This is a genomic window from Novosphingobium sp. BW1 (assembly GCF_008107685.1).
In the GTDB taxonomy this organism is placed as follows: domain Bacteria; phylum Pseudomonadota; class Alphaproteobacteria; order Sphingomonadales; family Sphingomonadaceae; genus Novosphingobium.
Genome location: NZ_VIRF01000055.1, coordinates 1 through 45,233, shown reverse-complemented (window position 1 = coordinate 45,233; position 45,233 = coordinate 1). Strand labels below are relative to the sequence as shown.

Below are 45,233 nucleotides of genomic sequence, written 5' to 3'. Positions count from 1 at the left end.
GAACCAACGAGGTTGCGGCGGGGGGCGCACTCGGGCCCGGGGCGGGCGTTGCCACCAGCGGACGGCGCAAGGGGCGAGCCGGCGCGGGCGAGGATGCGCCGGTTTCGTCGCCGGGCAGGTCGCGGCCCTTGTCGGTGTCAATGACGATGGCGTCGAGCCCGCTGGCGCGCAGCTCGCTGCACCGTGCGGCGTCCTCGACTACGAAGTGTGCGCGCCAGAAGGGGTGGGCGAACCAGTTGCCCTGGAAGGCGTGAATGTACATGCCCTGCTCGACCTGCGAGGGCGCGATGCGCTTGAGAACCATGGATGGACTGTCCCTGTGCCGGGCGGCGATGGTGTCAGGACATCCTCTCTTTCCCATGATTACGCGTCCAAGGGGATCTACGTGACTGAGGCGTCGGAGGAGGCCATGGACAAGTGGCAGGCAAGGCGGCACCATCGCGCGTCGCAAGGCTCCGCAAAGAGGGCCGTGGTCGGTATCCTGCCTCTGGGAGATGGTCTTCGTGTTCAGCGCTGTCGGCCTTGTCGCCGCTCTTGCTCTCCTCATCCTCCTGACCGTGCGCGGGGTGCATATCCTGCTCGCCGCGCCAGCCTGCGCGGCGCTGGTGGCCGTGACCAGCGGTCTGGCCTTCTTGCCGCCGCTGGCGAACGCGGGAGAGGGAGATTTCGCGACAAGTTACATGGCCGGGTTCACCGGCTTCTTCGCCGACTGGTTCTGGATGTTTCTGCTGGGCGCGATTTTCGGCGAGGTCATGGCTGCGAGCGGGGCTGCGGCCAGCGTGGCGCGCGGGGTGGTCGCGCGCATCGGCCTTCGTCATGCGGTGTTGGCCGTGGTCGCGGCGGCGGCACTTCTCACCTATGGCGGGGTCTCGGTCTTCATCGTGGGGTTCGCGGTTTATCCGCTGGCGGTCCATCTCTTCCGCGAGGCGGATCTGCCGCGCCGGTTCATCCCGGCCGCGCTCGCGTTCGGATCGGTCACCTTCACGATGACCAGCGCAGGCTCGCCCGAGATCCAGAATTTGATCCCGATGCAGTACCTGGGCACCGATGCCTACGCGGCCTGGCCGGTCAGCCTGCTTGTCGCAAGCCTGATGGCGGGGCTGGGTTATGTCCTGCTCGACCGGATGGTGCACCGCGCGCGGACGCGGGGCGAGCGCTTCGAGGCGCGCAAGGGGGACAACGCACTCGCTGACCATCCGCACCTGCCGCCGCCGCTGTTGTGCCTTGTGCCGCTTCTTGCCGTGCTGGGCGTTTTTATGCTGTTCCAGTACCCGCAGGGCGTGCCGGGGCTGGCGTGGGCGCTGCCGGAGCAATCGCTGGGCAAGTGGGCGCTGGTGGTGGCGCTGGGCACGGGATGCCTGCTGGCGCTGGGCGTGGGCTATCGTGCCCGCGCGGCCCTGCCGGGCGCGTTCGCGCGCGCGGCGAGCGGGGCCGTGGTGGCAATCACCAACACCTGTGCGGTCGTCGGCTTCGGGTCGGTCGCCGCCCTTTCGCCTGCCTTCCAGATGGCGCTCGAGCGGCTGCAAGGGCTTCCGGGCAATCCCCTTATCGGCGCGGCCGTGGCGGTGACCGTTATCGCTGCGCTCACCGGCTCGGCCTCGGGCGGGCAGACTATCGCCCTGCCGCTGCTCGCGCCAGGTTACCTGGAAGCTGGAGCTGATACCGCGCAGCTGCACCGCACGGTCGCGATTGCCAGCGGCGCGCTCGATAGCTTGCCGCACAACGGCTATGTCGTGACCACCATCCGCGCCATCTGCGGGGAGACCCACAAGGCAGCCTACCCGGCTCTTGGCGTACTGACGGTGCTGGTACCGCTTCTCGGCCTCGCCCTTGCGATCGGCATATTTGTGCTGATCTGAGGTGCGGAGTTAACGCTAAAAAAAGGATATTGCGTCGGATTTTACTCACGTCCAATAAATGGACTTTCGAGATACCGGAAAAATGAACTCGCAATGATAAAGATACCAAGTGAAGCGGTGAGTGAGCGCGTGGCCTCAATCCTGGCCCGGCGCATCCTCTCGGGCGAACTGGCGCCGGGCCTGCGAATCAAGCAGGACGAGCTGGCCGCCGAGCTGAACACGAGCCGCATCCCCGTGCGCGATGCGCTGCGTATCCTGGAATCGCGGGGGCTGGTGACGATGCGCGCCAACACCGGCGCGCGGGTCGTCGCGCCCGCGCGCTCGGACATCGCCGCCGCGTTCGACATTCGCGAGCGTCTGGAGCCGCTGCTCCTGGCTGACAGCATGGCCAACTTCGGTGCTGAGGACGTTGAGGCCCTGCGCGCGCTAGTGCGCGCTGGGGAAGCTGCGACAACGGCGGAGGACATGATCGAGCATGGGCGCGAATTTCACTGGATGACCTACAGTCGCCATTCCTCGACGCTGCTGGCGACAATGGTCGAGCGTGTCTGGGACGTGGGCCAGGCTTTCGTTCTGGGCACGTGGAAGACGATGGATGCCGTGGCCGCCGAGCATGCCCGTCAGGACCATCTGCGCGAACACCATATGCTGTGCGAGGCTATCGCTCGGCGCGAGCTGGAAACCGCCCAGGCCGCGCTCGTGCTCCACGTGCGGCGCATCCGGGCCGTCGTGCTGGGCCAGATCGAGGGCGTGCACCTGGCGCAGGCCGCGAGGGGCTGACAATTCGTCTGCGGCGCCGTCAGGGCGCCGAGAAGCTTTCCTCCAGCGCAGCCGCGCGCGCCGCGGCCTCGCGCTCGGCGCGCTGCGCTTCCAGACGCGAGGGACTGGTGGCGTAGACCGCAATCGTCGCGGTGATGGCCCGGGGGGCGGCCTGGGTCCCATCCCCGGCAGGCGCCTGGGGCTCTTCGGGCGGGGAGACCAGCGCGCCATCGATCTGCGCGGCAATCCCGGCATCGGCGAGCAGGCGTGCAAGCGCGGTCAGCCGGGCATGATCGGCCCCCAAAATCGTCACTTCGCCAAGGCCCCAGCGCTGGAGCGCCCAGATACCGAGGTCGGTCGCGATGGCGTTCTCGGGGACCTGCGCGTCCTCGCTTGCTTCCAGCAACACCGTCAGGCGCGGCTGGGGCGGGGGCATCAGCCGCACCGTCCAGCCGTTGACGCCCTGGCTCGCCGCCTTCTCGGTGGCGCGGTAGTCGGCCAGCGTCCACTCGGGCGCGGGTACGGGCTCGAGGTAAACCATGCGCTGTGCGCGGTCGGTCCAGATCGAGCGGGTGGGCAGGCCGATCTTCTGGCGGATCGCCTTGTAGGGCGGAACGTCGGCGGCGATGCCCGCGGTTGTGCGCTCCATCGCGGCATCGACCATGGCCTGCGTCTGCGAGCGCACGTCGGCGGCGAGCACCTGCTGCAAGGAGACATCGACGTCCTCGCGCAGGGTTTCCTTGAGCGCGTTCTCGGCGGCGATCTCGGCGTTGCCGGTGTAGCTGGTGGCAATGACCAGCGCCTTGACCTTGGGGGAGCCGAGGAGGCTGGAGCTGACGTCGAGCTGGGCGATGGTCACTCCCCGGTCGCCGCAGGCAGCGATGATCGCCTCTTGCGCCGCGGACCGGATGCGCGCCTCGTTGGTGAGCTTCATCAGCGTCATCGTGAGCGGTGTCGCCAGCGCAAGGAAGGCGGCGACGAGGATCGTGGCGTAGCGCGGCGTCCACTCGACCTTGCCGAAGGGCCGCGCTGCGCCCGAAAGCCGCGCGATCAGGGCAAAGGCGAAGGTGATCGCGGCCAGGTTGGTGAGGAACAGGAGCAGTGCGCCCAGCGCGAACATTGGCTGGAGCACGCCGATGCCATAGCCGATGACGGTCAGCGGGGGCATCAGCGCGGTCGCGATGGCAACCCCGATGGCGGTCCCGCCCTTGCCGATGACGGTCGAATATCCGCCCGCGATGCCGGAGAACAGGGCGACCGCGAGGTCGAGCAGGTTGGGCTCGGTCCGCGCGAGGATCTCGGGCGTCGCGTTGCGGATGGGCGAGAGCCAGGTGAGGACGATGCCGGTGGCAATGCCGATCCCCGCGCCAATGGCGACGACGCGGATCGAATCGCGGATGCGGTGCCCGTCGAGCGAAGCAAAGCCGAAGCCCATCGCGGCAATCGGGCTCATCAGCGGGGAGACGAGCATCGCGCCGATGACGACCGCGGTCGAGGACTGGAGCAGGCCCAGGATCGCAATGCCTGCCGCGAGCGCGCACATCAGGACATAGCCGTGGGTGAGCTGGCCCTCCTGGCGTACCGTCTGGCGCAGGTCGTAGGCCTGGTCCGGACTCAGCTCGGGCAGCAGCACCGCGTGGGCGAACTTGACGCGCAGGACATGGAAGAATGCCTCGCCCCGGCGCACCCATTGCGGGCGAGCGGCCCACATCTCGTTGATCGGGCCCTTGGGCGTGAAGGGGGCCTCGGTATCGGCGCCGCGCGTGCCATCGCCGGGAAGCTGGGTTTCGGGCATGGCCGGATCAGGACCTTTGGGGGGAGTGGTCGATGTCACTGAGATGTTACCCGGCTTGGGCCGCGCGGGAGCTGCGCGACTGGATGGCGGAGATGAGGCGGGCGATGGTGCCGCCCTGGATGACGACGGCGAAGACGACGACTATATAGGTCACCGCGAGAAGTTCGGAGCGGATCTCGGCAAGTGGGAGCGAGAGCGCAAGCGCAATCGAGATGCCGCCGCGCAGACCGCCCCAGACCAGCGTGGGGAAGGCGAGGGGGCCCATGTCGATGGCCCTCTTCATCGCCAGCAGCGGCGCGCCGACCGCGAGTGCGCGCGAAGCGAGGACGATCCCCACTGTGGCGACCCCCACCAGCATGTATCCCGGCTCCAGGTCGAGCGCGATGACCTCCAGGCCGATCAGCAGGAACAGCACCGCGTTCAGGATCTCGTCGATGAGCGCCCAGAACTTGATAACGTGGTCGCGCGTGGTGTCGCTCATGGCATGGGCGATCCCGGCGTTGCCGATGATGAGCCCGGCAATCGCCATCGCGACAGGGCCGCTGACGTGGGTCGCCATGGCGAGGCTGTAGCCACCCATCACGACAGCGAGGGAGATCATCACCTCGATGTTGTATTCATCGATCGACTTCATCGCGGCAAAGCCGATGCCGCCCAGCGCAAGGCCCAGGGCCGCGCCGCCCAGCGCCTCGCGCGCGAAATTGCCGAGCGCGAAGGACCAGGTGAATTCCTCCGTGCCGGTTGCGAGCGCGATGAGGATCGTGAAGACGACAACGCCGATCCCGTCGTTGAACAAGCTCTCGCCCGCAACTGTCGCCTGGAGCGTTTCGGGCATGGCGGCACGCTTCATTACCGCCATGACCGAGACCGGGTCGGTCGGGCTGATGAGTGCGCCGAAGACCAGACACCAGGTGAGCGGGACCGGAATGCCCACGGCCAGCGAAAGCGCGTAGAACCCGGCGCCGACAAGGCAGGTCGAGAGGAGCACGCCCACGGTGCTGAAGACCAGGATCGGCAGGGCACCTTTTCGCATGTGCGCCCAGCTGACGTGCATCGCGCCCGCAAAGAGCAGGAACGAGAGCATCCCGTCCATAAGCGTCTTGGAGAAATCCAGATCGGCAAGGAAGCGCCCGAAGGTCGCCGAAAGGGTGCTGGTGGGAACCAGCTGGTCGTAAGCGACGAGGAGCAGCGAGGCGATTGTCCCCATGATCGTGAGCCCCACGGTCGAGGGCAGGCGCAGCGTGCGGTAGTTGAGATATCCGAGCGCGGCGGCCATCACGATCAGGAACGCGGCGGCATCGAAAGGGGAGAGTTCGTGCATCGTCCATCCTTAGCCCGCGCTACCGGGCTTGCCTAGCGGTCTCGGGGGCTGCTCCGGGGATCGGAACGCGGGCAAGTCCATTGGAAAGCGGGGTTCTTTTGTTCGGCGCTGCACAATTTGGCTTGCTGCATTGCAACCTTGTGGTAGCCATGGTGCCTCGTAGTTTCGGATTCCCGGGCGCGGTTGCGCTCCGTTCAGGCTTTTGGCCGTTCATGGGCCAGTTCTTGGGGTCGTCCTACGGGCGGGCTTCGGGGGCAGGTCCTTGTCGTTTGAGGAGAATCTCCGTGGCAGGCAGTCCTTCCGAGTTCGACGATCACATTGTTCGCGTACTGCGCCACCGCGTCGGCAAGGACGAGCGGGCGGCCAAGCACCACGACTGGTACAACGCGGCGATCTACGCGCTTCGCGATCACATCATCGATGACTGGATCGATTCCACGCGCCGCACTTACGAGACGGGCGGCAAGCGGGTCTACTACCTCTCGATGGAGTTCCTGATCGGGCGCCTCCTGCGCGATGCGCTCTCGAACATGGGCATGACGCGCGAGATGGAAAAGGCGCTCGCCGCGCACGGTCTCGACCTGGCCGAAATCGAGGAATTCGAACCCGACGCGGCGCTTGGCAACGGGGGGCTCGGGCGCCTCGCCGCCTGCTTCATGGAGAGCCTCGCCACCCTCGACATCCCGGCCTATGGCTACGGCATCCGCTACGTGAACGGCATGTTCCGCCAGCGCATCGACGATGGCTGGCAGGTGGAACTGCCCGAGACCTGGCTCGAACATGGCAATCCCTGGGAGTTCGAACGGCTGGAGAGCAGCTACCGCATCGGCTTTGGCGGCGAGGTGACGGTGGACGGGGACATTGCCTCCTGGCACCCGGCCGAGCAGGTCGAGGCGACCGCGGTCGATACGCCCGTCGTGGGCTACAAGGCCAAGCGGGTGAACACCTTGCGGTTGTGGAGCGCGACCGCGCTCGACCCGATCAAGCTCGACGCCTTCAACGCCGGGGACCACTTCGGTGCACTTTCAGAGCAGGTGCGCGCCGACAGTCTGGTGCGCGTGCTCTACCCGGCCGATTCCAGCCCGGCGGGCCAGGAACTGCGCCTGCGCCAGGAGTACTTCTTCACCGCGGCCTCGGTGCAGGACATCGTGCGCCGCCACATGCAGTACGAAGGCGATATCCGCACGCTGCCCGAGAAGGCCTCGATCCAGCTCAACGACACGCACCCGTCCGTCGCCGTGGCCGAGCTGATGCGGCTCATGGTCGATGTCCACCAGCTCGAATTCAATGAGGCCTGGGAGGTGTGCCGCAAGACCATCTCCTACACGAACCACACGCTCTTGCCCGAAGCGCTGGAGACCTGGCCCCTGCCGCTGTTCGAACGGCTTTTGCCGCGCCACATGCAGATCATCTACGCGATCAATAGCCGCATCCTGCGCGAGGCGCGTAAGGCGGGCTGTGACGATGGCCAGATCGCCGCAATTTCGCTCATCGACGAATCGGGGGAGCGGCGCGTGCGCATGGCGAACCTCGCCTTTGTCGGCGCGCATTCGGTGAACGGCGTGGCCGCGCTGCATACAGAGCTCATGAAGGAGACGGTCTTTGCCGACCTCCACACGCTCTACCCCGCGCGGATCAACAACAAGACCAACGGCGTCACCCCGCGACGCTGGCTCCAGCAGTGCAACCCGGGCCTCACCAAGGTCATCCGCGAGGCGATCGGCGATGGCTTCATCCAGGACGCGGAGAAGCTGTCCGGGCTCAACGCGCTGGCCACAGACGTGCAGCTGGGCGAGCGCATTGCCGAGGTAAAGCGCGCCAACAAGGTCGCCCTGGCCGAGCATCTGAAGGCTACAATGGGCATTCGCCTCAACCCCGACGCGCTCTTCGACGTCCAGATCAAACGCATCCACGAATACAAGCGCCAGCTTCTCAACCTGATCGAGACGGTCGCGCTCTACGACCAGATCCGCAGCCACCCCGAGCGCGACTGGGTGCCGCGCGTCAAGATTTTCGGTGGCAAGGCGGCGTCGAGCTACCACAACGCCAAGCTGGTCATCAAACTGGCCAACGACATCGGCCGGCGGGTCAATTCCGACCCTTCCGTGGGCGGACTGCTCAAGGTCGTCTTCGTGCCCAACTACAATGTCAGCCTGGCCGAGAAGATCATACCCGCCGCCGACCTTTCCGAGCAGATCTCGACCGCCGGGATGGAGGCCTCGGGCACGGGCAACATGAAGTTCGCGCTGAACGGCGCGCTCACCATCGGCACGCTCGACGGCGCGAATGTCGAGATCAGGGACAAGGTCGGGGGCGAGAACATCGTCATCTTCGGCCTGACGGCCGAGGAAGTCGCCGAGCGGCGCGCCAACGGCTACGATCCGCGCGCTCTGATCGAAGGCTCACGCGAGCTGGGCCAGGCGCTCTCGATGATCGCCTCGGGCGTCTTCTCGCCCGACGACCGGGACCGTTACGCGGGGCTGATCGGTGGCCTCTACGAGCATGACTGGTTCATGTGCGCGGCCGATTTCGAAAGCTACGCCGAAGCGCAGCGCACCGTCGATGCGCGCTGGCGCGATTCCGCCGCGTGGCGCAGCTGCGCCATCCGTAACATCGCCAACGTGGGCTGGTTCTCCTCGGACCGCACGATTGCCGAATACGCCAAGGAAATCTGGAAAGTTACGTGAAGCCTCCTGAAAGTTCTCTCGATGCCCTGCTGGATGGCACGCATGGCGATCCCTTCTCGCTTCTGGGCGTCCACTCTGGCCCCGGCGGCACCTTCGCGCGTGCGATCCTGCCCGGCGCCGAGACCGCAGAGGCCTTCTCGATCGACGGGCAATGCCTGGGCGAGGTTGCCCGGATCGATCCGCGCGGCCTGTTCGAGGGCTACCTCCTGGGTGCGGTGCAACCCGTGCGCTACCGCTGCTCGACCGCGACGCGCGACTGGATCCAGACCGACCCCTACAGCTTCGCCCCCGTGCTTGGCCCCATCGACGACCTGCTGATCGCGCAAGGCACCCACATGCGCCTGTTCGACAAGCTGGGCGCCCACCTCATCGAGCACCAGGGCGCCAAGGGCGTCCATTTCGCGGTCTGGGCCCCCAACGCCCAGCGCGTCAGCGTCGTTGGGGATTTCAACGACTGGGACGCAGCGCGCCATGTCATGCGCCACCGCCGCGACATCGGCGTCTGGGAGATCTTCGTTCCCGATATCCGGGATTACCGGGCCTACAAGTTCCACGTTGTCGGGCCCGATGGCGTCGCCCGCCCGCTCAAGGCCGATCCCTTCGCCTTCATGACCGAGGTGCGCCCCCGCACGGCCTCGATCACCGCGCGCGTGGAAAAGCCCGACTGGAACGATGCGGTCCACCGCAGCCACTGGGCCGGCGTCGATGCGCGCCGCGTGCCGGTCTCGATTTACGAGGTTCATGCCGGGTCCTGGCAGCGCGACCGCTGGAACTGGTTCCTCAACTGGGACGAGATGGCCGACCAGCTCATCCCCTACGTGGTCGACATGGGCTTCACCCATATTGAGTTCCTGCCCATCGCCGAGCACCCCTACGATCCCTCCTGGGGCTACCAGACCACGGGGCTCTATGCGCCGTCTGCGCGCTTTGGCGAACCGGCGGGGTTCGCCCGCTTCGTCGAAGGGGCGCACAAGGCCGGGATCGGCGTGATCCTCGACTGGGTGCCCGCCCATTTCCCGACCGACGAACACGGCCTTGTCCGCTTCGACGGCACCGCGCTCTACGAACACGAGGACTGGCGCCAGGGCTTCCACCCGGACTGGAATACCCTCATCTACAATTTCGGTCGCAAGGAAGTGGCGAGCTTCCTCATCAACAACGCGCTGTTCTGGGCCGAGCGCTACCATGTCGATGGCCTGCGCGTGGATGCGGTCGCCTCGATGCTCTACCGCGATTATTCGCGCAAGGAGGGCGAGTGGACGCCCAACGCGGAAGGCGGCCGCGAGAACTGGGAGGCGGTGGAGTTCCTGCGCGCGGTCAACCGCACGCTCTACGCCGAGCATCCCGGCATCATGACCTTCGCCGAGGAATCGACCGCCTGGCCCGGCGTGAGTGCTCCCGCCGATGAGCCGCAGAACGGCACGCGCGGCACCGCGCTCGGCTTCGGGTTCAAGTGGAATATGGGCTTCATGCACGATACTCTGCGCTACATGGGCCGCGATCCGGTGCACCGCCAGTTCCACCACGAGGACATCACCTTTGGCCTGATGTATGCCTTCTCGGAGAACTTTGTGTTGCCTCTCAGCCATGACGAGGTCGTTCATGGCAAGGGCTCGCTGCTTGCCAAGATGAGCGGAGATGACTGGCAGCAGTTCGCGAACCTTCGCGCCTACTATGGCCTCATGTGGGGCTATCCCGGCAAGAAGCTGCTGTTCATGGGGCAGGAATTCGCGCAGCGCCGCGAGTGGAGCGAGGAGCGTGCGCTCGACTGGCACCTGCGCGAGGCACCCGCGCATGAGGGCGTGCGCAACCTGGTGCGCGATCTCAACCGGCTTTACCGCGACAAGCCCGCGCTGCACGAGCGCGACTGCGAGGGGGAGGGCTTCGAGTGGCTCGTCGTGGACGATGCGACGAACTCGGTCTTTGCCTGGGTGCGTAAGGCGCCCGGCGCCAGGTCCGTGGTGGTGATCAGCAATATGACGCCCAACCTTCTGAAGGACTATGCGCTTGCCCTGCCGGGTGAGGGCAACTGGCGCGAGATCCTGAACACGGATTCGGTCTATTACGGCGGATCGGGCAAGGGCAATCTGGGGCAGATCAGGGCCGCTGGCGGGCGCGCCCATGTCACCTTGCCGCCGCTTGCCACGATCATGCTGGAATATGCGGGATAGGAGCAGGCCGCGGGCCATGAGAGGATAGACGGACGATGAAGACCCCCAGTCCACAACCCCTAGCGCGCGACGCCATGGCCTACGTCCTGGCCGGTGGGCGCGGAAGCCGTCTCAAGGAGCTGACCGACAACCGGGCCAAACCTGCGGTCTACTTCGGGGGCATGAGCCGGATCATCGACTTTGCGCTCTCCAACGCGATCAATTCGGGCATCCGGCGCATCGGCGTTGCGACCCAGTACAAGGCGCATAGCCTCATCCGGCACATGAACCGGGCCTGGAACTTCATGCGGCCCGAGCGCAACGAGAGCTTCGACATCCTGCCTGCCTCGCAGCGTATCTCGGAGTACATGTGGTACGAGGGCACGGCCGATGCGGTATTTCAGAACATCGACATCATCGCCGCACACGCGCCGCGCTACATGGTGATCCTGGCGGGCGATCACATCTATAAGATGGACTACGAGGTCATGCTGCGCGAGCATGTCGAATCGGGCGCGGATGTCACCGTGGGGTGCCTCACCGTGCCGCGCGCCGATGCGACGGCCTTTGGTGTGATGCACGTCGATGAAAATGACTTCATCACCTCGTTCCTGGAAAAGCCTGATGATCCGCCGGGCATCCCGGGCGATCCAGAACACGCGCTCGCCTCCATGGGCATCTACGTGTTCGAGACCGAGTTCCTCTTCGACCAGCTGCGGCGGGATGCCGCCGACCCTGATTCCAAGCGGGATTTCGGCGGTGACATCATCCCCTACATCGTCGGGCACGGGAAGGCGAAGGCGCACCGCTTCACCGCCTCGTGCATCCGGGCGGCCGAGGAGATCGAGGAATACTGGCGCGATGTCGGCACCGTGGACGCCTATTTCGAGGCCAACCTCGACCTCACAGACACCGTCCCCAAGCTCGACATGTACGACCGTGACTGGCCGATCTGGACGGACACCGTGGTTGCCGCGCCCGCCAAGTTCGTCCACGATCAGGACGGACGGCGCGGGCAGGCAATCTCCTCGCTGATAAGCCAGGACTGTATTGTCTCGGGCTCGCTGGCGCGTCGCTCGCTGCTCTTCACCGGTGTGAAGATGGGCAGCTGGTCCGAAGTCAACGAGGCGGTTATCCTGCCCTACTGCAACATCGGACGTAACGCGCGCCTCAGCCGCGTGGTTATCGATTCGGGCGTACGCATCCCCGAAGGTCTGGTCGTGGGCGAAGACCCCGAGCTTGACGCGGTGCGCTTTCGTCGTACCGAAAAGGGCGTGTGCCTCATCACCAAGGCCATGATCGACCGGCTGGAGCTGTAGACCTTGCCCGATATTCGTGTCCTGTCTGTCGCTTCGGAGGCGGTCCCGCTGGTCAAGACAGGTGGTCTCGCCGATGTCGTGGGGGCGCTTCCGGGCGCGCTTGCGGGCGAAGGCGTGGCGGTCACCACGTTGCTTCCGGGCTACCCTTCCGTGCTCAAGGCGCTGGGCCGCGCGCGCGCAGTCTACACCTGGCCGGACCTGTTCGGCGGTCCGGCGCGCCTCCTTGCTGGCAAGCTGGGAGCGCATCCGCTTTACGTTCTCGATGCGCCCGATCTGTTCACGCGTGAGGGGCTCCCCTACGCCGACGCGACGGGCAAGGACTGGCCCGACAACTGGCGCCGCTTCTGCGCACTGGGCCGCGCGGCGGCCGATGTCGCGGGCGGGGCGGTCACTGTGCGCGGCAAGGCGCAGCGTTTCGATCTGCTCCACGCGCACGACTGGCAGGGGGCCATGGCCGCGGCCTACACCCGCTATGCGCCTTTTGGCGGGGCCTCGGTGCCGAGCGTGGTCACGGTCCACAACATTGCTTTCCAGGGCCGCTTCGAGGCCGCGATCTTTGCCGAGACGGGCCTGCCGAGCCGGGCCTGGCACATGCAGGGCGTGGAATATTACGGCGGCTTCGGCATGCTCAAGGCGGGGCTTTTCTGCGCCGATGCGATCACCACCGTCAGCCCGACCTACGCGCGCGAGATCCGCAGTCCGCGCTTTGGCATGGGCCTCGAAGGCCTTATCGCCGAACGGGGAAACGCGGTCCACGGCATCCTCAATGGCATTGATGGCCAGCTGTGGAACCCGGCCTGTGACCCCAGCCTTGCGGCCAGCTACACCGCGCGCACGCTGGGCCGAAAGGCGCTTAACACGCGCGCGCTTGAGGCCGAGTTCGGTCTGGTCGAGGAGGAAGGCCCGCTTTTCGTCGCGATCACGCGCCTCACCTGGCAAAAGGGCATGGATCTCCTGCCCGAGATGGCCGATCACCTAGTGGCCCAAGGCGCGCGACTGGCGGTGCTGGGATCGGGCGATGCCGAACTCGAAGCGCAGCTGCGCGCGGTGGCCGCGCGCCATCCGGGGCGCGTCGCGGTGCGCATCGGCTATGATGAGGCGCTTTCCCACCAAATGCAGGCGGGAGGTGATGCGATCCTCATTCCCTCGCGCTTCGAACCCTGCGGCCTGACCCAGCTTTACGGCCTCGCCTATGGCTGTGTCCCCGTAGTCGCCCGCACCGGGGGGCTGGCGGACACCGTGATCGACGCCAACCCGGCCGCGCTGGCTGCGGGTGTAGCCACGGGCATCCAGTTCGACGGTGTGGACGCCGAGAACGTGGCCGCGGCCATTGAACGCACGGTCGCACTCTATGGTCACAAGGACGACTGGCAGCGCATCCAGAAGAACGGGATGAAGGCCGATTTCTCATGGGCGGCGAGCGGCCGGGCTTACGCGCGGCTCTACAAGGACCTGATCGGATGACCGGGCTGGGGGCGCAGGTGCAAGGCGGGGCCACCCGTTTCGCGGTGCGCGCGCCCCGGGCCGAGCAGGTCTGGCTGTGCCTGTTCGATGATACGGGCGCCGAAACGCGCCGCGCAATGCACCGCGATGGAGATGTCTGGACCCTCGGGTGTCCCGGGGACCTTTCCGGGGCGCTCTATGGCTACCGTGCGAACGGGACCTGGGCACCCGAAGACGGGCTCTGGTTCGATCCGGCCAAACTGCTGGTGGACCCCTACGCCCTCGAGCTTGACGGCCGCTTCGTGCAGGATCCCGCGTTTGCCCGCTTCGGCGAGGATACTGCCCACCTCGTACCGCGCGCGCGGGTGGCAGCCCCGCGCGATACGCTGGCGGCCGCTCCTCCGGTCCTGCGCCCGGGCGGGCTCGTCTACGAAGTCAACGTGCGCGGCTTTACTATGTGCCATCCCGAGGTGCCCGAAGCGCTGCGCGGGACCGTGGGCGCACTTGCACACCCTGCCGTTCTCGCCCACTTGCGCAAGCTGGGTGTGGGGGCGGTCGAACTCATGCCCATCGTCGCCTGGATCGACGAGCGCCACTTGCCCCCGCTCGGGCTAGTCAACGCCTGGGGGTACAATCCGGTCGCGATGATGGCGCTCGACCCCGGCCTGTGCCCCGGCGGAGTGGCCGAGCTGCGCGCAACTGTCGCTACCTTGCGCGAACACGGCATCGGGGTGGTGCTCGATCTGGTCTTCAACCATTCGGGCGAAAGCGACCGCGAGGGAGGCGTGCTCTCGCTGCGCGGGCTCGACAACGCGGCCTATGCCCACGCGGGCGATGGTTCGCTCATCAACGATACGGGCTGCGGCAATACGCTCGACTTCGCGAACCCGGCGGTGCGCGCGCTCACCCGCGCGGCCTTGCGCCACTTTGTTGAGAATGCCGGTGTCGACGGCTTCCGCTTCGATCTCGCGCCTGTCCTCGCGCGCGGTCCCGGCTTCGCACCCGATGCCATCATCTTTGCCGAGATCGCCGACGACCCGGTGCTGGCGGACCGCATCCTGATCGCCGAGCCCTGGGACATCGGCCCGGGCGGCTATCAGCTTGGCCAATTCCCCGAAAACTGGCTGGAGTGGAACGACCGCTTCCGCGACGATGTGCGCCGCTTCTGGAAGGGCGAGGCGGGCGTGGGCGTGCTCGCGAAGCGGCTGGCCGGGTCGAGCGACGTGTTCGGGGAAAGTTCGCCGCAGCGCCCCTGCCGCTCGGTCAATTTCCTGGCCGCGCACGACGGCTTCACGCTCGCGGACACGGTCACCTATGCCCAGCGCCACAACGAGGCGAATGGCGAGGACAACCGCGACGGTCATGGTGAGAACCACAGCTGGAACCATGGTACTGAAGGGCCAAGCACAGACCCTGCGATAGAGGTGGCGCGGCGGCGCGACCTGAAGGCCATGCTCGCCACGCTGTTCGCTTCGACCGGAACGATCATGCTGACCGCGGGCGACGAGTTCGGCCGCAGCCAGCGGGGCAACAACAACGCCTATTGCCAGGACAATCCGATCGGCTGGATCGACTGGTCGTCGCGCGATCTGGAACTGGAAGAGCATGTCGCGCGTCTTTCCGCGTTGCGCCGGGAAGCGCAGGACCTTCTGGCCGCACTCCCGCAGGAGACGCTTTGGCTGGCCGGACCTGACCAGCCCATGACCGTGGAGGATTGGGAGGACCCGGCCCGCGCAGCGCTTCGCCTCGTACGGGCGCAGGCGCCCGGCGCCAGGGCTTTGCATCTGATCCTCGACAGGGACGCGCGTGAGGTGTCCTTCGCGTGGAAGGATGCCTGACTGGGTGTTTCAGGCCGGGCACCGTCCCGGCTGGGACAGGCGGATCCGATAGTCGGCAGTGGCGGGCCTGAGGCCCGAGGCGCTGGCGACGGTAATCTCTAGCCGGGCGGGTGTCTCACTGTGCAGGCGCCGTTTCAGGTGAACGGGCGCCGTGACCGTAAAGGCATCCAGCTCCTTGGCGCCCAGCCGTAGCCCCACATCGAGCGCGCCCGAGGTGGGGGTGAGTTCCAGGTCCAGCTCGAGTTCGGTGTTCGGGGCGATGGCGATGCTCTGGACAAGGGCACCGTCCTTGCGTCCGAACGCGGGACGCAGGCTGGTCCCGTCGATCCGCGCCCCGCGATGCGCCGCGAGGCTGAGGTACGGGGTCCAGGGTACACCGCGCCGCTCTTGCCCGGGCATGGCTGAGAGCGGTCTGTCGACGCCACCGATCCGGGCCAGACTTCGGAACAGATCCTTCGAAGGCGTGCCCTCATGCGGGGAGGGATAGGAAAACTGCAGGCGGCTGTCCGCAATCTGTGTCTGGCAGCCCAGCGCGAAAGGAGGGCGCGTCTGCGGTTGGTCGGCGAGGAGGACCAGGGCGCGGGTCTCCGCCAGGGTCAGCTCGTCGTCGGGAAGGGGGCGTCCTTGCGCGTCGAAGGCCCGAACCCCCGGTGCCGTGATGTGCAGTGCGCGCGGTACGCCCCAGACGACCCAGGCGCGCGTCCCGAACGCGGCGGCAAAGGTGAAGTCATCGACGGGGAGGCGGCGCACCGGTTGTCCGGCTAGATGCTCTCCCACAAAGCGGAAGGCGTCACCGGTCGGAGTGATCCGTCCCGCTTGATCGATGAGGGGCTTCTGCCGGTCGCCGCGCGGGTTGAGTGGATACCAGTCGACTTCGGTTGCGCCGAGGCTGGCGAGAACCGTAAAGGTGCGCACCAGGTCGTCTGGTGCCTGCCGGGGGCGGGCGCTGGAAAATTCGGTGACGGTCAGGCTGCGCGTCCCCACTGCCGGGCTCTGGCACAGCAGGGCGAACTGCGCGGGCAACTGGTCGATCGGGGTGGTGTAGGGATGGAGGGCCAGCCCCTCTATGGCGCCGGTCCTGTCCTTTTCGAGCAAGGGCCACAGGAAGCCCGCTGGAAGCGAGTGGGTGGCCCCGCCCAGCACCGTGATGTCCGGGCGCTCGGCCTTCACCGCTGCGGAAGCCGCGCGGACCATGGCCAGATGGTAGTCCGCGCGGCGGGGCAGGCCGTCCGTTTTGACTTTGCCGTTCACGAAGTTCGCGCCGTTGACCTCGTTGCCGATCTCCAGGGTGTCGATGGCCGGAAAGCGCCTGACCGCTGCGCGCGCGAAGCGGCCGAATGCGGCCAGAGCCTCGGCGCTATGCGGTGTTTCCCCGCCGTCGTAGAGTGGGTTGCCCCAATTGAGCGTGAGGGTCAGGTGCGCCCCGTTCCGGGCGAGTTCGTCAGGATAGAGGTTGCGCGCGCCCTCAAACCGGTAGCGGCCTCTAGCGCGTTCAATATCCTTCCAGCGCAGGCTGTCACGAAACCGGGTAACGCCCAGCCGGGTGGCGGCCTTCAGGGTTCGAGGGTTCCAACCCTGTGCGAAATTGGATGCAGCGCCCAGCCGTGTGCCAGCCATATTCTGCATCTGCGGGCTGCAAAACCTGGAGAGAGGTGCGGCAAAGGCATCGATGGGCAGGGCTGGCGACAGGCAGGCGGCGACTGCCAGGGGCCAGATCGGAAGGTGCCTGTGCAACATCAAGGCGCCTCAAAGCGGCGCGAGGGCGAGGGCTTCACGAATGGCGGCGGCAAGCGTGGCAATATCGGCCTCGGCCTGGTCAAGCGTGGCCCGGCGGGCGGCGGGGGCGATGCCCTGCGCCAGCTGGTGCGTGATGCGCTCTGCGGCGGTGGCCGGAGAGGCCCGGGTGATATCGACGAGGTGATCGCTGCAGTCGACCGAGGCCAGGAACGCAGCGAGCTTCGCGTCCCAGGCAAGCGCCAAAAAGGGGACCGCGCAGGAATAGGCCGCGATGATCGCGTGCATGCGGAAGGCGACCAATCCATCGAGATCGGAGATGCAGGCGACCAGATCGCCCGGGTTCCGGATTTCGGGAAAGGCGACCCGCCGAGGGCCCTCGGCACGTTCGAAGCGCAGGCGCAGGCGCTCAACGGCGGCGCGGTCTTCCGGGCTGCCATTGGAAAAGACGCTGAGGTAATAGCCGCGCGCCAGCAGATCACGGCCGAGCGCGAGGTACCAGGCGTCGAGCGCCTCTTCGGTGAGCATCTGACCACCATGGTAGGCGACCGCGAGCGCGCTCATCACGTTGAGGCCGATACGGGCCGGTGCCGAGGGGCGCATGTCACGGACAGCCTGTTTCGGCGCGCCGTACTGGCGCGCGGCAAGCAGCCCCGGATCGCGCACCACGCCAGCATCTAGGCCGAAAGCATCGCCAGCGAGTTCCTGCCACAGTTCGCGTGAGCGGGCATCGCGCACCCACACCCGGCGCACTTGTCCGCAGCGCAGGGCCCGGTGAAGCCGGGCCCTGCCCTCCTTGCTCCAGCCGGGCGATACGCCCAGGCCGTAGAGGAAGATCGGCAGGTTGCGCCTGGCCGCGCTTTCGATCGCAAGCGCCAGCTTGGTGGGGAAGTTGAGGTCCATGTCAGCCAGCAAGTTGCCGCCCCCGATCACCACCGCGTCTGCCTGCTCCAGTTCGGCGGCGTAGTGGGGAGCCCAGGTCCGCCTTGAGGCCAGTGCCAGCGGCAGGCGTACCGCTTCGCGCCGCAGTGGGGAGGGCAGGGCGTGGAGAAGTTGCAAGGCATGCGTGCGCGCAGCGGTGCCCTTGGAATAGGCGGTGCGGCCTGCAAGGTCGATGGAGCGGGCCTGGGCAGCGCCATGCCGGGCCAAGCCGCCCTCAAGGCACTCACTGAGAAGTCCGTCGCCCAGGTTCGGGCTGTACTTCACGTTGAATATGCGCACGTTCGGGCCGTCCTCAAGAGAGGAAGCCGAAGGCGGGGCCACGCCCATCGCGCAGGTTCGTGCAGTGCTCATATCAAAGGGGTGCGGGAAACAGCGCAGGCCCACCAGTGGAACTACCGCCCTTTTGGACCCAATTTCGCGAAAGGGGTCAGGAGTGGCTTGGCATGCTGGGCACGCGGCCTGTCCGGGATTGTGCAGATATTGCCGGCGCGGATGTGACGGGGCGGATGGCCTGCTTTCCTGTGGGTACTGGATCGGGCTGGAGCGCCGCTCGGGCAAGTTCCTCGCCGACACGGCGTATCACGCCCGACGAGGTGGGAAGATATTCGAAGCGGCCCTGGCGTCCGGCAAGGACGATGCCCTGTTCCTCGATCCGGGCAAGGGTGTCATGAAGGATGGCCTCGGTTCCCGGGCGATAGAGCGGGTAGCAATCCGGGACATGCTCGTGCCCTTCCAGGCGCAGGTCGCGGGCGAGGCCGACAGCGGAGAGGTGGTCGCGAAAATCGGCGAAGACGTCCTGCGGTGCGTGTTCGCCTCCCGGGGGCAGGGTGCACTCGACGGCGAAGAATTCGCGAGTCATCTGCGGTTCGGGGTAGATGCGCGAATAGATCGTCGCGCGTTTCCAGCGCCCGCGCGTATCGAAGTTGAACAGCACGTTGCCCGTATCGGGCGCCAGTTGGGCCGCCGAGACATAGAGCGTGGTCATGCCGAGCGAGGTCAGCCCGCTGGGCGCGCCGAACAGGGCGCGGTGCAGGGTGTCGAGCGGAAGCGCCGAGACGACAGCGGTGGCATCCAGGGAGCCGTGATCGGTTTCGATCCGGTAGGTCCCGTTACCTCCCGAGAGGGTGCGCAGCGCGGTTGCGGTACGGATGTCCACGCCCCGTTCGGCGAGGCGATCCGTGATGGCAGCAAAGAGCGGGGCGTATCCCTCGCGCGGGCGCACGTGCAGGGCGGGGCGGGGGCGGCCGGCCACCGAGCCCCGGCTGAGCAGTGCGCGGAAGGCCAGACGTGCCATTTCCCGTGGACGGGTCGCCTTCTCGATGAAGGCCATGCGGTGGAAGAAGAAGGACTCGCTCACATCCTCGGGAGGGACGTGGTTAAAACGGGTGATGTAGCTGCGCAGGCCGGTCTGCGCGAAGAAGCGCTTTCCGAGGCGCTGTGTCGATATCGCGGCCAGGCTGCCATCGCGCCGCACCGCAAAGCGCGAGACGGCGAGGTCGATCAGGGCCGCGGCCAGTTCGCGCGGAGGGCGACGCAGAAATTCGCGCGGTTCGAGCGGGTAGTGCGCGAGCGCGCCGCCTGGCGCGATCCGGCGCTGGCGGCGGATCACCTGCGGGCACATTTCGCGAAGTCCGGGCGCCAGATTGAAAAGGCGCGCGCTGCTCTCATAGAAGATTGAGCCGACATCGAAGGTGTAGGGGCCGATCGCGCGGGAACGGTGCGTACCACCGCACGCATCGCGCTCCTCGATCACGGTGACACGCATGCCCGCCTTGCTCAGGCTATCCGCCGCGCTGAGGCCGGCAATCCCGCCGCCCAGCACCACGACATGCTCCTGCAAGGACGTACTTCGGGTCTTATCCATCGCAGCGGCAGGAAAGGGAGGCACCACGAACGGACGAGGTGGCCCGCAGCGAACTCCAGATTTCAGGCACCAGCATCGCCCATCTTCTCCTGTTCGGGCCCGCAGGCGCCTCCCTCCTGTCGTGGCTGTGTTGTGCAGCGCGCGATCCGGGTGAGGGGCGGTTGCCCGGCCTCTCCATGATCGGGCGGGCGAGGGCGATGCTCAAGCCGCGAATGCTCCATTCCCGAGCCTTAGGGCCCATGGCAGCGCCGCGCGCGCGACAGCGTCTCCTTTTTACCGCAGGACGGGCGATGCCCGCCCTTGCTAACCTTTGGGGATGAACGAGACGATCAAGGCCGGGCGGCTCATGGCGGATTTGTGTGCGGAGGGGATCTGGTCGGCCTCCTCGTACATTCCTGGCAGCACCATGGAGGGATTCCCGGTCAGCCATACGCGGTGGGGGGCGGATCCAGGATTGGCAGGCCTGGCACGACAGTCAGATTCGCTGCGGAGGCGAGGATCCCGACTTCGATCTCGTGGTGTTCGTGCGCGAGGGCTATATGCTGGCGCGCGCGGTGAAGGCCGAACTGCCCGACTGGATCGTGCTCTGCGCGGAGAAAATCCCGCTCAACTACGTCATCGAGGATGAGAACAAGGGCACGCCATGGCTGGCGGCAATCACCGAGGCGGCCTGAAGGGCGGTTTGCCCACTCATGTCGAGAGGGCCTGTGGCGCGGTTGCCATGTGGCCCCTGAGGGCCGTGGCGGAGACGGAGGGATTCGAACCCTCGGTACCCTGATAGAGTACGGTTCCTTAGCAGGGAACTGGTTTCAGCCACTCACCCACGTCTCCGCAGCGGCTAGGGGAGCGCCTATAGCCATGGTCATGCGGGGCCGCAAGGGGCCATCGCGCGGTTTTTTCAATTCCTTGCGCAATTGGGGAAAATAGCCGGCAAAGGGATTTCGGCTGACCGCAAAAGCAGGTTGTCTGGCCGCCCGTTCATTGCGAGGTCAGGCGCACTCGATTCTTTATGGGCATATAATCATGGTACCGCGTGCAGGGGGCATGCGGAGCAGAGACATTTGGCGCAAAGGGCACCCCAGGCCCGGGAGGAACAAGCACGTGCGCAAGCAAACCACACAGCGGGCCGGTATCGGGAAGAGCCTCGTGGCTCTCGTCGCGGCAACAGCGATGGCTGTGCTGGGCCCGGCAACGACCGCCTCGGCCCAGATACAGACGGTCGATCCCGACACCGCCATCGATGGAGACCTGCAGGGAGGAACCACCCGCTATCCTGCGCCGCAGGGCACGACTTCGGCACCTGGGGTCCCGGCGGGCCAGACTTATCCGCGTCCCGGCGAACTGCCCGCCACCGACGGTGACTATCCGACAGGGACCTATTCGTCCAATCAGGGCAGTGGCGGCCAGGACACCGACAGCGCCGGGAACGGTACTCCGCTCGGCACGCCGATGACCTCGCCGGTCCCCGCCCCCACGGCGTCCTCCCCGGGCAGTGTCTCGGACTGGAATACGCAGGACTTTGCGGGCAACGCGACAGGGGCCGGACGGAATGGCACCACTTACCACGAGGATGACCTGATCGGCGCGGCCGAAGGCGTCTTCGGTAAGGGCGCGCAGGGGCTTGCGGACGTCATCCGTGACCTCCTGAAAAAGCAGGGCGAGCCTAACGGGTATATCGTCGGGCGCGAGGGCGGCGCGGCGCTCGCTATCGGTCTTCGCTATGGATCGGGCACCTTGTACCACAAGGTCGAAGGCCAGCGTCCGGTTTACTGGACGGGCCCCTCGATCGGCTTCGATGCGGGCGCCAACGCGGCGAGCACCTTCGTCCTCGTCTACAACCTCTACGACACCGAGGACCTCTACAAGCGCTTCGGCGCGGGTGAGGGTCAGGCCTATCTCATCGGCGGCTTCAACGTCTCGTACCTGCGGCGCGGGGACGTTGTCCTGATCCCCGTTCGCGCGGGCGCAGGCCTGCGCCTTGGTGCCAACATCGGCTACATGAAGTTCTCCGAAAAGCAGCGCTGGCTGCCGTTCTGATCGCGCGCCCTTAGCGCAACGATTGAAATGCGAGCGCGCCTCCAGTCCGGGGCGCGTTTCGATTTTGGGCATCTTTGCGTTTCTTGGTGTCGCAATTGTTGCATTAGGCTGTTGCGCGCAAACGGCGTCCGGAGTAAGGGCCGCCCGCCATGCTTAGCAACCTTCAACAACAGCCCGCCGACGCGCTTCTTGCGCTGATCAAGCTCCACAACGACGACCCGCGCGCCGACAAGATCGATCTCGGTGTGGGCGTCTACCGTACCGGTGACGGGGAAACCCCGGTCTTCGGCGCGATCAAGGCCGCCGAGAAGAAACTCGTCGAGACCCAAGACTCGAAGGCCTACCTCGGCCCTGAGGGTGACATGGGCTTTGTGGCCGCGCTGATGCCCTACGTCTTCGGCAAGGAAAACCCGGACATGGGTGGCCGTATCGAGGGCATGCAGACGCCCGGCGGCACCGGCTCGCTGCGTCTCGCGCTTGCCATGGTGCAGCGCGCGGGCGCCAAGCGCATCATCGTGGGCAAGCCCAGCTGGCCCAACCATGCGCAGATCTGCAAGGACCTGGGCCTTGAGGTTGTCGAGTTCAACCATTCCGGTGAAGACGGCAAGGTGGACATGGATGCGCTGCGCGCGGCCATTGCGTCGGGCGCCGAGGGTGACGCCATGCTGCTGCACGGCTGCTGCCATAACCCGACCGGCATCGACTACACTCACGCCAACTGGGACGAGATCGCGGCACTTCTGGCCAAGAGCCCGATTATGCCGATCCTTGACCTTGCCTACCAGGGCCTGGGTCTTGGCATGGAAGAGGATGCCTACGGCCTGCGTGCGGTTCTCGCTGCGGTGCCCGAAGCGCTGGTGTGCTACTCGTGCGACAAGAACTTCGGTCTCTACCGCGACCGCGTCGGCGCGCTCTACGCGTTGGCGAAGGACCCGGCGGACCTGACCAAGATCATGTCCAACGGCCACAGCCTGGCGCGCGCCAACTGGTCGCAGCCGCCAGATCACGGCGGCGCGGCGGTGCGCCTGGTGCTGGAAGACGAAGCGCTGACCGCGCAGTGGCTCGCCGAACTCGACGAGATGCGCGAGCGCATGCGCTGGGTACGTGACAAGCTGGCCGCGGCCGGTGTTACCGGCGGTGTCGACCTCTCGCCCATCGGCATCCAGAACGGCCTGTTCTCGATCATTCCCTTCACCCCCGAGCAGGTGCAGGACATGCGCAAGAACCACGGCATCTACTTCGCCGGTTCGGGCCGCATCAACGTGGCGGGCCTCACCACGGGCAACATCGACAAGTTCATTGCCGCCGTGGCACAAGTGACTGCCTGATGCCTCTTGAGCGTCAGCCGGTCCTTGATAGGGGCTGGCTGACGCTCCGGCCTCTGTGCGAGGCCGCCCCATGCGCCTTTCGCATGGTGGCACGTGATCCCGCTGTCCGAGCGGGCCTCCCCTTTCCAAATCGATGGCCGAAGTCGCGCCGGTGTAGCGGGTTGCGCGAGGCGCTTGGCGTCGGGAGCACCCCATGAACATCGCGATCCTCACCTTCGAGGGGTTCAACGAACTCGATTCGTTTATCGCCTCGGCCCTGCTCAACCGGATGAAGTCCAAGGGCTGGTCGGCGCAGATCACCTGTCCGAGCGCGCAAGTGACCTCAATGAACGGGGTGACGGTGCGCGCGCAGCAGCCACTCGCCTTCGCGCGCGAGGCGGACGCGGTGCTGATCGGCAGCGGCATCTGCACCCGCGAAATCGCGCAAGATCCCGCGATCCTGGAGCAGTTGCAGCTTGATCCCGCGCGTCAGCTGATCGGCGCGCAGTGTTCGGGCACGTTGCTGCTTGCGCGGCTGGGGCTGATCGGCGATCTTCCCGCCTGCACCGACCTCACGACGAAGCCCTGGGTGGTGGAGGCCGGTGTCGAGGTGCTCGACGCGCCGTTCATCGCCCATGGCCATGTCGCTACCGCAGGCGGATGCCTGGCATCTCAGTATCTTGCAGCCTGGATGATCGCGAAGGGAAGTGGTGAGGCGGACGCGCGCGAAGCGATCCACTATGTCGCGCCCGTGGGCGAAAAGGCGCGCACGGTGCGCCAGGCGATGGACGTGATCGGGCCCTACCTTCCCTGAATGCGCAGAGCCGGGCGGTCGGTCAGTTGCGCAGCGACTGCATACGCTGGAGATAGCGGGCCAGCACGTCAATCTCGAGGTTGACCGCATCGCCCGCCGAAAGCTGGCCGATGGTGGTGACCTCGGCGGTGTGCGGGATGATGTTGAGCATGAAGTGGCAGGTGCCGTCGGCCTGATCGTCCACGGTGTTGACGGTCAGCGAGACGCCGTCGAGCGTGATCGAGCCCTTGGGGGCGAGGTAGGGCGCCAGTTCCTTGCTCGCCGAGATCACGAACTGCTTCGAATCGCCGACCGGAGTGATGCTCACGACCGAGCCGACGCCGTCGACGTGGCCGGTGACGATGTGCCCGCCCAGTTCATCGCCCAGTTTCAGGGCGGGTTCGAGATTGAGCTGGGCGCCTTCCTCCCAGTGTCCGGGCGCGGTGCGCGCAATGGTCTCGCCCGAAATGTCGACCGCGAACCACGCATCGCCCGCCATGCCGCCCTTGTCGACCACGGTCAGGCACACGCCCGAGCAGGCGATCGAGGCGCCGATGGCGATCGTTGCGGGATCGAAGGGACAGGCGATCACCGCGTGCAGGTCGCCATCGTGGCGCGCGTCGCGCAGGGTGCCGATGGCGGTGACGATTCCGGTGAACATGCGGGCAGGGTCCCTTGGTGATTGGTGCTCAGCGCGCGCTGTAGACTTCGAGCGTGTCGCTGCCAAGGGCGCGGCGCTCGACCAGCGACCATCGGCCATGCGCCTGTGCGAGGGCAGACAGGCCGTAGTCGCGAAGGCCGGGCCGTCCGCCGACGAGGATGGGCGCGCGGTAGATCAGCAGGCGGTCCACCAGCCCCGCTTTCAGGAAGGCCGTGGCCGCGCCTGCTCCGCCCTCGACAAAGAGGTACTGGATACCCTCCATCTCCCGGATCGCTTCGGGGGCGGCAAGCGCGTTCCACCCTTCGGGCACCAGCCCGCGCGTCAGCACCCAGCGCGTCGGGCTGCGTGCCTCCAGACCGGGCAGGCGCACGTCGAGGTGCGGGGCATCGGCGCGCAGCGTGCCGCCGCCCACGAGAATGGCATCGCTCTTCGCGCGCATGGCGTGGGTGTGGGCGCGCGCCTCGGCTCCGGTGATCCACTGGCTCTCGCCGCTTGCCATCGCGATGCAGCCATCGAGCGAGAGCGCGAGCTTCAGCGTGACGTGCGGGCGTCCTTGCGTGCGCTGAAGGAGGTAGCCGGCAAGGCTTTCCTCACAGGCGGGGGAGGACAGATACTCGGCTTCGATCCCGGCGGCGCGGATGCGCGCTAGCCCGGCGCCGCTGGTGCGCGGGTCAGGGTCCATGCAGCCGATGACGACGCGGGAAGGCTGCGCTGCGCAGATGAGATTGGCGCACGAGGGGCCGCGCGGCGACTGGTGCGCGCAGGGCTCCAGCGTGACGTAGAGCGTTGCGCCGCGCGCGATGTCGCCAGCAAGGCCGAGCGCAACCGCTTCGGCGTGAGGTCGTCCGCGATCCTGCGTCCACCCGCGCGCGAGGACGCGGCCATCCTTGACGAGCAGCGCGCCGACGCCCGGGTTGGGGCGGCTGAGCGGACGGGCCCGCGCGGCGAGCGCAGCCGCAGCCGCAAGCCAGCGCGAATCGTCGCTCACGGCCGGGTGGGGGCGCCGCCAGATTCGGCCGAGGGCTCACCAGCCATCTCGCCGGGCATCTTGGGCGCGACGGCGCCATCGGGCAGGCGAGGCTTGCCGATTTCCTTGAGCTTGGCGGCCTCTTCGGCGGCCTGCTCGGCTTCGGCCTCACGCGCGATCTTGTCGACGTCCATGCCCGACCAGCGGCCCAGCGTCTTGTAGATTTCGCGCACCTCCTTGTCGCGCTTGGCCTGCTCGAAAGCCAATTCTTCCTTGGCCTTCTGGTTGGCGATGTTTTCGTTCAGAATTTCCTCGTCGGTGCGGCCTTCGGGCAGCGTGGATATCCAGGTCACCTTGGGCGGGGGATGGGGGGCAGAGCCCTCTTGGCCAGCCATCATGTAGAAGATCGCAAAGGTGCAGGCGGCCGAGATCGCGGCAATGCGCCAGCGGTTCGTGCCCGCCTGCTGCCATACGAACCGGAAGTCCGCGAGCATGCCGGTGGGCTTGACGTCTTGCCAGTATCCGGAGCGTTTTGAAAAAAGCATGGGAGCTATTTAAAGCCTATTGCGCGCAAACGCTAGCCGAAGGGGACATAGAGGCTGCGCCCATGTGCCTTGAGCCAGCGGTTCGCCTCGTGGACCGAACCTTCGAAGATGGTCTTAAGGCAGTGGTGAAAGGCGGGCGAATGGTCGAAATGGACAAGGTGGGCGACCTCGTGCGCAACGACCGAGCGGCGCACCGCGTCGGGGGCCATGACAAGCCGCCAGTTGATGCGGATTGCACCGTTCGCCGCGCAGCTGCCCCAGCGCCGCCTGGCGCTGGAGAGGGCAAGGGCGGGCGTAGGTTGGCCTGCGCGCGCGCAGTACTCGGCAAGGTCCGCTTCCAGAAGGGGCCGTGCCTCGCCCTGCATCCAGCGGGCAAGGCGCGAGGGGAGCGAGGATGTGGGCCCTCCGACCTTCAGCGTCTCGGAGCCCAGCACAACCCGGCGCGGGGCGGCAGGATCGTGGGCGAGCACGCGCGCGGCGCCGCGAAACAGGATCTGCGCGCCGTCGGTAAGCTCGCTGGCCTCAGGGATCGCGCGCAGCTGCGCCTCCAGCCAGGCCTTACGCGAACGGGCGAAGGCGAGTGCCTCGCTCTCGCGCACATAGGGGGGGAGGGTGATGCGCACCGCACTGCCATCAGGCGCAAGGCGCATGGTCATGCGCCGGGCGCGCTCCATGCGGCGAAGGATAACGGGGACGTCGCGCCCGCACAGCGTGACGCTCGGCTCCTCACGAGGATCGCGCTTGAGCCAGTCGAGCATGGACCTCAGGCGTCCCGCTCCTCATCGTCGGCCCCGGTCTCGACGATGTCCCAGGGGTTCTGGCCGTCCTCGATCTCGAACTCCTGCTCCATCCCTTCGGGCAAGATGATGTGCTGTTCGAGCGGCCCGGCATCGATCTCGCTGACCACGCGGCCCGCTACTGAAACTCCGGCGCGGTGGACGGCCTCGCGGTCGCCGCAGACAAGGTAGTGCCACGCGGGCAAGGGCTGGTCCTCGGCGCGCAGGCGATAGGCGCAGGTCTCGGGGAGCCAGGGGAGCGAACCCGCGGTGCGCAGGGTCAGCGTCAGGCAATCGGCCACCGCGCGTTTGCGGTGGGGATAGTCGCTGCACAGCGCGGTCTTGGTGTCGAGCAGCTTGCAAGCGACATTGGTGTGGTAGATATCGCCGCTGTCGGCGTCTTCCACCTTATGCAGGCAACACTGGCCGCAGCCATCGCACAGCGCTTCCCACTGGGCCTTGTCGAGGCTGGCCAGCGGGCGCTCCCAGAACGGGCGGGCGGTCATTGGACGAGGGCCTCCAGGTCGCCGGCAACGGCCTTGCGGCCCTTGTCTACGGGCAGCATGGCGACGGGCTCGCCTTGGGGGTTCATCAGGTAGACGAAGCGCGAGTGGTCCATGAGGTAGCCGCCCTGCGTTTCCGCGCCCTTGCCGTAGTAGACCGCGAAGGCCTTGGCGGCGGCATCGACCTGCGCCTTGGTGCCGGTAAGGCCCTTGAGGTCCTCCCCGAAGGCGGCGGTCCACTCGCCCACGATCTCGGGTGTGTCGCGCGCCGGGTCGATGGTGACGAAGATGGGTTGCACCTTGGCGGCGGCCTCGGGATGGGCCTTGGCGAAGGCGTTGTAGCCCATCATCATTTCCTGCACGTCGATCGGGCAGGCGTCCGGGCAGAAGGTGTAGCCGAAGTAGAGCATTGCCCACTTGCCGCGAAAATCCTTCCAGGTGACAGTCTTGCCGTCCTTGTCGAGAAGCGTGAAGGGCCCGCCGATCTCGGCGCCGGTGATGTCCGTGCCGACGATGGGGGGTATTTTGGGCGCGTCGCTGGCGCCCGAACAACCCGCAAGAGCGAGGCTAAGGCCCAGCGTTGCGGTAAGGAGCGTGCGGCGGACGGCGCGGGAGGCAAGATGGGTCATGGCGAAGCGGTTCATGCTCTGCTAGACCGCGACTTGCAAGGCGCGGATGGAGGGCGCGCGCCTGGCTTGTTGAGAATTCACGGAAGGATATCAAAGGTGTCGAAACTCGCGAACCGGAACGGAACGCCGCTTGGCCGGCTGTTTCTGAAAGGTGCCCTGGCGCTGGCTGCGGCGGGTCTCGCAACGGGCTCGCTGGCGAGCGGCGCGGCGGCGCAGACCGGTTTTTCCGAAGGCTACAAGTTCCTCGAATCGGTGAAGAAGAAGGAAGGCGAAGAGGTCGAGCAGGCGATCATGACCTCGCCTCTCATCGTCAATTCCAAGGACGTGACTTCTGGCGAAACCGCGCTCCACATCGTGGTGCAGCGCCGCGACATCACCTGGCTGCGCTATCTCGTGCAGAAAGGGGCCGAGCCCAACTTGGCCGATGACCACGGCCGCACGCCGCTGCAACAGGCGGTGAACCTGGGCTGGCGCGACGGCGCGATCTACCTGATCGAGAACGGCGCGCGGACCAACGACTCCAACGATGCCGGTGAGACCCCGCTGATCTCGGCCGTCCACCGCCGCGACACCGAACTGATGAAAGCGCTGCTGAAGGCGGGTGCCGATCCTTCGCGCACCGACAATTCCGGGCGCAGCGCGCGCGATTATGCTGAACTGAACGGCAAGGACAGCTATCTGGTGAAGGTCATCGACCAGAACGTGACCGAAGGCGCCAGCAAGAACTCCAAGCCCGTCTACGGTCCCACTTTCTGAAGGAACAGGGCATGGAAGAAGCCACCACTCTCGCGGAACTGCGCCGCAATCTGGCGCCCGCGATTGCCGATGCCGCCGCCTTCGATGGCTGGAGCGCGCAGGCGGTCGAGCAGGCCGCGCGCCAGCACGGCGTCGATCCCGAACTTGCCGCCTATGCCTTTGGCGGCAAGCAGATGGCGATGATCGAGGCCTGGATCGAGGCGATCGACGCGGCGATGTTCGCGGCGGTTCCCGCCAGCTCGCTGGCGGGCGTTCCCGTGCGCGAGAAGATCCGCCGCCTCGTCATGGCGCGCCTCGAAGCGGCAAGTGGGCGCGAGGAAGCGCTTACCCGCGCGCTGGCAATCATGGCAATGCCGCAGAACCTGGCGCGTGCCACGCAACTGGGCTGGTACAGCGCGGACCTGATGTGGCGCGTGGCCGGCGATACCGCGAGCGACTACAACCACTACACCAAGCGCACCACGCTGGGCGCGCTCTATGCCGCGACGCTGCAGGTCTTCGCGCGCGAGAAGGACCCGGAAAAGCCCGAAACCCGCGCCTTTCTGGAGCGCCGGATCGAGGGTATCCTGCGCTTTGAGAAGATGAAGGCGCAGCTCACCCGTTCGTCCGATGAGCGCTTCAGCCTGACCCGGCTCCTGGGGCGCCTGCGCTACCCGGCGCGCTGACACCGTCATCCTCGTGCGCAGGCGCGCCGTCGTACGCGCCTGCAAAATTTGATTTCGGCCCAGGACATGGCGCGCTGCTTATTGCGAAGCAGTTGCAAAGAAGCCTCTAATCTGGCAGCGCCATCTTATGACTCTCGATCAACAACCCATCGATCAGAAGGTCCGCATCGTTGCGGTCGACTGGGACCAGCTCGTCCCTGAAGAAGCGCGGCGTCTGCGCGCGCTTGGCATCGATACCGGCGCGCAGGTTTCGGTGTCGCAGCGCGGCGTGTTCGGGGGGCGTGACCCCATCGCGCTGCGCATCGGGCGCATGGTCGTCGCGGTGCGCCGCGCCCACGCCGCCGCGATCGAGGTGAGCGATCTGGAGAGCACCAAGGCATGAGCCGGCCCCGCAAGATTGCCCTCGTCGGAAATCCCAACGCCGGCAAGAGCGCGCTGTTCAACGCGCTGACCGGCGCACGCCAGAAGATCGCGAATTATCCAGGCGTTACCGTGGAGCGAAAGTCGGGCCGCCTGGTCCTGCCGACCGGCGAGCCGGTCGAGCTGACCGACCTTCCCGGCGCCTATGGCCTTGATGCGACGAGCCCCGATGAGGAAGTGACCTCCAAGGTCATCCGAGGTCAGTTCCCGGGTGAGGCGGAGCCCGATGTGCTGGTCGTCGTCCTCGACGCTTCGAACCTGGAACAGCACCTCGTCTTCGCGCAGGAACTCCTCGCACTGGGCAAGCCCACCGTTATCGCGCTCAACATGGTCGACCTTGCCGAGCGCGACGGACTCGTGCTCGATCCCTCTGTGCTGGAGGAAGAGCTGGGCGTGCGTGTGGTGCCCACCGTGGCGGTGCGCCGCCGTGGCCTGACCGAACTGGCCGAAGCCGCATCTTCGGCCGGGCTGCGTGAGGCGGGCCCGAGCCTTACGGAGATCGGCGAGACCGAGCGTCGCGTGGCCGCGCACGCGATGGCGAACGGCGCGATCCTTTCGGAAACCCGCCAGCGCCGCCTCCACGCACGTCTCGATTCGGTCCTGCTCAATCCATGGGCCGGACCGGTCGTGCTTTTCGCGCTGCTTTTCGTGATCTTCCAGGCGGTCTTCGCCTGGGCCACGCCCTTCGCTGATGCGCTGGAGGCGAGTGTGGGCGCGCTGCACGACGCGGTAACGGGCCTCATGCCCGCCAGCTTCGTGCGTGATCTCCTGACCGAGGGCATCATCTCGGGCGTGGGCTCGGTGGTGGTGTTCCTGCCCCAGATCGTCATCCTCTTTGCTTTCATCTTGGCCATGGAAGCCTCGGGTTACATGGCACGCGCGGCCTTCCTGATGGACCGGATGATGGCGAGCGTGGGCCTTTCCGGGCGCAGCTTCATTCCGCTTCTCTCCAGCTTTGCCTGCGCTATTCCGGGCATCATGGCGACCAGGTCGATCACGGATCCCAAGGACCGGCTGACCACGATCCTGATCGCGCCGATGATGACCTGCTCGGCGCGCCTGCCGGTCTATGCCGTCATCATCGCCGCCTTCATCCCCAACCAGAGCATAGGCTGGGGCGTGGGTCTGCAGGGCCTTGTGCTCTTCGCGCTCTATCTTGCGGGCGTGCTCGGCGCGATGCTGGTCGCGCTGATCCTGCGCCGTTCGGTGACCAAGGGGGCGGCCTCGGGCTTCATCATGGAGCTGCCCAAGTACCAGTTGCCCCGGCCAGGTGATCTCCTGCTGGGCCTGTGGCAGCGCGCGTGGATCTTCCTGCGCCGTGCAGGCACGATCATCTTCATGGTTACGGTGGTCCTGTGGATCATGCTCAGCTTCCCGCGCGCCGAACCCGGTCAGAGCCAGGTCGACGCCTCGTTCGCCGGCAAGATCGCCAACGGCCTTGCCGTGGTGGTCGAGCCGATCGGCTTCAACCGGGACATGGCGCTCGCGCTCATCCCGGCGATGGCCGCGCGCGAAGTGGCGGTCTCTTCGCTGGCGACGACTTACGCTGTCGATGCGAGCGACGAGGACGAGGAAGCGGCCGAACTGGGCGAACAGCTCAAGGGCCGCTGGACATTGCCGATGGCGCTGGCCTTCCTTGCCTGGTTCGTCTTTGCGCCGCAGTGCATGTCGACCATCGCCGTCACCCGGCGCGAGACCAATGGCTGGAAATGGCCGAGCTTCATGCTCGCCTACCTCTTTGGCCTTGCCTACGTGGCGGCCGGAGCGACGTACTGGCTGGCGGTCTGGGCGGGGCTCTAGGCCGAAATTCGGGCAGGGCTGTTTAAAAACCGGGGGACACGACTCGCGTCCCGGCCAGCCATTCGCTAACTCCGGTGGCCGAAATTCAGAAGAAAGCGATTCATCCATGGCAGGCAGCGTCAACAAGGTCATCCTCGTCGGCAACCTCGGGGCCGACCCCGAAGTGAAGTCGTTCCAGAACGGCGGGCGCGTGGCGAACCTGCGCATCGCGACCTCGGAAACCTGGAAGGACCGCCAGACCGGCGAACGGCGCGAGCGTACCGAGTGGCACCAGGTCGTGCTCCAGTCCGACGGCCTCGTCGGGGTGGCCGAGCGCTTCCTGCGCAAGGGCTCGAAGGTCTACATCGAAGGTCAGCTGCGCACCCGCAAGTGGCAGGACCGTGACGGCAACGACCGCTACACGACTGAGATCTCGGTCGCTGGCATGGGCGGTGTGCTGACCATGCTCGACAGTGCGGGCGGTGGCCAGCGCAGCGGTGGCGGCATGGGCAGCAGCTCGGGCGGTGATGGCGGCTCGTCCTCGGGCGGCGGGGACTGGGGCCGTTCGGGCGGCAGCTCGGGCGGTGACAGCTGGAGCGGCAGTGGCGGCTCGTCCTCGGGCGGCAGCGACTGGGGCCGCAGCGGCGGTTCGTCCTCGTCCTCCTCGGGCGGCGGCTTCGGCGACGATCTCGACGACGATATTCCGTTCTGATCGCAGCCCCGATCACAACGCAAAAAGGGCGGGATACCTCGTGGTATCCCGCCCTTTTTGCGTTCATGGTGTCCGTACGTTTCAGGCCTTGCCGGTCAGGCCCTTCAGCGCGGCGAAGGGGCTGTTGTCTTCCGGCGTCGACAGGCCCGCTTCGGCGCGCGCGGCTTCGGCGTCGGGGCCGGTCAGGTACGGGTCGATCGACAGTGCGAGCGACTGCGCGACCGCTTCGCCAAGGTCAACGTAAGTGCCCGAATATTCGATTTCGTCCAGGTCGTCGCTGGCGAGTTCGATCTCGGCGTCGGGCGCGTAGCCGGTCAGCTGGGGGACGAAGCGCACCTCGATGGGCTCGCCGGAAATCTCCACGGCAAGTTCATCGGCCGAGATTGCGCAGGTCTGCACCCAGGCCGCATCGAGCGTTCCCTTCACGGAAACGGTACGTTCCTTGCGGGTCAGTTCAAGCTGGGCGACGAGCTTTTCGAGGCGCACCAGGCCGAAGCGCCTGGCAAGCGCGGCGCGCTCGGCTTCGTTCGCTTCCAGTCGCGGGGCCAGCCCTTCGACCTGGCGCACGTCGACCGTGTGCGAGAATTCGGGGGCCGGGATGGGGCCGGAAGACGGGGTTTGGGGGGAAGAGGTCATCGCGCAATCCTTGCGGCTAGCAGATCGTCGTCGGAGAGGGACTGGAAGGTGGAGTGAAGCGCCCGCACGGCTTCGGCCAGCGCGGCCGTTGAAGCATCCTCGTTTAGCGTCACGTTGCGCGCCAGGACGTCCTCTAGCGAGGTGTGGCTGTGCGGGGCAAGCGCGTCGCGCAGCGCGCCGATGCGCCCACCAAGGACGCTCACCAGCTTGCCCATGCGCTTGCCCACGACAAGATCGCCCACGCCCGACTGGCGCAGCTGGCCATCCATGTCCTCGACGAACAGTTCGGTAAGGCGCGCGGAGGCATCGATCAGCGGGGCCGGGGCCGCTGCGTCCAGAGCCGCGCGTTCCATGCGCAGCATGGCGAGCGCCATGACCAGTGTTACCGCATCGAAACGGCCCGACACCGTGTCGGCAACGCCCTCGCGTGCGTACCAGTGTTCCTCGCGGGCAATATCCACGAGGCGGTGCCAGAGCGGGCGCATGTCGGTGCGCGGCGCCTTGCGTGAGCCCATGAGGCGGGAAAACAACGACACCGGGCAGAGCACTCCTTCGTTCAGCGGCAATTCAATCGACACTGGCCAGGCAGTGCAAATCGGGTCCCTTTGGGCGCACAGCCATTGCGCACGCGCTTGCGGGGCCTTAAGGCCTGATGCCGATACATGGGCGGCAGGCGCGCTGGCAAGGATTCTTGCCTGCCATGTCCCCGAGGTTTTGGAGTGTAGTGATGGGTAACCGTGGTTTGAAGCTCAGGTCGGCAGGGGCGCTTCTTGCGCTCGGCGCGCTGGTCGCGGGCTGCAGCTCGATCAAGGACCATCGCGGGTACATCGTGGATCAGACGCTGGTCGATTCGGTGCAGCCGGGCGTCGACAACCGCCAGTCGGTGGAGCGCACGCTGGGCCGCCCGACCTTTGAAAGCCAGTTCGGCGCCAAGGACTGGTACTATGTCTCGCAGACGGTGAAGACGCCCGCGTTCCGCAAGCCGCGCACCGATCAGCAGACCGTGTTCCGTGTCCAGTTTGATGCGAACGACAACGTTCTGGATGTCCAGCGCCGCGGCATGGAGCAGGTTGCCCGCATCAGCCCCAACGGTGACACGACGCCCACGCTGGGCCGTCACCGCTCGCTGCTTGAAGATCTGTTCGGCAACATCGGTGCGGTCGGCACCGGCGGTATGGGCGGCGGTCAGGCACCGCAGGGCCCGGGTCCGAACGGCAGCTGATCGCCAAGGTGGTATCGGGCGGCTCGGTGGGGTTGCTCATCCTTTGCAAAGGCGCGCGGGATGCACGGTCCCGCGCGCCTTTTGCGTGGGGGGCGTGCAATCGGGCGCAGGCTATGTCTTGAACGGCACACAGGCGGGCATATATCCTCGCCCATGAATAGCGATGCAGCGAGCCACGGCCTGGTACAGTGGCATGGGACGACGATCATCGGCGTACGCAAGGGCGGACGCACAGTGATCGCCGGAGACGGTCAGGTCTCCATGGGCAACACCGTCATGAAGCCCAACGCGCGCAAGGTCCGGCGCATCGGTGAGGGCGGCAAGGTCATCGGCGGCTTTGCCGGCGCGACCGCCGATGCCTTTACCCTGTTCGAGCGTCTTGAACGCAAGCTGGAGCAGCACCGCGGCCAGCTGATGCGCGCGGCGGTCGAACTCGCCAAGGACTGGCGCACCGACAAGTACCTGCGCAACCTCGAAGCGCTGATGATCGTGGCGGACGCCGATTCGCTGCTAATCCTTACCGGCAACGGCGACGTGCTCGAACCCGAAGCGCTGGACGACAGCCAGATCGCCTCGATCGGTTCGGGCGGCAACTACGCGCTGGCCGCTGCGCGCGCGCTCGACGCCTACGAGGACGATCCTGAACAGATCGCGCGCAAGGCCATGCAGGTTGCCGCAGACATCTGCGTCTTTACGAACGACCGTGTTACGGTCGAAACCATCTGATTGCAGCGAAGAGACCCATGAAAGACACCCTTACCCCCAAGGCCATCGTGGCTTCGCTCGACGAGCACATCATCGGCCAGTCCGAGGCCAAGAAGGCCGTCGCGGTCGCATTGCGCAACCGCTGGCGCCGCCAGCGCCTCTCCGCCGACCTGCGTGATGAGGTGACGCCCAAGAACATCCTGATGATCGGCCCCACGGGCTGCGGCAAGACCGAGATCAGCCGCCGTCTGGCCAAGCTCGCCGATGCGCCTTTCGTGAAGGTGGAGGCGACCAAGTTCACCGAGGTCGGTTATGTCGGCCGCGATGTCGAGCAGATCGCCCGCGACTTGGTTGAGGAAGCGATCCGGCTTGAGAAGGAACGCCGCCGCGAATCCTTGCGCGAGGCGGCGAGCAAGGCGGCGATGGACCGCCTGCTCAACGCGCTGGTCGGCGAAGGTGCCTCCGAGGCCACCCGTGCCGCCTTCCACGAGCGTATCACCCAGAATGCGATGAACGACACCGAAGTCGAAGTCGAGGTCGAGGACGCACCGAGCGGCGCCATGGAGATCCCCGGCATGGGCGGCTCGGTCGGGATGATCAATCTCTCCGACATGATGGGCAAGGCGTTCGGCGGGCAGAAGACCGTGCGACGCAAGATGAAGGTGCCCGAAGCCTGGGACAAGCTGGTCGACGAGGAATCGGAAAAGCGCCTCGACCAGGACGATGTCCAGCGTGTCGCCATCGCGGATGCCGAGCAGAACGGCATCGTATTCCTCGACGAGATCGACAAGATCGCCGTATCGGACCAGCGCGGGGGCACCGTTAGCCGCGAGGGTGTGCAGCGCGACCTTCTGCCGCTGATCGAGGGCACGACCGTCGCCACCAAGTACGGCGCTATGAAGACCGACCACGTACTGTTCGTCGCCTCGGGCGCGTTCCACGTTTCCAAGCCTTCGGACATGCTGCCTGAACTTCAGGGCCGCCTGCCGATCCGTGTCGAGCTGAAGGCGCTGACCGAGGCCGATTTCGTGCGCATTCTGTCCGAAACCCGCGCGAACCTTGTGGCGCAGTACAAGGCGCTGCTGGGCACCGAGGACCTCACCATCGAGATGACCGAGGGCGCGGTGCGCGAAGTCGCAAAGATCGCCGCGCAGGTGAATGAAAGCGTCGAGAACATCGGCGCCCGCCGCCTTCAGACGGTCATGGAAAAGCTCTTCGAGGAGCTTTCCTTCGAGGCCGAGGACCGCAGCGGCGAGACGGTGACGATCGACGAGGCCTATGTGCGTGAAAAGCTAGAAGGCCTGGCTGGCAACGCCGATCTTTCCAAGTACATCCTGTAATGACGGGCGGGCCGGTGCGCGAGGGACGCGCGATGATCGCGGGGATGTCGCCCCGGCTCGACCCCGAAACCTGGATATTCTGCATCGGCGGCGCGCCGCTCACGCAAGCCTTGGCCAGCTTTGCCGAGGCGGAAGGTCTCTCGCAGATCCTTCCCCTCGCGTTCGCCGAAATGGCGGGGCATGACACCTCCCTACCCATGGCCCGGATCGTACTGGAAGTGCACTCCGCTCTTGACGGCTCCGGGCTGACGGCGGCGGTTTCCACCGCGCTGGCCGACGCGGGGATTGCCTGCAACATGGTCGCTGCTTTCCACCACGATCATGTCTTCGTTCCCTTTTCCGAGAAAGACCGGGCCCTCGCCGTGTTGAAGGCGCTCCAGTCCCGAGCCTCATGAGAACGACGAAGAAGAGATGTCCCAGGGCCATCGCTCCCAGGCTCCGCAAATAGTCCAGCTTACGTCCCGCACGCTGCCCTTTGCCGAGTATGGGATCATGGGGCGATGGTCCCTTGAATCTGGTTCCAGGTCCTCTTCTTGTGGACGGGCGGCGTTCCTGAAGAGAGGTCCCCAAACGTGACGAATACTACACAGCGTTGCCCCGTGTCGCTGGACCTGGATCGCGACGGGGCCTGCCGTGTCACGGGGTTTGCGGAAACGATCTTACCCGCCCTAATCTCTGAGTTCGCGGCGTATCCGGTCGGACAGGCGGGCGTGCGGCTTTCCGGCGTGCCGGGTCTGCAGATATTGCTAGGCGCGGGGAGCGTCATGGGCGGCGAAGTCGAAGCCCGCGCAGGACGCCCGATGCAACCTGTACGCGCAGTGCTGTTCGACAAGCGCGCCGATCGAAACTGGGCGCTGGGCTGGCATCAGGACCGCACGATTGCCGAGCGCGCTCGCCATGACGTGCCGGGCTACGGACCCTGGAGCATCAAGCAGGGCATCTGGCATGTCGAACCGCCGTTCGCGCTGATCGGGGCGATGATGACGGTGCGCATGGCGCAATCGCGGCAGGCCATCTGCCTTGCCGAGGTGGGGGACGTCTGGTTCTACCGCACCCCGATCCTTCATGCCTCCGATCCCTCGGATGGACGCGCGACGGGACGGCGCGTGCTGCAGGTGGATTATTGCGGGCAGGGCTTGCCTGCGCCTCTGGAGTGGCTAGGCATCGGGTAAACGCCATTTGGAAAGGATGCCGCGCCCATGTCGCAGTACGAGACGCCCGAAGACCGCCCGATTTATCGCCTCCTCACCGGCAAGGACGACCGCGCCTTCTGCGAGCGGATTTCCGAGGCTCTGGAGCAGGGTTGGCGGCTCTACGGTTCGCCCTCGATCAGCTGGGATACAGCCGAGAACTGCATGAAGGCGGCGCAGGCGGTGATCTGGCATGAGGCCGACGTGGTCATGTGACCTACAAGGTCTGCGGACACGAAAAAGGGCGAGGCGGGTGCAGACCGTCTCGCCCTTTTTCGTGTCGAGCTTGTCTGTCAGACCTGGAAGGGACTGACCACCAGCAACATCGCGGCAGCGGGAGCCAGCGCGGCGGCGTAGAGGAGGGTGGTCGTCAGGTCGGGCAGGTGGCGCTGTGTACGTTTCAACAGGAAACTCCGGGAACTCGGGCGGGGCAGTCAAGGGTTCGTTTATTGCCAACCCTTGAACAGCTACCCGGTTCCCGGAGAAACAATCAGTGCGGGACAGTGCCCAGCTCGAAGCCGGTCTTGTCGTGCGCGGCGAACTTGTCGACGATGTCCGCGCTCGCCCGGTTGTAGCCCACGACGCGCACGTCCGCTCCGCCTTTGGCCAGCTCGGCAACGACCTTGTCGAGCGCCTCGACCGAGGAAATGTCCCACAGGTGCGCCTTTTCCATGTCGATGACGACCTTTGGGGCCGTCTCGCTCGCGGCGTCCATCTGCTCGATGAAGCGGTGGACCGAGGCGAAGAAAATCTGCCCGGCTACGCGGTAGGTGGCGGTATCGCCCTCGACGGTGCGCTCCAGCGTGAAGAGGCGCTGGACCTTCTGGGCGAAGAACACGCCCGAGAGGAGCACGCCCACGATCACGCCCTTGGACAGATCGTTGGTGGCGACCACGGTGACGACGGTCGCGACCATGACCACCGAGCTCTGCCAGGGGTGGCGGCGGAGGTTGGGGATCGAGTTCCATGAGAACGTGCCGATCGAAACCATGATCATCACCGCCACGAGGCTGGGCATCGGCACCTGGCCGACCCAGGGGCCAAGCGCGGCAAGGAGGATGAACAGGAAGATACCCGCGGTCAGCGTCGATAGGCGCCCGCGGCCACCAGAGGTCACGTTGATGACCGACTGGCCGATCATCGCGCAGCCGCCCATGCCGCCGAACATAGCGGCGATGATGTTGGCGATGCCCTGACCGCGGCACTCGATGCGCTTGTAGGAATCGGTGCCGGTCATGTCATCGACGATCTGCGCGGTGAGTAGCGTCTCGAGCAGGCCCACTGCGGCCATCGCGAGCGCGGTGGGAGTGATGATCTGCAGCGTCTCGAAGGTCAGCGGTACCTGCGGGAAGGCGAAGGAGGGCAGGCCCTTAGGCAGTTCACCCATTTCGCCCACGGTGTGGACCGGGGTGTCGAAGGTCAGCGAAATCGCGGTGAGGACTGCGATGGCGATGAGCGGCGAGGGGACAACTGTCGTCAGGCGCGGCAGCAGGTAGATGATCGCAAGGCCGCCCGCGATCATGGCGTAGGTGTGCCAGGTGACGCCGGTCAGTTCGGGCAGCTGGGCCATGAAAATCAGGATCGCAAGCGCGTTGACGAAGCCTGTGATGACCGAGCGCGAGACGAACTGCATGGCGAGGTTCAGCCGCAGGATGCCTGCGATGATCTGGAACACGCCCATCAGGATGGTCGCAGCGAAGAGATAGTCGACGCCGTGCTCGCGCACGAGCGGGCCGACCAGCACCGCCACCGAGGCGGTCGCGGCCGAGACCATCGCGGGGCGCCCGCCGGTGAAGGAAATGATGATCGCGATGGCGACCGAGGCCCAGAGGCCAACCGCGGGATCGACCCCGGCGATGATCGAGAAACCGATGGCTTCGGGGATCAGGGCAAGACCGACGACGAGGCCCGAAAGCACGTCGGCGCGAATGTTCGACCGCCATCCCTGACGGTAGTGGGCGAGAAAGCTGCTCATTTAGGTGATTTTCCGCATCAGGCACATGGGAGCGCCGGGTTTCAATTCAAAAATCCGGGGTTCTTCAAAAGCATGTGTGTGATGTTGCCCGGCGGATCGGCGGCCGGGATAGCCACCCGGAATTGCACCGGGTCCTTGCGAATACGCCGCTTTTGCCGATTCGCACCCGCAATGGCAAGCCTTGTGATCTCGCAGGCGCAGCACGAGCGGGGCACCCAGCCTGCGGCGGATGGCCAGATGGCCGCGGCAGACAGAAGATTCGCCCTCTTTTCGAGTGTCTTGTGCGCGCGGCCCGAATGGCTCTTCGCGGACAAGATCCGGGCCTTACTCGGCGGCTTCGTCGAGATCCTCGGCTTCGCTGGCCTGACGCGCCCACATCTCGGCGTAAAGCCCGCGCTGGGCGAGGAGTTCGCCGTGGCTGGCGCTCTCGACGAGGCGCCCCTCGTTGAGGACGAGGATGCGGTCCGAGCCTGCGATGGTCGAGAGGCGGTGCGCGATGGAGAGCGTGGTGCGGTCGCGCGAGACGCGCTGGAGGGTGCCTAGAATGTCCTTTTCGGTGCGCGTGTCGAGCGCGCTGGTGGCCTCATCGAGCATCAGGATGGGCGGGTTCTTGACCAGCGTGCGCGCGATGGCAACGCGCTGTTTTTCACCGCCCGAGAGCTTGAGACCGCGCTCGCCCACTTCGGTGTCGAAGCGCTGGGGAAGGCGGTCGATCAGCGGCATCAGCGCAGCGCCGCGCGCGGCCGCTTCCACGTCCTGGGGCCCTGCGCCGTCGCGGCCATAGGCGATGTTGTAGCCGATGGTGTCGTTGAACAGCACTGAATCCTGCGGGACGATGCCGATGGTGGCGCGCAAGCTCGCCTGCGTCACTTCGCGGATGTCCTGCCCGTCGATCAGGATGCGCCCTTCGAGCGGATCGTAAAAGCGGAAGAGAAGACGCGCGATGGTCGACTTGCCTGCGCCCGAGGGGCCGACGAGTGCGACGTTGTGCCCGGCGGGCACGTGGAATGAGAGGCCTTTCAGGATCGTGCGGTCGGGCTCGTAGCCGAAGACGACGTTCTCGAAGGTGATGCTGGGCTCGCGGATCGCCAGTGCGGGGGCGCTCGGGCGGTCGGGCACTTCGACCTCGGTGTCGATCAGGCGGAACATTTCGGCCATGTCGATCAGGCCCTGGCGGATGGTGCGGTAGACCATGCCGAGCATGTCGAGCGGCCGGAACAGCTGCGTGAGGTAAGTCTGGACGAAGACCAGCTGGCCCGCCGTGTATTCGCCCCGGTACCATCCCCAGACGGTCCAGGCGAGCGCGCCCGCCATCAGGAGATTGGTCACAACGGCCTGGGTGATATTGAGGAAGCCGAGCGAATTCTCGCTCTTTACTGCCGCTTCCGCATAGGCGCGGGTGGCGGAGGCATAGCGCTCCTGCTCGCGCGCTTCGGCGCCGAAGTACTTCACCGTCTCGTAGTTGAGGAGCGAATCGACTGCGCGATCAAGCGCCTGCCCGTCGAGGCGGTTCATCTGCTGGCGCAGCTTGGTGCGCCACTCGGTGATCGTGCGCGTCACCCAGATGTAGGCGACGATGGCGGTGGCAGTCGCGGCGACAAGGCCGGGCCCGAAATTGACGTAGAAGATGACCGCAACGATCGCGAGCTGGAGCACGGTCGGCGCGATGTTGAAGAGCATGAAGTAGAGCATCGTGTCGATGCTCTTGGTGCCGCGCTCGATGGTCTTGGTGATCTCGCCGGTGCGGCGCGAGAGGTGGAAGCGCAGTGAGAGGCGATGGAGCTGGCCAAAGACGTTCTCGGCGAGCGCGCGCGTCGCGTCCTGCCCTACCCGCTCGAAGACTATGTTGCGCAGATTGTCGAAACTGTTCTGGAGCAGGCGCCCGGCCGCGTAGCCCAGCACCGTCCACATCGCGAGCTGGATCAGCTTGGGGCCGGTGGCCCCCATGGCATCGACCGCCCAGCGCAGGAGGTAGGGCAGCAGCAGCTGCGTACCTGTGGAGGCCAGGATGAACACGCAGGCAATGACGATGCGCACACGCAAGGCCTTGTTTTCTCGCGGCCACAGATAGGGGAGGAACCGCAAGAGAGTGCGCCAGCCGTCGTGGTTGGCTTTGGAATTGGGAGCAGCGCTGTCAGGTGGCATGGGCGCTATCTAGGAGCCTTGCGCGCAAATTGCATCCCTTTGCAGGAGCGGCAGGGCGTATCAGGTGCGGGGCAGGTCGAGAAAGAAGGGATCGAGACCCATGTCGAACTTGCGCCCGAAGAAGGCGCCGCTGGCTTCCAGATCGGGTCTGTCGGCGCGCGTCAGGGTGCGCGGGCTCGAGGCACCGTGCGGGAAGTCGGTGAAGCGGCGATTGGGGGCAAGCCGGCTGGCAAAGTGGGTGCCGATGATGGTGGGAATAACATGTTCATCGCTGCACACGGTGCCGTTCAGGCGCCCGGAGGCAAGCGTGCAGGGCAGGATTTCGCCCAGGGTTTGCAGGGCATCGGCGGGAAGTGACCACCACGTCGCCCCATAGGACCATGGGCCGAATGGGCGCGCCCGATCCAGGCGCAAGAGGCGTCTTGCGGTATCACCCCAGCGCGCAAGGCGGCGCAGCTGCCAGGTTACCGCGTAGGCGCGCGCGTCCTCCTGCGGATCGAGCCGCAGATAGCGCGTGTCGAAGCGGTAGGTCTGCATGCGCTCTTCCAGGTGCCCGGCACGCACTTCGATATGGCACAGGCCCTTGGCCATCTCCTGCGCCAGGTCGGCGCGCGTCAAGAGCGGCCAGTCGGCCCCGCTGATGAGGTGGGCCGCGTCGCAGCCAAGGCGTAGCGCCTCGCACACCAGCTTGGTAACGGCCGCGACCTGGCTCCAGTGCCCCCAGCGTACGGTCACCGGATCGGGGATGAGATGGACCCGCCCCGAAGGTCCGGGAAGGTCGCCTTCCAGCTCGGGCCATAGCAGCGAGGCGCGGTCGGCGTGGATGATCGCGATGTCCTCCTTTCCGGACACGAGCAGGCGCTCGATGAGCCGACGCAATTGCGCGGCGTTGTTATGGGCAAGGATGAGATAGGCGAAGCGCATGGGGAGTTCTTCTCAGCGGCCGAGCGGCACGCGCAGCGGTGAGGCGAGGGCGGTGAGCATCGCACGCACTTCACCCCAGGCGGGGTGGCGGGTGAGGGCGAGTGCGATGAGCCAGAGCCCCACGCCCAGGCCCGAGAGCGCGAGAAGCTGGAGAAATGGCATTTCGGCCCCGCCGTGCCCGCTCCACCCGGCGAGCATGAGCGGGAGGACTGCTGCGAGCGCGCAGGCGCCGCTGCGCAGGTACACGCGCAGCAGCGCGGTGAAGGGAAAGGCCATGAGGCGCGAGAGATAGCTGGCGTAGATTGCCCACCACACGAAACCATAAGCGATGCGGCTCATGGCCGCCGCCTCAAGGCTGATCCAGGCGCCAGCGGTCAGGATCGCGACGGCGGCGACTGTGTCAAGCAGGTTCACCCAGACGAGGCGCCGGATCTGGCCCAGCAGCAGTGGCACATCCATCTGCAGGGGAACGGCCACGAAGAAGATCTCGCCCAGCGCGGTCCAGCGCAGCAGCGAGGCCGAGCCCATCCAGTTGGGGCCATAGAGCAGCATCACGAGCGGCTCGGCGGCGAGCGCCAAGCCCAGCATCGCGGCCCAGTTGAGTGCGGTATAGCAGGCGACGAGGTGCAGATAGGGCTCGGCCAGCGGCTCTCCGGCGTCGCGCTTGCGGGCAAAAGCGGCGTAGAACACGGTGCCGATGGCGCCGGTCAGCAGGGTGGTGAGCTGGCCGGCAAGCGCACTTGCACGGGAAAACAGGCCGGTCGCGGCAAGGCCAAGGAGGCGCCCGACAATGAGGTCCTGCGAGCGCTGCCCGATGGCCGCGCTGGCGCTCAGCACAAAGGACATCGAACTGAAGCCGAGCATGGGTCTGACCGCAGTGAGGACGCGGGGCAGGCGTGGGCGCACGGGGCGCTGCCAGTTGGCGAGCGCGGCGCGCACGAGTGCGGTGGCCAGAACGCCCCAGGCGAGGGACCCGGCTCCAAAGCCCGCCGCCGCGAGGGCAACCGCGGTGCCATTCCCGGCAAGTGCGCTGCCCGCATTTACCTTGAACAGCGCGCGAAAATTCATCGCGCGCACCAGCAGGGCGGCAGGGACCGTAGCGTAAGGGGTCACGAGATAGGAGGCCGCGATCAGCCACAGCAGGGGGGCGAGCGCGGGCTCTGTGTAAAGATGGGCCACGAGAGGAGCGGCCAGGGCGACGACAAGCGCGACCGACCAGCCAATCGTCACGGCGACCCCAGCGTAGAACGGCACGGCGCCCGTCTCCATCTGCGGCTGGCCCGAGATGAAGCGGGTAATGCCCAGGTCCTGGAAGATGGAGACGAGCATGGCCGCGGCGAGCGCGATGGAGAAGAGGCCGACGTCTGCGGGCAGGAGGAAGAAGCGCGAGATGATGACGCTCGCGGCAAACTGGACCGTGAAAGTCGCGTATTGTGCGCCCATCGACCACAGGGCGGCTCTCCGCACACTCATCGTGCGTGCAAGGCCCTGGCGAGGCGAAAGGCTCGGCCGGGTAGGCCGAAGCGCACGAGCCGCACGACCGTGCGCCACAGCCCCTGCGTCTCACCCCCATCCTCGACGTGCTGCAAAAGCAGGGCAAAGCCATCTCCGCCCATGGCCTCGCGCGAATAGACAAGGTGCAGGGCGATCTCGCCGCGCAGTGTGCGCGTCACGCCTTGGCGCCCGAAGAGATCGTCAAAGGCGTCAAGCGGCGGCAGGCGTTCGAGATCGGCCGTGGGGTCGTTGCGTCCGGCCGCGCGCTCCGCATAGGCGAGACGGGCGACCGCGCTGCCGATCTGCTGCTCGGTCGCGTGGCGCGAGGAGACCTGTTCGGGATAGCGCCGGTACTGGAGCAGTCTCTCGGGAATGTTGCCAAGGTGCGTGAGGTTGGCAAGGCGCAGCCACAGGTCAAGATCCTCGCAGTGCCGGAAGGCGGCGTGGTATCCGCCCGCTTCCAGTACAATCGAACGGCGCATCATGGCCGAAGGGTGGCAGATGAGCTGGCCGCCGCGGGCAATGGCCGCCAGCATTTCCTCGTGGGTGCACGGGTGATCTGCCACGATCGGGGCGAGTGGACGGCCTTCGCCGTCGATGTCCGCGCTCCAGCTACCGACCACGCCGTACTCGGGATGGGCGTCCAGGAAGGCATATTGGAGGGCAAAGCGATCGCAGCGGCTGATGTCATCGGCATCCATGCGCGCAATGATGGGGGCCCGTGCCATGGTCACGAGTTCGTTGAGGCTGACGATGAGGCCCCTGTTCTCGCGCAAGATGAGGTGAATGCGCGTATCGCTCCTCGCGTATCGCTCCAGGATCGCCTGCGAGCCGTCTGTCGAGCCATCGTCGAGGATCAGGAATTCGAACTCGGCAAAGGTCTGGGCGAGCACGCTCTCGATGGCCTTGGCCACGTAGCGTTCTCCATTATAGACGCTCATGGCCACACTGATGGCAGGAAGTGGGCAGGAGGACATCAGACGCGCGTATTCCCTTTGGGCGTCCAGACCCTTTGTGCCGGGGCTGGATCTCGAATTCGAGACCCTAGGCTAAGGCGGGCAGGTAAACAAACCATCCGGTGGGTCACGCCCGGAGCGCCGCAGGATAGCCGCGAACCAGGGCCACGGGATGCCCTTGAATTGGCCGTGCATGAGCACCACCTCGGTACGAGGCCGGAACAAGCAAGTCTGGCATGATTTGATGAAACTTTTTTGAAAAAAGGGTTTGACCGAATCGCGGGGTCCGCTTAGAGGGCCTCTCACCGCAGCGAAGCACGCCGCCAAACACGGCGCTTTGGGGTGGTCGCCACGATAGACGGACAGCTTGTTCCCCGGGTCTTTA

42 protein-coding genes, 1 tRNA gene and 1 other annotated feature are annotated in these 45,233 nt (G+C 66.3%); of the genes, 22 read left to right on the top strand and 21 right to left on the bottom strand.

Features of this window, described 5'->3' with window-relative positions; all coding sequences use genetic code 11:
* Positions 1 to 304, bottom strand: a 304-nt coding sequence (locus tag FMM79_RS05035) for a DUF3391 domain-containing protein (protein ID WP_148626454.1), incomplete at its 3' end; no start/stop codon positions are given.
* Between the two features lie 199 nt (positions 305 to 503).
* On the opposite strand from FMM79_RS05035, the gene FMM79_RS05030 reads away from it, so the two are divergent.
* On the top strand, positions 504 to 1,859 hold the full coding sequence (locus FMM79_RS05030; RefSeq protein WP_148626453.1) for a GntP family permease: 1,356 nt from the start codon (positions 504 to 506) through the stop codon (positions 1,857 to 1,859).
* Positions 1,860 to 1,952: 93 nt separating this feature from the next.
* Positions 1,953 to 2,639, top strand: a complete 687-nt coding sequence (locus tag FMM79_RS05025; RefSeq protein WP_148626452.1) for a GntR family transcriptional regulator — start codon at positions 1,953 to 1,955, stop codon at positions 2,637 to 2,639.
* Between the two features lie 19 nt (positions 2,640 to 2,658).
* Here the strand turns inward: FMM79_RS05025 and FMM79_RS05020 are convergent, their stop codons facing one another.
* Together FMM79_RS05020 and FMM79_RS05015 are read right to left on the bottom strand one after the other, a co-directional pair.
* A complete protein-coding gene (locus FMM79_RS05020; protein ID WP_148626451.1) occupies positions 2,659 to 4,413 on the bottom strand; it encodes a TIGR00341 family protein in 1,755 nt (584 codons plus the stop codon).
* A 46-nt stretch (positions 4,414 to 4,459) separates the two neighbouring features.
* Positions 4,460 to 5,734, bottom strand: a complete 1,275-nt coding sequence (locus FMM79_RS05015; protein ID WP_148626450.1) for a sodium:proton antiporter — start codon at positions 5,732 to 5,734, stop codon at positions 4,460 to 4,462.
* 284 nt (positions 5,735 to 6,018) lie between these two features.
* On the opposite strand from FMM79_RS05015, the gene FMM79_RS05010 reads away from it, so the two are divergent.
* The 5 genes from FMM79_RS05010 to glgX are packed head-to-tail and all read left to right on the top strand — an operon-like array spanning position 6,019 to position 15,171.
* Positions 6,019 to 8,421, top strand: a complete 2,403-nt coding sequence (locus FMM79_RS05010) for a glycogen/starch/alpha-glucan phosphorylase (RefSeq protein WP_240338990.1) — start codon at positions 6,019 to 6,021, stop codon at positions 8,419 to 8,421.
* Positions 8,418 to 10,592, top strand: a complete 2,175-nt coding sequence (gene glgB / locus FMM79_RS05005) for a 1,4-alpha-glucan branching protein GlgB (protein ID WP_148626448.1) — start codon at positions 8,418 to 8,420, stop codon at positions 10,590 to 10,592. Before FMM79_RS05010 ends, glgB begins: the two co-directional genes overlap by 4 nt.
* A gap of 35 nt (positions 10,593 to 10,627) precedes the next feature.
* A complete protein-coding gene (glgC, locus tag FMM79_RS05000; protein WP_148626447.1) occupies positions 10,628 to 11,890 on the top strand; it encodes a glucose-1-phosphate adenylyltransferase in 1,263 nt (420 codons plus the stop codon).
* A gap of 12 nt (positions 11,891 to 11,902) precedes the next feature.
* Positions 11,903 to 13,354: a glycogen synthase GlgA gene (glgA, locus tag FMM79_RS04995; protein WP_371710849.1), complete on the top strand. Its 1,452-nt coding sequence runs from the start codon at positions 11,903 to 11,905 to the stop codon at positions 13,352 to 13,354.
* Positions 13,351 to 15,171: a glycogen debranching protein GlgX gene (glgX, locus tag FMM79_RS04990; protein ID WP_148626445.1), complete on the top strand. Its 1,821-nt coding sequence runs from the start codon at positions 13,351 to 13,353 to the stop codon at positions 15,169 to 15,171. Before glgA ends, glgX begins: the two co-directional genes overlap by 4 nt.
* A 9-nt stretch (positions 15,172 to 15,180) precedes the next feature.
* Here the strand turns inward: glgX and FMM79_RS04985 are convergent, their stop codons facing one another.
* The 3 genes from FMM79_RS04985 to FMM79_RS04975 form a co-directional block, all read right to left on the bottom strand.
* Positions 15,181 to 16,797: a hypothetical protein gene (locus tag FMM79_RS04985; protein WP_148626444.1), complete on the bottom strand. Its 1,617-nt coding sequence runs from the start codon at positions 16,795 to 16,797 to the stop codon at positions 15,181 to 15,183.
* 120 nt (positions 16,798 to 16,917) lie between these two features.
* Positions 16,918 to 18,198 carry a polysaccharide pyruvyl transferase family protein gene (locus tag FMM79_RS04980; RefSeq protein ID WP_148626443.1) on the bottom strand — a complete coding sequence of 427 codons (1,281 nt, stop codon included), beginning with the start codon at positions 18,196 to 18,198 and terminating at the stop codon, positions 16,918 to 16,920.
* 76 nt (positions 18,199 to 18,274) lie between these two features.
* Positions 18,275 to 19,711: an NAD(P)/FAD-dependent oxidoreductase gene (locus FMM79_RS04975; RefSeq protein ID WP_240338989.1), complete on the bottom strand. Its 1,437-nt coding sequence runs from the start codon at positions 19,709 to 19,711 to the stop codon at positions 18,275 to 18,277.
* A gap of 524 nt (positions 19,712 to 20,235) precedes the next feature.
* Between FMM79_RS04975 and FMM79_RS21170 the strand changes: the two genes are divergently transcribed.
* Positions 20,236 to 20,385 (top strand): hypothetical protein, encoded by a 150-nt coding sequence (locus FMM79_RS21170; RefSeq protein ID WP_153269312.1) that lies wholly within the window; start codon positions 20,236 to 20,238, stop codon positions 20,383 to 20,385.
* 66 nt (positions 20,386 to 20,451) lie between these two features.
* On the opposite strand, the gene FMM79_RS04970 is transcribed toward FMM79_RS21170, so the two are convergent.
* Positions 20,452 to 20,542: transfer RNA gene (locus tag FMM79_RS04970), tRNA-Ser, on the bottom strand.
* 213 nt (positions 20,543 to 20,755) lie between these two features.
* Here FMM79_RS04970 and FMM79_RS04965 point away from each other — a divergent pair.
* The 3 genes from FMM79_RS04965 (at position 20,756) to FMM79_RS04955 (ending at position 23,869) form a co-directional block, all read left to right on the top strand.
* Complete coding sequence (locus FMM79_RS04965) at positions 20,756 to 21,748, top strand: DUF1134 domain-containing protein (RefSeq protein ID WP_148626442.1); 993 nt, start codon at positions 20,756 to 20,758, stop codon at positions 21,746 to 21,748.
* A 149-nt stretch (positions 21,749 to 21,897) separates the two neighbouring features.
* Positions 21,898 to 23,076: an aromatic amino acid transaminase gene (locus FMM79_RS04960; RefSeq protein ID WP_148626441.1), complete on the top strand. Its 1,179-nt coding sequence runs from the start codon at positions 21,898 to 21,900 to the stop codon at positions 23,074 to 23,076.
* Positions 23,077 to 23,269: 193 nt separating this feature from the next.
* Positions 23,270 to 23,869 carry a DJ-1/PfpI family protein gene (locus tag FMM79_RS04955; protein WP_148626440.1) on the top strand — a complete coding sequence of 200 codons (600 nt, stop codon included), beginning with the start codon at positions 23,270 to 23,272 and terminating at the stop codon, positions 23,867 to 23,869.
* 22 nt (positions 23,870 to 23,891) lie between these two features.
* Here FMM79_RS04955 and FMM79_RS04950 read toward each other — a convergent pair whose 3' ends face one another.
* From FMM79_RS04950 to FMM79_RS04925, 6 genes are read right to left on the bottom strand one after another with little or no spacing between them, the layout of a single operon-like run.
* Positions 23,892 to 24,509 (bottom strand): riboflavin synthase, encoded by a 618-nt coding sequence (locus FMM79_RS04950; RefSeq protein ID WP_148626439.1) that lies wholly within the window; start codon positions 24,507 to 24,509, stop codon positions 23,892 to 23,894.
* Between the two features lie 28 nt (positions 24,510 to 24,537).
* Positions 24,538 to 25,497 (bottom strand): bifunctional diaminohydroxyphosphoribosylaminopyrimidine deaminase/5-amino-6-(5-phosphoribosylamino)uracil reductase RibD, encoded by a 960-nt coding sequence (ribD, locus tag FMM79_RS04945; protein ID WP_148626438.1) that lies wholly within the window; start codon positions 25,495 to 25,497, stop codon positions 24,538 to 24,540.
* Entirely contained in the window at positions 25,494 to 26,021 is a 528-nt protein-coding gene (locus FMM79_RS04940; protein WP_240338988.1) for a hypothetical protein, read from the bottom strand. Before FMM79_RS04940 ends, ribD begins: the two co-directional genes overlap by 4 nt.
* A gap of 32 nt (positions 26,022 to 26,053) precedes the next feature.
* The gene (locus FMM79_RS04935) at positions 26,054 to 26,779 is read right to left on the bottom strand and encodes a M48 family metallopeptidase (protein WP_148626437.1); all 726 of its coding nucleotides are present in this window, start codon (positions 26,777 to 26,779) and stop codon (positions 26,054 to 26,056) included.
* A 5-nt stretch (positions 26,780 to 26,784) separates the two neighbouring features.
* Positions 26,785 to 27,303: a YcgN family cysteine cluster protein gene (locus tag FMM79_RS04930; protein WP_148626436.1), complete on the bottom strand. Its 519-nt coding sequence runs from the start codon at positions 27,301 to 27,303 to the stop codon at positions 26,785 to 26,787.
* The gene (locus tag FMM79_RS04925) at positions 27,300 to 27,929 is read right to left on the bottom strand and encodes an SCO family protein (protein WP_240338987.1); all 630 of its coding nucleotides are present in this window, start codon (positions 27,927 to 27,929) and stop codon (positions 27,300 to 27,302) included. The genes FMM79_RS04930 and FMM79_RS04925 overlap by 4 nt, the downstream gene beginning before the upstream one ends.
* 96 nt (positions 27,930 to 28,025) lie before the next feature.
* Here FMM79_RS04925 and FMM79_RS04920 point away from each other — a divergent pair, with 96 nt between their 5' ends.
* From FMM79_RS04920 to ssb, 5 genes are all read left to right on the top strand, one after another.
* Positions 28,026 to 28,685 (top strand): ankyrin repeat domain-containing protein, encoded by a 660-nt coding sequence (locus FMM79_RS04920; RefSeq protein ID WP_240338986.1) that lies wholly within the window; start codon positions 28,026 to 28,028, stop codon positions 28,683 to 28,685.
* A gap of 11 nt (positions 28,686 to 28,696) precedes the next feature.
* Positions 28,697 to 29,350, top strand: a complete 654-nt coding sequence (locus FMM79_RS04915; protein ID WP_148626433.1) for a COQ9 family protein — start codon at positions 28,697 to 28,699, stop codon at positions 29,348 to 29,350.
* 127 nt (positions 29,351 to 29,477) lie between these two features.
* Positions 29,478 to 29,732: a FeoA family protein gene (locus FMM79_RS04910; protein WP_148626432.1), complete on the top strand. Its 255-nt coding sequence runs from the start codon at positions 29,478 to 29,480 to the stop codon at positions 29,730 to 29,732.
* Positions 29,729 to 31,570, top strand: a complete 1,842-nt coding sequence (locus tag FMM79_RS04905) for a ferrous iron transporter B (RefSeq protein ID WP_148626431.1) — start codon at positions 29,729 to 29,731, stop codon at positions 31,568 to 31,570. Before FMM79_RS04910 ends, FMM79_RS04905 begins: the two co-directional genes overlap by 4 nt.
* Positions 31,571 to 31,676: 106 nt before the next feature.
* Positions 31,677 to 32,261, top strand: a complete 585-nt coding sequence (gene ssb, locus FMM79_RS04900) for a single-stranded DNA-binding protein (protein ID WP_148626430.1) — start codon at positions 31,677 to 31,679, stop codon at positions 32,259 to 32,261.
* A gap of 81 nt (positions 32,262 to 32,342) precedes the next feature.
* On the opposite strand, the gene FMM79_RS04895 is transcribed toward ssb, so the two are convergent.
* A complete protein-coding gene (locus tag FMM79_RS04895; RefSeq protein ID WP_162853538.1) occupies positions 32,343 to 32,897 on the bottom strand; it encodes a DUF177 domain-containing protein in 555 nt (184 codons plus the stop codon).
* Complete coding sequence (locus tag FMM79_RS04890) at positions 32,894 to 33,433, bottom strand: ubiquinol-cytochrome C chaperone family protein (RefSeq protein ID WP_148626429.1); 540 nt, start codon at positions 33,431 to 33,433, stop codon at positions 32,894 to 32,896. Before FMM79_RS04890 ends, FMM79_RS04895 begins: the two co-directional genes overlap by 4 nt.
* A gap of 191 nt (positions 33,434 to 33,624) precedes the next feature.
* On the opposite strand from FMM79_RS04890, the gene FMM79_RS04885 reads away from it, so the two are divergent.
* The 6 genes from FMM79_RS04885 (at position 33,625) to FMM79_RS04860 (ending at position 37,570) form a co-directional block, all read left to right on the top strand.
* Positions 33,625 to 34,119 (top strand): outer membrane protein assembly factor BamE, encoded by a 495-nt coding sequence (locus tag FMM79_RS04885; RefSeq protein ID WP_148626428.1) that lies wholly within the window; start codon positions 33,625 to 33,627, stop codon positions 34,117 to 34,119.
* 153 nt (positions 34,120 to 34,272) lie between these two features.
* Entirely contained in the window at positions 34,273 to 34,845 is a 573-nt protein-coding gene (gene hslV / locus FMM79_RS04880; RefSeq protein WP_148626427.1) for an ATP-dependent protease subunit HslV, read from the top strand.
* Positions 34,846 to 34,862: 17 nt separating this feature from the next.
* The gene (hslU, locus tag FMM79_RS04875; RefSeq protein ID WP_148626426.1) at positions 34,863 to 36,164 is read left to right on the top strand and encodes an ATP-dependent protease ATPase subunit HslU; all 1,302 of its coding nucleotides are present in this window, start codon (positions 34,863 to 34,865) and stop codon (positions 36,162 to 36,164) included.
* Entirely contained in the window at positions 36,164 to 36,559 is a 396-nt protein-coding gene (locus FMM79_RS04870) for an ACT domain-containing protein (RefSeq protein WP_148626425.1), read from the top strand. Before hslU ends, FMM79_RS04870 begins: the two co-directional genes overlap by 1 nt.
* Positions 36,560 to 36,763: 204 nt before the next feature.
* A complete protein-coding gene (locus FMM79_RS04865) occupies positions 36,764 to 37,336 on the top strand; it encodes a phytanoyl-CoA dioxygenase (protein ID WP_148626455.1) in 573 nt (190 codons plus the stop codon).
* 27 nt (positions 37,337 to 37,363) lie between these two features.
* Positions 37,364 to 37,570, top strand: coding sequence for a DUF1737 domain-containing protein (locus tag FMM79_RS04860; protein WP_148626424.1), 207 nt, complete (start codon positions 37,364 to 37,366; stop codon positions 37,568 to 37,570).
* 274 nt (positions 37,571 to 37,844) lie between these two features.
* On the opposite strand, the gene FMM79_RS04855 is transcribed toward FMM79_RS04860, so the two are convergent.
* The 6 genes from FMM79_RS04855 to FMM79_RS04830 form a co-directional block, all read right to left on the bottom strand.
* On the bottom strand, positions 37,845 to 39,329 hold the full coding sequence (locus FMM79_RS04855; protein WP_148626423.1) for a SulP family inorganic anion transporter: 1,485 nt from the start codon (positions 39,327 to 39,329) through the stop codon (positions 37,845 to 37,847).
* Between the two features lie 41 nt (positions 39,330 to 39,370).
* Complete coding sequence (locus FMM79_RS04850; RefSeq protein ID WP_148626422.1) at positions 39,371 to 39,643, bottom strand: hypothetical protein; 273 nt, start codon at positions 39,641 to 39,643, stop codon at positions 39,371 to 39,373.
* Positions 39,412 to 39,467 (bottom strand) — a sequence feature (sul1 is cis-regulatory element that is thought to sense ions involved in sulfur or methionine metabolism; They are found in Alphaproteobacteria). Its footprint overlaps the gene before it by 56 nt.
* 10 nt (positions 39,644 to 39,653) lie before the next feature.
* On the bottom strand, positions 39,654 to 41,474 hold the full coding sequence (locus FMM79_RS04845) for an ABC transporter ATP-binding protein/permease (protein ID WP_148626421.1): 1,821 nt from the start codon (positions 41,472 to 41,474) through the stop codon (positions 39,654 to 39,656).
* 60 nt (positions 41,475 to 41,534) lie between these two features.
* The gene (locus FMM79_RS04840; protein ID WP_148626420.1) at positions 41,535 to 42,398 is read right to left on the bottom strand and encodes a beta-1,6-N-acetylglucosaminyltransferase; all 864 of its coding nucleotides are present in this window, start codon (positions 42,396 to 42,398) and stop codon (positions 41,535 to 41,537) included.
* A 12-nt stretch (positions 42,399 to 42,410) separates the two neighbouring features.
* On the bottom strand, positions 42,411 to 43,871 hold the full coding sequence (locus FMM79_RS04835; RefSeq protein WP_148626419.1) for an oligosaccharide flippase family protein: 1,461 nt from the start codon (positions 43,869 to 43,871) through the stop codon (positions 42,411 to 42,413).
* Positions 43,868 to 44,869: a glycosyltransferase gene (locus FMM79_RS04830; RefSeq protein WP_148626418.1), complete on the bottom strand. Its 1,002-nt coding sequence runs from the start codon at positions 44,867 to 44,869 to the stop codon at positions 43,868 to 43,870. The genes FMM79_RS04835 and FMM79_RS04830 overlap by 4 nt, the downstream gene beginning before the upstream one ends.
* Between the last annotated feature and the right edge of the window lie 364 nt (positions 44,870 to 45,233).

What these genes read in the sequence shown, in the direction of transcription:
- FMM79_RS04965 (WP_148626442.1), top strand. Translation starts at nt 20,756, where the DNA reads ATGCGGAGCAGAGACATTTGGCGCAAAGGGCACCCCAGGCCCGGGAGG.
- hslU (WP_148626426.1), top strand. Translation starts at nt 34,863, where the DNA reads ATGAAAGACACCCTTACCCCCAAGGCCATCGTGGCTTCGCTCGACGAG.
- FMM79_RS04895 (WP_162853538.1), bottom strand. Translation starts at nt 32,897, where the DNA reads ATGACCTCTTCCCCCCAAACCCCGTCTTCCGGCCCCATCCCGGCCCCC.
- FMM79_RS05025 (WP_148626452.1), top strand. Translation starts at nt 1,953, where the DNA reads ATGATAAAGATACCAAGTGAAGCGGTGAGTGAGCGCGTGGCCTCAATC.
- hslV (WP_148626427.1), top strand. Translation starts at nt 34,273, where the DNA reads ATGAATAGCGATGCAGCGAGCCACGGCCTGGTACAGTGGCATGGGACG.
- FMM79_RS04845 (WP_148626421.1), bottom strand. Translation starts at nt 41,474, where the DNA reads ATGCCACCTGACAGCGCTGCTCCCAATTCCAAAGCCAACCACGACGGC.
- FMM79_RS04980 (WP_148626443.1), bottom strand. Translation starts at nt 18,198, where the DNA reads ATGAGCACTGCACGAACCTGCGCGATGGGCGTGGCCCCGCCTTCGGCT.
- FMM79_RS04975 (WP_240338989.1), bottom strand. Translation starts at nt 19,711, where the DNA reads ATGGATAAGACCCGAAGTACGTCCTTGCAGGAGCATGTCGTGGTGCTG.
- FMM79_RS04840 (WP_148626420.1), bottom strand. Translation starts at nt 42,398, where the DNA reads ATGCGCTTCGCCTATCTCATCCTTGCCCATAACAACGCCGCGCAATTG.
- FMM79_RS04950 (WP_148626439.1), bottom strand. Translation starts at nt 24,509, where the DNA reads ATGTTCACCGGAATCGTCACCGCCATCGGCACCCTGCGCGACGCGCGC.
- FMM79_RS04925 (WP_240338987.1), bottom strand. Translation starts at nt 27,929, where the DNA reads ATGACCCATCTTGCCTCCCGCGCCGTCCGCCGCACGCTCCTTACCGCA.
- FMM79_RS04985 (WP_148626444.1), bottom strand. Translation starts at nt 16,797, where the DNA reads ATGCAGAATATGGCTGGCACACGGCTGGGCGCTGCATCCAATTTCGCA.
- FMM79_RS04870 (WP_148626425.1), top strand. Translation starts at nt 36,164, where the DNA reads ATGACGGGCGGGCCGGTGCGCGAGGGACGCGCGATGATCGCGGGGATG.
- FMM79_RS04910 (WP_148626432.1), top strand. Translation starts at nt 29,478, where the DNA reads ATGACTCTCGATCAACAACCCATCGATCAGAAGGTCCGCATCGTTGCG.
- FMM79_RS04960 (WP_148626441.1), top strand. Translation starts at nt 21,898, where the DNA reads ATGCTTAGCAACCTTCAACAACAGCCCGCCGACGCGCTTCTTGCGCTG.
- FMM79_RS04955 (WP_148626440.1), top strand. Translation starts at nt 23,270, where the DNA reads ATGAACATCGCGATCCTCACCTTCGAGGGGTTCAACGAACTCGATTCG.
- FMM79_RS04885 (WP_148626428.1), top strand. Translation starts at nt 33,625, where the DNA reads ATGGGTAACCGTGGTTTGAAGCTCAGGTCGGCAGGGGCGCTTCTTGCG.
- FMM79_RS04940 (WP_240338988.1), bottom strand. Translation starts at nt 26,021, where the DNA reads ATGCTTTTTTCAAAACGCTCCGGATACTGGCAAGACGTCAAGCCCACC.
- FMM79_RS04915 (WP_148626433.1), top strand. Translation starts at nt 28,697, where the DNA reads ATGGAAGAAGCCACCACTCTCGCGGAACTGCGCCGCAATCTGGCGCCC.
- FMM79_RS04905 (WP_148626431.1), top strand. Translation starts at nt 29,729, where the DNA reads ATGAGCCGGCCCCGCAAGATTGCCCTCGTCGGAAATCCCAACGCCGGC.
- FMM79_RS05020 (WP_148626451.1), bottom strand. Translation starts at nt 4,413, where the DNA reads ATGCCCGAAACCCAGCTTCCCGGCGATGGCACGCGCGGCGCCGATACC.
- FMM79_RS05015 (WP_148626450.1), bottom strand. Translation starts at nt 5,734, where the DNA reads ATGCACGAACTCTCCCCTTTCGATGCCGCCGCGTTCCTGATCGTGATG.
- FMM79_RS04855 (WP_148626423.1), bottom strand. Translation starts at nt 39,329, where the DNA reads ATGAGCAGCTTTCTCGCCCACTACCGTCAGGGATGGCGGTCGAACATT.
- FMM79_RS04935 (WP_148626437.1), bottom strand. Translation starts at nt 26,779, where the DNA reads ATGCTCGACTGGCTCAAGCGCGATCCTCGTGAGGAGCCGAGCGTCACG.
- ssb (WP_148626430.1), top strand. Translation starts at nt 31,677, where the DNA reads ATGGCAGGCAGCGTCAACAAGGTCATCCTCGTCGGCAACCTCGGGGCC.
- FMM79_RS04930 (WP_148626436.1), bottom strand. Translation starts at nt 27,303, where the DNA reads ATGACCGCCCGCCCGTTCTGGGAGCGCCCGCTGGCCAGCCTCGACAAG.
- glgC (WP_148626447.1), top strand. Translation starts at nt 10,628, where the DNA reads ATGAAGACCCCCAGTCCACAACCCCTAGCGCGCGACGCCATGGCCTAC.
- FMM79_RS04835 (WP_148626419.1), bottom strand. Translation starts at nt 43,871, where the DNA reads ATGAGTGTGCGGAGAGCCGCCCTGTGGTCGATGGGCGCACAATACGCG.
- FMM79_RS04830 (WP_148626418.1), bottom strand. Translation starts at nt 44,869, where the DNA reads ATGTCCTCCTGCCCACTTCCTGCCATCAGTGTGGCCATGAGCGTCTAT.
- glgX (WP_148626445.1), top strand. Translation starts at nt 13,351, where the DNA reads ATGACCGGGCTGGGGGCGCAGGTGCAAGGCGGGGCCACCCGTTTCGCG.
- FMM79_RS04860 (WP_148626424.1), top strand. Translation starts at nt 37,364, where the DNA reads ATGTCGCAGTACGAGACGCCCGAAGACCGCCCGATTTATCGCCTCCTC.